Here is a 56435-nt window from a genome sequence, read left to right on the forward strand (position 1 = left end):
GAGCGGGCTTTTCATCGCGGCGAATGGCTTCTTTTTTCCCTCCACCCCGCTGTGGCTCATCATGGTGGCGCTGCTTACCGGCGGCGTGTTCCGCTCCATGCTGTTCACGGGGCTTAACGCCATGAGCTTTGGCGACGTGGAAGAAGCCGATGTCAGCCAGGCCGCGGCAATGAACGCCGTGATGCAGCAGTTGACGCAGGCTTTCGGCGTCGCGCTGGCTGGCGGCATCCTGAGCATATTGGTCAGCTTCCACGGCGGACATCTGCAGCTGATGGATTTCCACGTGGCATTCTGGATCGTTGGAGCGATTTCAGCTTCGGCGGCTTTCGTGTTCATTCGGCTGCCCGCCGATGCGGGAAAGGAAGTTTCAGGCCACAAGCTGCGGACTTTGGCCAAGGAATGAACCCTTCCCGCATCACGCCGCTGGTTCTGGCCGTAGCCTTGTTCATGGAGAACATGGATTCCACGGTGATTGCCACGTCGCTGGCCGCGATTGCCGCCGATATCGGCTCCGAGCCGATTGCGCTGAAACTGGCGCTCACTGCCTATCTGGTGGCGCTGGCCATCTTTATTCCGATCAGCAGCTGGATGGCCGACCGGTTCGGGGCGCGGAACGTGTTTCGCGGCGCCATGGCAGTGTTCATCATCGGCTCGATAGCCTGTGCGCTCTCCGGCTCGCTGATGGCTTTCGTGGGTGCTCGTTTCCTGCAGGGCATGGGCGGGGCGATGATGACGCCGGTAGCCCGGCTGGTGCTAGTGCGCGCGACGCCACGGCATGACCTGGTCAACGCCATGGCCTGGCTGACCATTCCCGGGCTGATCGGGCCGATCGTTGGCCCCCCATTCGGCGGGTTCCTCACAACCTATCTCAGCTGGCACTGGATTTTCCTGATCAACGTGCCGATCGGCGTTTTGGGTGTGCTGCTGGTCAGCAAGTTCCTGCCCGAGACCATCCGCAATGCGCCGCGCAAAATCGACATGAAGGGTTTCCTGCTTGCAGGGACGGCGTTCGCCTTGTTCGCCTTTGGGACCTCGGTGATCAGCCTGCCCGCCCTGCCCCCCATTGTTGGCGTGGTGGCGACGGCCGTTGGCATCGGCGCGGGGTATCTCTATGCTCGCCATGCGCTGTCGACTGAGTATCCGCTGTTCGACCTGCGGCTGCTGCGGTTTCCGTTTTTCCGCAGCTCGATCGTGGCGGGCACTTTTTTCCGGCTGGGCCAAGGCGCGGTGCCGTTTCTGTTTCCGCTGATGCTGCAGTTGACCTTCGGTCTCAGCCCGTTCCAGTCCGGCATGGTGACCTTTGCCGGCGCGGTGGGCGCGATCATCGCCAAGTTCGTTGCCAACCGGCTGTTCATTGCCTGGGGCTTTCGCAATGCGCTGGTTGTCTCGACCGCCATTTCGGCCCTGGGGCTGGTGGCGATGGGCCTTTACGATCCATCCACACCGGTGCCGCTGATCATCTCGATCCTGATCTTCGTAGGCTTCTGGCAGTCCATTTTCTGGACCGGCAGCAATGCTTTCGTGTTCGCCGATATCGACGACAAGGATGCCGGCCAGGCCAATGTCATGAGCCAGGTGAGCGCGCAGCTGACAATCGCTCTCGGCGTGGCGCTGGGTGGCGGGATACTGGAGGCCAGCAACGCCATCCGTGGCGGGGAACTGGTGCTGGCGGATTTCCATCTGGCGTTCTTCGTGGTCGCGGCGCTAACGGCGATTTCAACCGTGATGTTCGCGCGGTTGCCCAAGAATGCCGGATATCAGTTGACGTCGGGGCCGCATGGGCATTAGGGGCTGGGGCGTACAGCACCCCCACCCAGCCTCCCCCTGAAGGGGGAGGAGCCGTTCGGTGAGTAGGCTTGATCGAGTTCCAAGCGCCGGGGCACTCCTCCCCCTATAGGGGGAGGTGGGGTGGGGGTACCTATCTGGCCGCAGAAACGGCAGCCTTATTCCTCGCTCTCGTCCACCGCTTCTCGATCCACATTCCCTCTGAAACCCTTGGCTATCAGATAGGCCTCGGCGGAGTCCTGGCGGCTGGATTTGGGCTTGGCATGGACGGTGGTGCGGAAATGGCGCTTGAGCATGTGCAGCAGCTCATGCTCGGTGCCACCCTGGAACACCTTGGCGACGAACATGCCGTTTTCGGCCAGCACGTCGATGGCGAATTCGGCGGCGATCTCGATCAGGTGCACGATGCGCAGATGGTCGGTGGGGCGATGGCCGGTGGTGGGCCAGGCCATGTCGGACATGACCAGGTCGACCTTCTTGCCGCCCATGGCATCGATCAAAGTCTGCGGCGCGTCGGGATCGGTGAAATCCTTCTGCAACAGGATGACGCCGGGAATCGGATCGACGAACAGATAGTCGATGGCGACGATCAGTGGATTGGCTTCGGTCGAGCCGATCGCCTTGGCCGCAACCTGCGACCAGCCACCGGGCGCGGCACCTAGATCGACGATGCGCATGCCCTTGCGGAACAGGTGATGCTTTTCGTCCATTTCGCGGATCTTGAAGGCCGCGCGCGAGCGCAGGCCTTCAGCGCGGGCGCGGGCCACGTAGGGATCGTTGAGCTGGCGCTCCAGCCACATGGTGGAGGAGACCTTGCGGCCCTTGGCCGATTTGACCCGGATCTTGAGGTCTTTGTCGGACTTGCGTCCGCCGGTCCCGAGGGATTTTTCAGCCATTGGCGCTTCTCCGCAGCGGGTAGCGTGTCGACCGGCTCTGGACGCGGTCGGCGTCCATCAGCGAGATCAGAATGCCCTCGCGCAGGCCCCGGTCAGCGACGCGGACGCGATCGGTGGGCCATTCGCGGCGGATCGCCTCGAAAATGGCACAGCCGGGCAGCACCAGATCGGCCCGGTCGCGGCCAATGCAGGGATGGGCGACGCGGCGTTCGAACGGCATGGCGAGCAGGATCTTCATGGTCTCATCGACCTCGGCCCGCTTCATCCACAGGCCATCGACCTTCTGGCGTTCATAGCGCTCGAGGCCCAGATGCAGCCCCGCCAGCGTCGTCACCGTGCCGGACGTGCCGATCAGGTGCACGGGGTGGCTGGCGATCATCTGGCGCAGCTTTTCGCGGCCGCGGAACTGGCGCAAATGGTCCGACACATGGGCGACCATGGCCTCGAACACTTTCGGCGTCACATCGATACCGCCGAATTTCTCGGCGATCGAAACCACGCCCACCGGCAGCGACTGCCAGGAGCGGATCGAAGCGGGCATGCGGCCCTGGCTTTTAGGCCGGCCACCGCGGAAATCGAGCCAGGCCAGCTCGGACGAGCCGCCGCCGATATCGAACATCAAGGCACCGGCAGCGTCGGCATCGATCAGATCGGCACAACCGGTGACAGCCAGTTCGGCCTCCGTGCGGCGATCGACGATTTCCAGATCAAGCCCGATTTCATTGTTGACGCGTTCGAGAAAGGCGGGACCGTTCTCGGCGGCGCGGCATGCTTCGGTGGCGATGAGGCGCATGCGGGCGGGCTGATGCTCGCGCAGTTTATTGCGGCACTGGCGCAGCGCTTCCATGGTGCGTTCCATGGCCGCCTCGCCGAGCCGGCCGCTGGTGGAGACACCCTCCCCCAGCCGCACGATGCGGGTGAACCCGTCGAGCACGCGAAAGCCATGATCGTGCGGGCGCGCGATCAGCAGGCGGCAATTGTTGGTGCCAAGATCAAGCGCCGCGTAAACGGGGCCGCGATGCTTGCGGTGGGGGTTGGGCGCTGGTGGCGTCCGCTGTTCCGGCGAGGGACTTGGGGCGTCGATTGCCCCTGCCCCTCCCCCGCTCTGGCGTTCGCCATCCCGGGGAGGAAATGCCGCATCGTTCGCAGACGATAGCGCGGCAGCGGACCGATCTGAATCGGTCACGATAGTCTCCTGCGTGCACGGTCGCCGACCGATAAGGCGGCCGCGCCCGACGCACATTTATTGCGTGTCAGGATCGACGGTAAAGCAAGGGGCCGTTTTGCGCAATCGCTGGCGTTGCAAGCGGTGAATGCCCGCCGCACGGGGATGAGGCCAGAAGTGCGCCGAAATAATTGGGCAATCGGTTCTGAGGCCTTGAACCGAGCGTCGAATGTGCTAAAAGCCGCTCCGAAGCAACTGGGCCGGCCCACCGACCGCCCCCGAAAGCACCCCTTTCGCCGCTTCCCAAGCGCCCTGCGCTTTTGGGGAATAGTTCAACGGTAGAACAGCGGACTCTGACTCCGTCAATCTTGGTTCGAATCCAGGTTCCCCAGCCAACAAGTTTTATCAGCAAAATCAACGACTTAAGCGACCGACAGCACACAAAGACTGCCGGTTTTTTGTTGCAGAGCCCTCAGTAAGATTCCCCGGATTCCGGGCGTTTCTCAGGGTTCCCGCGATTCCGTGCAACATGAGATGCAACATGGGAAGGCCCCTACCTGACGCCTTTCCGCTGTCATCTGGCCCCGGCCCACGAGCGGAGAAATGGGGACAGTTGTCAGGGGACAGAGTCGGCTATGCGCATTTCGCGGAAGATGCCGCAGAATGTGTCGAACTGTTCCTGCGAGATTATGACCTCATCGCCTGCTACAAGGTCGGGGCGCTGCTCTTTGAGAAGTTTCATGTCCTCACTAAGCGGGCCATGCTTCGTGGCGTTGGCCGCGAGGCGCAACTCATTCAAGAGGTGAGTGTCAAAGACAATGCCGTATTGTTTGAGGTTTTTTATCGCGGGCCAGATTTTCAGCTCTGTCGTGCGCGTTAGGCTGATCACCTTCTTTTCGAACGTATGATAGAGGCTCACAGTTAGCCAGACGCGCAACTCGCTCAGGGCGCTCTCGATCTCATCATCTAGGTCTATGGCAGCCTCGCGCGGATTGGGAGGCCAGCCAACACCTTCGATGTATTCTGGCGGTGTTCCCTCACCGGCATTGGTGTATTCCTCCCGTAGTCGCCCTTGCCTGTCTCGCAACGCCGCAGCGCTCGTGGAATATACCTTCGCCATTGCGTCCATATGGAACTTAATGAACACCAATAGCAGTGTCGCTCTGACGCTTGGATGTGCCATGTTTGCCCTTGCCACTCGGGAAACCCGGTGATCTGCCCAAAATGTACCTGTGGCGAGTGTGTAAGCAACAACCAACTGACGTTTCGCCAGCGGACAGTGGAAAAGCAAAAACCCGCCATCGCTGGCGGGTCATGGGTTCAGGGTCGGCGACAGTTCTATACCCACTTTCTCTTGAGAACCTAAGGGCCGGCCCTCAACAGGCGCTGTCTATGGTAACAAATGTAGATGATGTGGAAACATACATCCAATCCTGCGAAGCATTGTCGTCGACGGTTTACCTGCGAGCGTTCGACCTTCCTTACGGAGACCGGGAAAATGCTCTGAAAGACCTTGCGATGATGGGTATTACCCAAGGTGCTCTGTTCCCCGGTCTAGACGGTGCCTGTGAGGACCTCAAGGAGCGGTTTTTTGGGCGTTAAGGACACAGTGCTGAACCCTGACAAAGGGTGTCACAAAATCTGCGAGTGTCTCACCTAGCACCGGGGTGACCTATAGGCTCGAATGGGCGTGGACCCTTGCTGGCGGCTCGCGTATCGTTGCGGCAAGGATCAGATTGGTTCGTTGTGTCCATGGATTGCCTGGTAAACCTCTATTCTCAGCGGATGGCCGCCCTGGCGGGGCGGGTCGAGAATGTCGAGGCTGTGATTCGCGTTGCGCTCCCGCCGGAACTGCACTTCGTCCAGAACTGGGTGCGGGAGAATTTCAGTGAGTATTGGGTCAGCGAGCTGACAGTGGCGATGGCGCATCAGCCGCCGGGTTGCCTGATCGCGACGGTCGACGGCCAGCTTGTCGGCTTCGCCTGCTACGATGCTACGGCGCGGGGATTTTTCGGACCGACCGGGGTCGCCGAAAGCCAGCGCGGCAAGAACATCGGCCTGGCGCTGTTCTATCACACGCTGGCGGCGATGAAGGCGCACGGCTACGCCTATGCGATCATCGGTTCGGCTGGTCCGGTGGAGTTCTATGTCAAGGCCGTGGGGGCGGTGCCGATCAAAGCTGACAAGGAAGACATTTATCAGGGGCTGCTGCGCGTCCGGCCCAAGCCGGAGGCCGGCGCGTAATGGCTGCTTCCACGCCGCTTGCGCTGTTTGTCGGCATACCGGGGCTGGAGCTTTCGGCCGACGAAATGGCGTTTTTCCGCGAGGCCAATCCGTTCGGGTTGTTCCTGTTTCGGCGCAACCTGGACAATCCTGAGCAGGTGCGGCGCCTGTGCGCCCAGTTCCGCGAGGCGGTGGGGCGCGAGGATGCGCCGGTGTTCATCGACCAGGAAGGCGGGCGGGTTCAGCGGCTGAACAACGGCAAGTGGCCGAGCTTCCGCAGCCTCGGCGAATTCGGGGCGTTGGCGCGCAAGGATATTGAGCTGGGCAAGCGCGCCATGCGGCTCTCGACCCAGGCGATGGCATCGCTGATGGTCGAATTGAGCATCGATAGCGGCACGACGCCGGTGGTCGACCTGGCGCGCAAGGGTACCCATGAGGTGATTGGCCAGCGCGCATTCGGCGACGATCCGGACCTTGTCATCGCCATGGCGCGCGAAGTCATCGCGGCCATGCTGGAAGCGGGCGAGCTGCCGGTCATCAAGCATATTCCGGGCTATGGACGGGTCACGGTCGATCCCCATTTCGACTGTCCGGTGGTCGATGCCAGCCGCGAGGACTTGCGCGACACCGATTTCCGCCCGTTCATGGCGCTGCGGGATACGCCCTGGGCCATGGTCGCGCATCTGATTTTCACCCAGATCGATCCGGAGCGCCCCGCATCGGTTTCGCCGCTGGTATGCGAGGTTATCCGCAAGGACATTGGCTATGACGGGGTGATCATCACCGATTGCCTCACCATGGAGGCGCTCAAGGGCACCTGGGCGGAGCGCGTCACTGCGGCGCTCGATGCCGGCTATGACATTGCCCTGCATAGCCAGGGCGATCTGGCGGCCAGCCAGGCGGCGGCGAGAGCAGCGCGGCCGCTCAGCCAGGAGAGTCTGGTGCGGATTGCGCGCGGGCAGGCCATGCGCGGCGCCAAGCGGGTGGACATTGCCGCCTTACACGCCGAAGTTGAGCAGATATTCGAGGAGAACGGCATCGCCTAGGCGGTGTTCAGATTGCAGAGGGAGAAAAGCAGTGCTGAAAAACAAGATCATTCTGGCGGCTTCCGCCGTGGTTATGGCGATGGCGGCGGCGCCGGCCAGCGCCCAGAGCGTGCTGACGGTCAGTTCCGAACAGACCACGACCTGGGTGCGCAATTTCAATCCGTTCAACCAGACCTCTGCCCGCGCGACGACCAAGGATTTCATCTACGAGCCGCTTGCGATCTTCAATCGCCTGGCGGGTAACAAGTGGGAATACCGCCTGGCGGAAAACTTCGAGCTGGCGGACGACCTCAAGTCGATCAGCTTCACCCTGCGCGACGGGCTCAAGTGGTCCGACGGAGAACCCCTCACCGTCGACGACGTGGTGTTCACCTACGACTACCTCAAGAAGTTCCCGGCGCTGGATTTCAACTCGGTTGCGCCACTGATGGCGTCAGTGGAAAAGGTCGATGAGCACACTGTCCGCTTCAACCTGGTGCAGCCCAATTCGCTGATCGCCACCACCATCGTGGGCATGCCCATCGTGCCGCAGCACATCTGGAAGGATGTTGCCGATCCGGTGACTTTCTCCAACGAGACGCCGGTCGGCTCGGGTCCGCTGACGGAAATCAGCCGTTTCACCCCGCAGGTTTACGAGCAATGCCGCAATCCCAATTACTGGGACGCCGATAGCCTCAAGGTCGACTGCATCCGCCTGCCCCAGCTCGCCGACAATCCGCAGGTGCTCGCGGCGCTGGCGGACGGCACGCTCGACTGGGCGACCAGCTTTATTCCCGACATCGACAACACTTTCGTGGCCAAGGACCCCGAGCACAATAAATACTGGTTCCTGCCATCGAGCCTCGTCGCGTTTACGCTCAACCTTGAATCGCCAGACGAGAACAACAAGAAGGCGTTCAATGACGTGAACTTCCGCCGCGCGGTCAGCATGCTGATCGACCGGCAGACCATCATCGACATTGCCGGTTATGGCTATCCGGTGATCAACGAAGATCCGGCCATGCTGGGCGAGTTCTACAAGGCGTTCGGCAATCCGGAAGTCGCCACCCAGTTTGGCCAATATGGCAAGTTCGACCTCGATGCCGGCGTGGCGTTGCTGGACAAGTCCGGCTATGTCGACAAGGACGGGGACGGCTTCCGCGACAATCCTGATGGCACGCCGATCGCCGTCGATATCGAAATCCCCAATGGCTGGACCGACTGGATCGACGCCACCCAGATCGCCATCGAAAGCCTGAAACAGGCCGGTCTCAACGTGCAGATGAGCACCCCCGAGGAGTCGGTATGGGCATCTGACTTGATCGACGCGAAATACTCGATGTCGCTCAACGCCATCGCATCGGCCGCCAATCCGTATTTCCCCTATATCCGCTCGTTCAATCCGGCCGATTTCGGCAAGAGCCGCTTTTCGGCCCAGCGCTGGACCGATCCCGAAGTGATCGAAATGCTCAATAAATACACCCAGGTGAAGGACCCGGCCGAGCAGAAGTCGATCATGGACGCCATCCAGCTCAAGGTGGCGGCGGCCATGCCGGTGATCCCGGTCTACAACAGCCCATCCTTCTACCAGTACAGCACCAAGCGCTTCACCGGCTGGGCCAGCGCCGACAATCCGATCAGCTCGCCGGTGGTCTCCAATGCCAATCCGGGCCGCCTGATCCAGTTGCTGGCGCTGCGACCGGTTGCTCAATAATCATCGCTGAGCTCAGGTGAGGACGCGCTGCGGCGCGCCCTCACAACCGGACACCGACCTTCGGAGGAATTCGCATCCAATGGCCTTTCTGCTCCGGCGCGTGGTGTTTTATCTGGCGGCGTTCATTGCTGCCGCCACGATCAATTTCTTTCTGCCCCGCCTGATGCCGGGCGACCCCGTCCAGATCATGTTCGCGGGTGCCGGCTCCAACCTGTCGATGGAAAACCTCAACGCCCTCAAGCTAACCTTTGGCTTCATCGATGCCCCGATCGGCCAGCAATATCTGGCTTACCTGCAGAGCGTGTTCACAGGCGACCTGGGCCGTTCGGTCAAATATTTCCCCCTGCCGGTCACCGAGCTGCTGGCGCGCGCGCTGGTCTGGACTGTGGGCCTGGTGGGCAGCGCCACCATTGTCAGCTTCATCCTGGGCACGCTGCTCGGGGTCATGGCGGCCTGGCGCCGCGGAACGCTGTTCGACTCCGTGGTTTCGCTGCTGTCGATCTTCTCCAGCTCGGTTCCCGCGGTGGTCATTTCGCTGACCATGCTGTTCGTCTTCGGCTATAGCCTGGGCTGGTTCCCCAATGGCTATGCGGCCGATCCGATGCTCGATCCGGCCTTTGGCTGGAGCTATATCTCCAGCGTGATCCACCACGGCGCGCTGCCCATGTTCACGATGGTCATTGTGCTCACCGGCGGGTTCGCGGTGACCATGCGCAACAACATGATCAACCTGCTGGGCGACGACTACATCGTCATGGGCCGCGCCAAGGGGCTCAGCGAAAACCATGTGATGCTGTGGTACGCTGCCCGCAACGCCCTGCTGCCCACCGTGTCTGCCCTGGCCATATCTATCGGCACCATATTGGGCGGCTCGCTGGTGACCGAGGTGGTGTTCAACTATCCGGGCCTGGGCAATATGCTCTACCAGGCCATCCTGGCCCGCGACTATCCGGTGATCCAGGGACAGTTGCTGATCATGACCGCGGCCATGCTGGTCTCCAACTTCGTCGTCGATCTGAGCTATGTACTGCTCGATCCGCGCCTCAAGAAGGCCTGACCGATGCAGCTCTTTTCCCAGCTCCTGCAGAACAAGAAGGCCACGGTGGGCGTGACCATCCTGGCCATCATCATTCTCGTCGCCATCTTCGCGCCGTTCCTGAGTGAGTACAGCCCGACCCAGCGTGTCGGCCGCCCGCATCAGGCGCCGTCGCTGGAGCATTGGCTCGGAACGACGCGCTTGGGCCATGATGTGTTCACCCGCCTGATCTATGGCGCGCGGGTGTCGCTGGCTGTGGGCTTTGGGGCTGGCCTGATGATTACCCTGATCGGCACCGTTTTGGGCATCATTGCCGGCTACAAGGGTGGCGTGATCGACGAGATCATCAACTTCTTCACCAACCTCGTGCTCGTCATTCCCAACCTGCCGCTGCTGCTGGTGATCGCGGCCTTTGTGGGCCAGGCAAGTCCGCCGGTCATCGCGGTTATCCTGGGGCTGACATCCTGGGCCTGGGGCGTGCGCGTCACGCGTTCGGAAACGCTATCGATCCGCCAGCGCGACTACGTCAAATCCGCCGAAATGCTGGGCGAGCCGAGCTGGCGCATCATGGCCTTCGAGATTTTTCCGAACCTGATCTCCATCGTGGGCATCAACTTCATCGGCAGCGTCATCTTCGCGGTCATCACCGAGGCAACGCTGGAATTCCTCGGGCTGGGCGATCCCAATACCGTGTCCTGGGGCATCATGCTGTACAATGCCCAGAACGCCTCGGCCCTGTCGGTCGGCGCGTGGTGGGACCTGCTGTCGCCGTGCTTCGCGCTGGCTTTGCTGGGCCTGAGTCTCGCTTTGATCAATTTCGCCATCGACGAAGTGGCCAATCCGCGCCTGCGCACGGGGGGCATGCTGGGCCGCTGGACGCGAATGGTCCGCGCCGGGGAGGGCAAGCTGTGAACGTCCTCTCGATCGCCAATCTCTCCATCGACTATGTCGGCGCCGAGAGCGTCTTCCACGCCGTCAAGGACGTCAGCTTCAATATCGCGCCGGGCGAGTTCTTCGGCCTCGCGGGAGAATCCGGCTGCGGCAAGTCCACCATCGCCTTCGCCATCAGCCGCCTGCATCGTCCGCCGGCGTTGATCCGGACCGGCAGCAAAATTCTGGTCGACGGGCGCGACGTGCTCGAACTCGACGACGCCGAACTGCGCAGCTTCCGCTGGCGCGAGGTGGCGATGGTGTTCCAGAGCGCGATGAATTCGCTCAACCCCGTGCTGACCATCGAGGCGCAGTTTTACGATGTGCTCAACACCCATCTGGGCCTATCGCGCGTACAGGCAAAGGCGCGCGCCGCTGAACTGCTGCGGCTGGTGGATATCTCGCCCGATCGCCTTTCGGCCTATCCGCACCAGTGCTCGGGCGGCATGCGCCAGCGCATCGTCATCGCCATTTGCCTGGCGCTCAATCCGAAGCTGCTGATCATGGACGAGCCGACCACGGCGCTCGACGTCGTGGTGCAGCGCGAAATCCTGCAGCGCATTGATACGCTGCGCAAGGAACTGGGCTTTTCGGTGCTTTTCATCACCCATGATCTGGGCCTGATGGTGCAGGTCAGCGACCGCATCGGCATCATGCTGGAGGGCGAATTGGTGGAAGTGAACGACGCGCAGACGATCTATCGCGCGCCCAGCCACGATTACACCAAGCGCCTCTGGGCCTCGATGCCGCGACTGCACGGCACCCCGATCCGCCAGGAACCCGCCTCATGACTGCCCCTGCCCCCGTCCTGGCGCTCGACAATGTCTCCAAAGTCTTCGGCAGCAAGGACAAGCCCGTCTATGCCGCGCGCTCGGTATCGCTCGCGCTCTATCCGGGCCGTACCCTGGCGCTGGTGGGCGAGTCAGGCTCCGGCAAGACCACCGCCGCGCGGCTGATCATGCGCGAATATCGTCCAGACCAGGGGCAGCTCTTGTTCCGCGGTGCTCCCGTTGGCGACGGCAGCCTCAAGGCCTATCGCGCCGCGGTGCAGATGGTGTTTCAGGATCCATTTTCCGCGCTCAACCCAGCCCATACCGTACGCTATCACCTGGAACGACCGCTGCGGCTGCACCAGCCTGACCTTGGGGCCACCGCGCGGCAGGCGGCCGTCGCCGAGCTGCTGGAGCGGGTCAAGCTCGACCCTGCCCTGATCGCGGCGAAATATCCGCACGAACTGTCCGGCGGCCAGCGCCAGCGCATCAGCATCGCCCGGGCGCTGGCGGTCAATCCCGCCGTCATCGTGGCGGACGAGCCGACCTCCATGCTGGACGTCTCGGTTCGGCTGGGCATTCTCAACCTGCTCAACGACATGAAGTCGCAGCTCGGCCTCGCGCTGCTCTACATCACGCATGACATCGCCACGGCCCGCTACGTGGCCGAGGACATCATGGTCATGTATGCCGGGCAGATCGTGGAATGGGGCGACATGGACAGTGTGCTGGGCAATCCGCAGCACCCCTATACGCGGCTGCTGCTATCGGCCGTGCCTGATCCGGACCGGCGTTTCGGCGAAGGCCGACCCGACGACGAACTCAGCCGCATCGACGTGATCCGGCGTCAGACCGCCCTGCCCCAGCCCGAGGTGCGCACGATCGCCGCCAATCACTTCATTCGCCCAATGCCGGCGTAGCTAACGTCGCAGCTCATATCGCATTGCCACGGCCCCAGACCCGAATTCCTGCTGGCCCACAAGCCTCAGGTCGACGGGCTTCGACAGGCCCGCGAACGGCGTCGGCCCATGGCCCGCAAGCCTGGGATGCACGATGAACTCGTACTCATCGATCAATCCCAGCTCGGCCAGCGCCAGCGGCAGCGTCACGCCTGCCACGTAGAGGCCATCGCCGGGCTCCTGCTTCAGCTGCCGGACGGTTTCCTCCAGGCGATCACCCCGGATGAGCTCAGCGTTCCAGTCGACCCGCTCGAGCGTATCCGACACGACATACTTCTTGGCCGCGTTGATGGTTCGCGCGAAGGGCCGCATCCATTCGACAAGCCCGTCGGGCCAGATCTCCGTTTCCGCCGGTTTCCGGAAAGCACCCTGCATCATCTCGTACATGACCCGGCCGAAAATCAGCGCGTCGGCCTGTTCGATGATCCGGGCCGAGTAATGATGCATCTCTTCATCCGGCTCGACGGCATTGTGATCGACGCAGCCGTCGAGAGTGACATTGATCGAAAATCGAAGCGGTCGCATTTGGTCCTCCCTGTGGTTGGAGCGTGTGCCCCCGGTCAAAGCCTTCTGTATGCTGTCGGTTCACCGCCGCCCTTGGCGATCGTGCGGGCGATGGCTTCGGTCAGTGGTTCGATCACCACGGCCATATGGGTGGCGTTGGCGTGGACGATGTCGGTGTCGCTGACCATGATCGCCACGTGGCCGCGCCAGAAAACGAGGTCCCCGCGCCGCAGCACATCGACCGGCTCACCCATCGCCGCCTGCTGGTCGCTGTCGCGCGGGCAGTCTCGGCCGCTGGCGTAAAACGCTTGCTGCACCAGCCCGGAACAGTCGAGCCCCAGGCTCTCGCGGCCGCCCCACTGGTAGGGCGCGCCCACGAAGCGCTTGGCGACCGCCACATAGTCGGGCTCCGCCTGGGCGATGGGAACGAGGTGTTCCTGCACGAACCAGCCGGCCGCCGTCTTGACGAAGCGGCCCTCCTGCCCTTCGGCGGTAATTAGGGCGTTCATCGAATAGAGACCGGTGGGCGGGGCCTTGATGCTGGGCACGCTGAAAGCGTAGGTGCGTAGCGCCCGCACCGTATGGGTCGGCGCGGTTGTCTGCACAGTCAGCCCGGTTGTCTCGACATAGCCGACATAGCCGTCGCGTTTCGCCTGCCCGAAGGCCCAGCCATCCGCCTCGTCTAGCACCTCGAACAGTTCGCCAAACAGCAGTTGATCGAGCTGTTCGGCATCGGGCGACGGCGCGCGGCGCAGGGCGGCGGCGGGGACCGTCGCCTGGCGCATGGTCGTGTCGATATAGCGGGTGGCCGGGACGATGCCTTCCAGCGACCGGGCGGCGGTTCCGTCGCGCAAAAGGGTCAGGCGGGGATCAAGCAAAGCGGGCCATGAAGGAGGGATTGAACATGGCTGGACGCTAGCGCAACGGCGGCGTTCTGTCATCCACCCGCGCTCCGCGAGCAAGCTGATGGAAAAAGGGAGGCCGCGAACGGCCTCCCCTCAGGGTTTATTGCGCGGCGGCTGGCTTCAGCTTGGCGGCAATGAACTTGAAATTGCTCCACCACCACCACGGGCCTTCATAGTAATTTTCGGCCGAGGGATAGTTGGTCCAATAGGTCTCATTCACCGGCACGAACTTGGAGGTGCCGAACATCTCAATCACCGGCAGGCCCTGGACCAGTTCCTTGAGGATGTCGGTGCCCAGCGGCACGATCTGCGGATCGTCGGCCGGGATGGCGCGCAGCTTGTCGATCAGGGCGCTGAGTTCATCATCGACATAGCGGCCCTGATTGGACGAGGCCGGCGTGCCGTTATCGCGCACATAGTCCTTGTGCCAGCCTTCCATCCGCACGAAGAGATCCGGCGTGATGGCGCAGGACGAGCCCCAATACGAGCCGACTTCATAGTCGCCGGTGTTTTCAGCCGTGAAAAAGGCGCCGGCCTGCATCTGCTGCACCTGCGTGGGCACGCCGAACTGGGTCCACTCATTGGCGACGGCAAAAGCCAGGCGCTGGGATTCCACTTCGAAATCGGCAGGCGCGAGGATGTTGATGGTGAAGGGCGTCCCATCGGGTTTCAGCCACGGGCCGCCATCATTGGTGAAGCCGGCCGCCTTCAGCAGCTTGGTGGCTTCCTCGGGGTCATGCTTCCACCAGCCGACGCCGAGCAGGTTGCGCAGCGCCTCGGGGTCCTCGGGAATGCCGGCAGCGCCTTCCGAACGCAGCCGTTCGCCAAGGCGCACGGCGTAGTCGGGATCAAACGGCTTGTAGCCGTCCTCGAGCGTGAACTCGGCCAGCCATTGGGCCATCGGCTTGTGATAGGTGTCCATCAGCACCGTGGTGGGCGGAATGGCAATCGGGGATGCGCGCAGCATGCCAGAGAACGTGGCGATGCTGGCCTGTTCTGCATTGATGGCGAGTGCGAGAGCCCAACGCGTCTTGGCATCGTCATAGGGCGCCTTGGAGGTGTTGAAATGCATGCCACGTTCGCACGGATCATCGAGGTTGGCGTACGGGAAGTCGTTGAACCAGGCGTGGATTTTCGGGTTCTGGCTGCGCAGGATATCGAGGCTTTCCGGCGAGATGTCGGTCAGGATATCGATGTCGTTGGCGGCCATGGCCAGCACGCGACGCTCTTCGGTGCCATAGCTGCGGAACAGCACATATTTGGCGGCGGGCTCGCCGACGATCTGGCCGACGTCGGAGTTCTGCCAGTCCTCGCGCTTTTCCCACAGGAACCAGGTGCCGTTGGGATCGCTGTCCTTGTACTTGTAGGCGCTGATGGTCACCGGCGGGAAATTGGTGAAGGTCGCCGCATCTTCTTTTTCCCAGACATGCTTGGGCACGACGTGGAATGGATTGCCATAGATGACCGAACCCAGCACGATGGCGAGGCGTGGCGTTGGCTTGGTGGTGGTGATCTCGACAGTGTTGTCGTCCACCTTGGTCACCGAGGCGATCTGGGCGGCATAGGCGGAACTATAGGACAGCGCCGGGGTATTGCGGATCATCTGGTCGGTGAACACCACGTCGTCGGCGCTGAAGGGCTGGCCGTCGCTCCAGGTGAGGCCCTGGCGCAGTGCCACCTTGAAGACGGTGAAATCGGCATTGGCCACCGGCATCTCGGCGGCAAGATCGGGAATCTGGCTGCCCTTGGCGGTGTCGATATCATAGAGCAGAGCGCCCGCCATCTGGTGGTAGCCCTGATTGATGGTCACCCCCTGCTGGTACATGTTCATATTGGTCGGATTGCCGACGCGGGCATTGAGCATATCGACGATGAGCGTTTCGGCGCGTGGCGTGCCGACATCGGTCATCTGCTGGGCGAAGCTGGGCATGGTGGCGGTGGTAAGCATGGTGCCGCCGAGCGTGATCGCCAGCGCCACCGCCATCAGCGTGCTTCTGCCGCGCCGTTTCGGGAATTGGGTCGTCGTCATGGTTCCTCCTGTCGCATTAAGCGTTGTGATTGATGGTCTGGTGCGTTGACGCACTCTTTTGCCTGGTATCGGCATAGCCAAACTTGCGGTCGATATCGGCAAGTTCGCCCCAGCGTTGGCCGACGGTGGGGATCGCCGCCATCAGCTCGCGCGTGTAGGCTTGGGTCGGATTGTCGAGGATTTCGGTGGGCGCGCCGCTCTCGACGACGCGGCCGGTGTTCATGATCGAGACTTGGTCGGACAGGTAATAGGCCGTCGACAGGTCGTGGGTGATGTAGATGAACGACACCCCCTGCTCTTCCACGATCTGGCGGAACAGGTTGACGATCGACATGCGCAGCGAGGCGTCGACCATCGACACCGGCTCGTCGGCAACGATCAGCTTCGGCTTGGGGATCAGCGCCCGCGCCACGCTGATGCGCTGCAGCTCCCCGCCCGAAAACTGGCGGATGTATTTGCCGCGGATGCGCTCGTAACTCAGGCCCACCGATTTCAGCGCCAGGTCGGTCGCTTCAACGGCCTGCGCGTCATTGCGCGCGATTTTCAAGTTCAGCGCGGTGCGGCGGAGATAGAACTCCACGGGGAGATAGGCGCTGAAGGCCTCGAACGGATTCTGGAATATGGGCTGCACCAGTCGCCGGAATTCGGTGTTGTCGATGCGGTCGCTCGACTTGCCGCTCAGCGGCCGCCCCAGCAAGCGAATGCTGCCCTCGCTGGGCTCAACCAGGCGCAGGATCATGCGGGCAATAGTGGTCTTGCCCGACCCGGATTCGCCGACAATGGAAAACACCTGCGGTTCGGCCGGCAGGGTGAACGAGACATTGTCCACGGCCTTGAATGAGCTGCCGCCGAACAGACCGCCCTTGCGATAGGCACGCGTCAGGTTCTGCACTTCGAGAATGGGAGCGCCGGTCATGCGGACGCTCCCACCACTTCGACCGCCCGCTTGCCGTGGAGGCGCGGCAGCGAGGCAATCAGGTTCTTGGTGTAATCATGCTGGGGGTTGGCGAAGACCTCAGCGGTGGGCCCCTGCTCGACGATCCGGCCCTGGTACATGATCACCAGCCGGTCGGTGATCTGGTAGTGCACGCCCAGATCATGAGAGACGAGCACCAGCGAATTGCGCTGGCGGCGCTGGATTTCGACCATCATCAGGAGGATCTTCTTCTGAACCACGACGTCCAGGGCCGTGGTGGGCTCGTCGGCCAGGATGAGCCGTGGATTGACGAAGGCGGCGATGGCCACCAGCACGCGCTGGCGCATGCCGCCCGACAGCTGGTGCGGATAGGCATCGAGCACGGTTTCCTCGAGGCCGAAGCCGGCGAGAAAATCGGCGATGCGCTGGCGCAGCGCCCGGCTGCTGCCCTGCTTCTCGCGCGCCGGCAGGCCATCGACGACCTGGGCCTCGATTTTCATCAGCGGGTTGAGCACGCTCATCGAGCCTTGCGGGATATAGCTGAGCTGATCCCACCACAGTGGCGCGAACTGGCTGGATTGCGCCTCGATGACCTTGCCGGTCCTGGCATCCTCGAAGCGTCCGGTGACGGTGCCGCTCTGGATGCGCAGGCCGGTGGAGAAATCGCCATAGACGGCCCGCATCAGCGTGGACTTGCCGGAACCCGACTCCCCGGCAATGCCGAGGATTTCGTTGTCGTTGATGGTCAGGCTGACCTGATCGACGGCCTTGATGAAGCCCGCCGTTCCGTAACCGACGGTGACGTTGTCGACCGTGATCATATGCTCATCCTCCGTGCGGAGGAGCGCATCGAAACGCCCGAAGACACCAGGAACAGGCCGATGAACAGCAGCACGATGGCCACCACCGGCGAGCCGATCCAGATGTATTTGCCGCCGAGCAGGGCCTGATAATTGATGGCCCAGTAGATCATGGTGCCGAGCGTCGCCTGCTGGGCGCTGGAGAGCCCGATGACGGCCAGCGCGCTTTCCGTCGAAATGCCCACCAGCACGGTGTTGATGAAGTTGGCGGCCGACCAGCCGGCGATATAGGGGAAGATGTGACGCACCAGAATGCGCACGCTGGATTCCCCGGAAAACCAGGCGACATTGACGAATTCGCGCTCGCGCATGGTGAGCGCGACGGCCCGGACCTGACGCGCCGGATAGGGCCAGTTGAACAGCACCAAAGCCAGTCCGACGATCGGCAGGGCCAATTGCCCACCGAACAATGCCGCCATGAGAATCAGGATCGGGAGTGTCGGGATGCAGAGCAGTGCATCCATGAAGAAGGACAACACCCGATCGAGCCAGCCACCGGCATAGCCAGCAGCAAGACCGAGAAACACCCCGATCACCGTCGAAAAGCCAGCGACGATCAGGCCGAGGATCAGCGAATTGCGCAGGGCATAGGTCAGCAGCCAGAACACGTCCTGGCCAAGGCTGGTGGTGCCAAGCCAATGGGCGGCACTGGGGTTTTGGTTGCGCGGTGCGGTGTACCACACCAGCGGATCGCCGGGCGCAAACCACGGCAGGATAGCGCCGAAGATGATGAAGACGATGACCAGGACCACACCGAGATAGAGCCGGAACGGGGCATCAGCGAAGAATTTTGCCATGATGCTACCTGTGCCGGATGCGGGGATCGAGAAGCGGGTAGATCAGGTCGATGATCATGGTGGCGGTGGCCACGGCGATGACCGACAGGCTGATCGTCCCCATGAGCAGGTTGAAGTCGCCCTGCAGCACGGCGGTGTAGATCAAGAGACCAAGTCCCGGATAATCGAAGAGGATTTCGGTGATCAGCGAGCCGTTGAACATCAGCCCGATCTGCAACGCCAGAAAGGTGATCTGCGGCAGGATGGCGTTGGGCAGCACGTAGCGCGACAGGATGCGCGCGTCGCCCAGCCCTTTGAGGCGGGCATAGCGCACGAACTCTTCTTCCTTGAGCGCGGTGGTCTGCGCCTTGACGCTGATCACCCACCAGCCGAACACCACGATGACGATCGACATGGCCGGCAGGAACGAGTTCCACACCACGCTGGTGATCAGTTCCCAACTCCACGGCGCGCCGCGGATGGTGGTGGTCAGCGGGAAGATTTTCCAGATGTAGGAAAACAGGATCGAGAGCAACAGAGCCAGAATGTAGTACGGAATCGGATAGAGGCAGATGGCGATGCCTTCCATGACGCGCGAGCTGGTGCTGTTGGGCTTCCAGCCCGAGAGCAAGCCGACGAAATTGCCCAACACCCATGCGATCAAAGTCGACGTCAGCAGCAGCCCGAAGGTCCATGGCAGGGCGTTACGGATCAGCTCCATCACCGGGGTGGGATACATCGACAGCGACGGCCCGAAATCGGCGGTCAGGACGATGCGCTTGATGAAGGCGCCGTATTGATCCCAGAGCGAGCCATCCAGCCCGAACGTATCGGCCAGCGACTGGCGCAGCGCATCGACCTGCGCCGCATCCATATAGGCGCCCTGGGAGGCGACCTTGGCCAACATGGCTTCGACTGGGTCGGTGGGACCCAGCCGCGGCACAAAGAACAGCACCGTCAGCGCGAAGATGACCACGAGGATGTAGACCACCAGCCGCCCAGCGATATAGCGGAGCAGGTTCATCAGATGACTTCGAGATAATCGCGGTCGGCGAGTTCGGGGAAGGGCGCGGTCGGCAGCGTCTGGTACCAGAAGGCAGTCGAGGCGATGTCGTCCTGCAGCGGCAGGTAGCGGCGGTCCTTTTTCTCCGTACGCCAGCCCAGCGCCTGTATCGTCACCCGCAGGTCATCGTCGAAGCGGATCGGGTCCGTGATGTGCCAGCGATACATGCCGAAGCGCATCTGGCTCTGGTAGACCCCATCGGGCCGGAGCACCTGCGGCAGACCGGCATAAGGCGTGGTGAACTCGCGATAGCGGCTGTCCATGGTGTCATCCACCACCCCGCCATCGAAATTATAGGCGCCGCAGAAATAGTCCTCAGTGCCGGTGCCGCAGATGGTGGGAAATTGCGCATCCCCATCCATGAAGAACTTGATCTCGCCCTCGCCCCACCAGCCGGCATTTTTGACGCCCCAGGCCATATAGGTGCCCACATATTGGCCCTTGCCCTTCACGCCTTCGAGGATGGTGTAATCCTCTTTGAACGGCAGCGGATTGGTGCGGCGGAACTGGGCGTGGAAATAGGCCGCGTCCTCGGGCACCTCGGTCAGCGCGTAGTTGATCTGGTAATAGATGATGCCGAAATCGGTCGGATCGCGGTTTTCGATTTCGATGCGTGCCCGCTTGCGGAACGGCATCTGCCAATAGCAATTGAAGGCGCGGCCGGGATTGACGCAGACCGCCAGCGAGGTCACCTGCGCAAACCGGTTCCAGCCCGAGCAGAAGAAATCCCCAATCGGTGCCACCACCGAGGGGTGTTCCTGGTCGTCCCAATAGATGCGCAGGATCAGGTCGCGCCAGCGCAGATTGGCCGTGGTCAGCCATATCTGCTGGATGGCGCCCGGCCCCTCGATATCGGCCAGCACCCGCGTCTCGCCGGGCTCGATCCGGATCGAGGGCGATACTTTCCAGCCCTGCCCCAGCCCGCGGGCGCAATTGGCCCCGGTGCCTTCGGTGGCCATGCCCCCTTTCCCCTTTTCCCCGGAGAAGTTCTCCGGCGATATTGAGCGGGTCTTGGCGTCCGAGAGTCTGTAGAGATTGCCGAGAGAGAGATCGAGGCCGGAAAAGGGGGCGTTCATCTGATGTTCCGTATGAAGCGGGCAAAGTGCAGCCGATCGCGAACACGGCGCGCACCGAGCCACGGCATGCGCAAAACTGGACCGTCCCCGGCGCATGACGCGCGGGCTCGGCATCTCGTGATTTTGGCGAAAAATTGGCTAGAGGCGCGGCTACGCGCTGTCGTTGATTGTCTGCAATTGCTCTCTCCCGAATGGCCTGCGCGCCGCCGGCTTATGTGCCAGTTCAAGCGTGCTGCAACCCACTACGTGCGACCGGAACCCGTTCGACAACCTCAGCATAGCAAGCAAATCCGGTTTTGCAAATGCATTCACAAATCAATTTGCAAACCGATTTTCTCAGTGGTAGCGATCCATTCATGACGACGATCTCAAAAGTTGCCGAGCGTGCCGGCGTGTCGCGCACCACCGTTTCGCACGTGCTCAACCACGCCGATCGCGTATCGCCGCACCTGCGGGAGCGCGTTCTGGCGGCCGTGGAGGAGCTGGGCTATTCGCCCAATCCGCAGGCGCAGAGCTTACGCACGGGCCGCACCAATATCGTGGCCCTGCTCATCCCCGATATTCTCAATCCGTTCTATACCGAGCTGGTCAAGACGGCGCAGGTGGAGCTCGAGGCGATCGGGCTCGACACCATGATCTTCAATTCCGACGTGCCCGGCGGGCACCCGCAGGAGCACAACCGCGAATACCTGCGCCAGATTCGCAACAAGCGGGTGGATGGCCTGATCGTGGGCAATTTCGCCCTGCACCGCATGCACGATGTGCTGTTCAAGCTGGATATGCCCACGGTGTTCATCGGCGACCTGCCCAATCAGGCGGTCGACAATGTGAAGGCGGATGATTTCGGCGGCGGGGCAGCCATGGGCCGATACCTGGTCGGCAAGGGGCATCGGCGCATCGCCCACGTGACTGGGCCATCCTACTTTTCCGAAGCCATGGCTCGGGCGGACGGCTTCGAACAAGGCACGGCGGATGGGGGGGCTCCCTCCGACCCTACGCTGCGCTACGAGGGCACCTATCTGGCCCCGTCAGGCGAACAGGCCGTCGACTGGCTGGTCGAGAACCATCGCGGGAAAATGCCCAGCGCGATCTTTTTCGCCAATTACCTGATGGCCAATGCGGGGCTGGCGCGGCTTTACGACCACGGCCTATCGGTGCCGGGGGATATTGCGGTTGCGTCATTCGGCAATCAGCCGGAAATGCGCTATGCCCGCCCTACCCTGACCCGCGTCGGTGTCGCCCCGTCTGCCCTGGCGCATCGCGCCAGCATCATGCTGATCGAGCGGCTGAACGGCACCTATAGCGGGGACCCACGCAGCGAAATCCTGCAATGCGAACTGCTGGCGCTGGACAGCGCCTGAGCAGGTCTCATTCGTATGCCAGGGCGGTAGCAAGGGCGCGGATGCCAGGCCGGATATTGCTCTCCGACACGGTGCTGAACCCGACCAGAAGAGTGGTCGAGGCCGGACCGGTTGCGATGAAATGGTGCGTGAGCATGCTCACCGCGAGACCCATTCGCGCCGCCACTGAAGCAAACTTTTCCTCATCGTAGTGGCGGGGCACGGTCACCGAGGCATGAAGGCCGGCCGCAATGCCGGTCACGGTGGCATCGGGCATGAACTCGGCCAGCGCATTGATCAGCATCTGCCGTCGCCGCCGATACTGCAGTCGCATCCGCCGCAGGTGCCGATCGTATTCTCCGCTGGTGATGAGCACGGCCAATGCATGCTGATCGATGCGGCTTACGCCATAATCGCTTATCCGCTGCTCTGCCTGGAGGTCTTCCAGCAGGCGATGTGGAACCACCAGCCAGCCGAGCCGCAACGCCGGAGCCAGTGCCTTGCTTGCCGTTCCTGCATAGACGACGGTGTTCGGATCGAGACCTTGCAGCGCGGCTACCGGCCGCCGGTCATAGCGAAACTCGGCATCGTAGTCGTCTTCGAGTACGAAGCCGTTGCGCTCCCGCAGCCAGGCCAGCAAGTTGTGCCGCCGCTCGGGGCTCAGCACCACGCCGGTCGGGTACTGGTGCGATGGCGTGACGAGGGCCGCCGCTACAGTGGTCGAGGTCACCTTTTCGATATCGATACCGAACGCGTCGACGGGGACTTTGACCAGCTCCAGACCGGCGGCGATCAGTGCCGCCAGGTTCGTGTGCCCAGGATCCTCGATCGCCATGGCGGCGACGCCCACCTTGCGGAGCGCGCGGGCAAACAGGCTGCGGCTGGCTTCGAAGCCACCGGTAACGACGATCTGGTCGGGAGTGGCGATCACGCCGCGAACCCGGCCCAGATAATCCGCCAGAGCCACGCGTAGCGGCAGCACGCCGTGACGGTCGCCATAACCGAAGTCGTTGGGCTCCATCTGCGCCAGCGCCTTGCCCGTCGCCTTGAGCCAAAGAGATTTTGGAAACGAGGTCAGGTCGGGCAGGCCGATGCGAAAGTCATAGCGAAGGAGCGGCGCGGCGGCGGGCTTTGCGGCTGCTGCCAACGGCGCCTGCGGATCGCTGTTGCTGGCTGCGGTAACAACCGGCAGCGCGCCCTGCCGGATGGCGAGATAGCCCTCTGCGGCAAGCTGCGCATAGGCCTCGCTCACCAGTGGCCGCGAAACGGCCAGTTGTCGCGACAGCTCGCGGGAGGATGGCAGGACCACCCCGGTCTTGAGGGAACCGGCGCGGATGGCCTCACGGAGCTGTGTTTCGATCTGCGCTCGAAGCGTCGCGGGGTGATCGCGGTTGAGGCCGATGAGGAGCTCTGTCTGTCGACTGGTCAAGTCATTTCCTCCGAACTGGACATTGAGAGTATAGCCAGTTGCGCGCAATTTGTCTGCGAAGTCAGGAAACGATGACAGGAAGGATTGCCGTGATGAGCACCTTGCAGTTGATCTTCGATAGAGTACGCTTCGCCTTCGCCCGCCACAGGAAGCAGAGAACGGCCTTGCAGGACCTCATGCGCCTTAGTCCCGCAAAGCTCGATGACCTCGGCATCGACGCCTTCGCCCTGCACGAAGCCCTGGCGTCACCCCGCCGGCAGGAGCAACCGGACGCTCACTTTGCGGCCATCGGCGTCGACCAGCATCGGCTGGCCATTGCCGCGGGCGAAGTGTTGGGGAGGCCCAGCCCGAAAATGCAGCTCAGCGAGGGCGACCCGAAGCTGTTCATGCCGTGGATGGCGCTGCAGGATCAGTGATAGGTGGCGGGATAGCCGCCGCGTTGATTGAATGGGATCATGAGCACCACAACGGTCACCGTGACGGCAGAGGCGACACCGGACGAACTGGCGGCAATCGCCGGTGGGCTGACGGCGTTCAACGAAGCCGATGTCGGCCCATCGGGGCGGGTTGCTCTCATCGTGCTAGTGCGCGACGAGAACGGCGCCATTGTGGGCGGCATTTCGGGATATACGGCCTGGGGCTGGCTCTATGTGCAATGGCTGTGGATCGCTGAAGCACAGCGCGGGCGGGGCATGGCCGGGCAAATGCTCGGGGCGGCCGAGGCCGAAGCGCGACAGCGTGGCTGTCACGGCGCCTATATCGATACCTTCAACCCGGTGGCGCTGAGGGCCTATCAGCGGCAGGGCTACGTGCCGTTCGGGGAACTTGCGAATTTCCCTCCCGGCCGCGCCCGCACCTTCTTGCAGAAGGCGCTCTAGCCCGCGATACGACCGCCCTGCAATGGATGGGGCACGCCGGTGGTGGATGGGAAGCTGATCGCCAGGCCGCGGATGACGCGGACGGCGAGGAAGGCGAAGCATTCCGCCTCGATAGCATCGCCGCGCCAGCCGACCGCTTCGGCGGGGACCACCTCGACGTTCGCACGGGTCGCCAGCATGGCCATGATCGCCGGATTGTGTCGGCCGCCGCCGCAGACTACGAGTTTTTTGGGCCGCTGCGGTAGCAGGTCGAGCGCCTTGCCGACAGCACTGGTGGTGAAGGCGGTCAGCGTCGCGGCGCCATCCGCCGGGCCGAGGCCATCGGCCATGGTGGACAGGAAGTCGAAGCGATCGAGCGACTTTGGATAGGGCGCCGAAAGGTATGGGTGCTTGAGCAATTCCTTGAGGCGGGGCTCGTCGACTTCGCCGCGCAGAGCCAGTTGGCCATTGCGATCCATCTCCCCCAGCCCGAGGTCCTTGATGAAATCGTTGATCGGCGCATTGGCGGGGCCGGCATCGAACGCGATGAGCGTATCGGCACCATCCCACCAGGTGACGTTGGCGACGCCGCCCAGATTGAGTACGGCGGTATCGCCCTTGGCGTCGAGACCCCGCAACAGCGCCTGATGATAGATCGCGGCCAGTGGCGCGCCCTGCCCGCCCGCCTGCACATCGGCGGTACGGAAATCGTAGGCGACCTTGACGCCGAGTAGGCGATGCATCAGTTCGCCATCGCCGAGCTGGCGGGTGGCACCGATGCGGCCCGGCTGCGGGGCGCGGTGCAGCACGGACTGGCCGTGGAAACCGACCACGCCGATATCCGCCATGGTCATGCCGTTGGCCTCGACCAGTTGACGCACGGCCGCAGACTGCGCGCGGGTCAGCGCCTCCCCGGCCTCGGCAAAAATGGCGGGATCGGCACCCTCGAAGTTCCATTTTCGTGCCTGGGCCAGGGTGTCCTCGAGCAAGCGGCGGATCGATGGGGAATAGGGCGCCAGCGTGAAGGGGCCGAAGCTTTCCACGCGCTCGCCATCGGTCTTGAGCATGGCGACATCGATATTGCCATCGAGCACAGTGCCGGTCATCAGGCCGACGGTCCAGATCGGGTCCATAATCATTGCTCCGCGTTGATGAGATCGCCGACTGCACGGCGCAAAGCGACAATGCCGCTATCGAAATGACGGGTGGGGTGGACGCGGTTGGTCAGCAGCGTCCAGGCGCGGCCATTGGCGAAATCGATCCACAGGCCGGTGCCGGTGAAGCCGGTATGGCCGATAGTGTCGGGCGAGCAGTTATCGCCCCCGGACCAGCCATCGTAGGAGCGCTCCCAGCCATGGGTGCGGCGGCCCGATATCGTGGTGCGGATAAGCGGCGACGCTGCCCCGCCCAGCAAGCCTTGCGCGAAATCAAGCACCGAACCCACCGGCCCAAACAGTCCGGCATGGCCCGACCCTTGCAATGCAAAACAGTTTTCGTCATGCACCTCGCCCACCACGACGCGGTTGCGCCAGGGGTCGAACTCCGTCGCCGCTGCCTGCGCCGGGTCGGCGGACCAGGCGAAGCCCGGTCCCGGGTCCATCTGACGAATGGTCTTGCCCTCGATACGCTCCAACGCGATACCCAGCAGGATGAAATTGATATCGGAATAGACGGCGGGACCCGCCGGCCATTCGTGCTGCAATACGAAGGCGCGGAGCAGGTTCGGGTCGGTGCCGTAGGTGTAGAGCGGGAACACGCCGGGGAACGGTGTCTGATGCCCGAGGCATTGGCGAAAGGTGATTTTCCGCTCCCAATTATCCACATTGTACTGGCGGAAATCAGGGATCACCGAGATCAACGGCGCGTCGAGGTCGATCCGGCCGGCCTCCGCATGCGCGAGGATACGCTGGGTGGTGAAGATGACCTTGGTCAGCGAGGCGAGGTCGAACCAGGTGTCTTCCGTCATCGCGCGCGGCGTCGGCACAAGTTGAGCCGATCCGACGACGCGGGTCGCGCGCGCGCCGCTGGCGTCAACGAGGCCGAGAATACCGCCGGGAATGCGCTGGGCTTCGACCGAAACTTGCAATGGCGCGAAGGCGCGGTCGATGATGGCTTCAACTAAACTCATACTGTCTCCAGGCGAACGCGATGATCGGGGCCAGCCTCGCGCCACCGCGACGGCTGCGGCTCATAGCCCTTGGGCCGCACCAGCGATGGCACCTGCGTGGCGTCCACGGTGAACACCTGCTTGCGCCGCTCGATAGCCGGCACGGCGGCGATCAGGCGCTTGGTATAACTGTGCTGCGGATCGGACAGCACGGAGGCGGCCGTGCCGATCTCGACCAACTGGCCGGCATACATGACCGCGATGCGATGCGCGATGCGCTCGACCACCGCCATGTCGTGGGAAATGAACAGGTAGGCGAGGCCGAATTCGCGCTGCAGGTCGATCAACAGGTCGAGCACACGCGCCTGCACCGAAACGTCGAGCGCCGACACAGCTTCGTCCAGCACCACGACTTCCGGATTGAGCATCAGCGCTCGGGCGATGCACAAGCGCTGGCGCTGACCACCGGAAAACTGATGCGGAAAACGGGTCAATGCATCGTCGGGCAGCCCCACCCGCGCCAGCAAAAATGCCATTCTCTCGCGCAGCTTGGCATCGCGCCGCTGCCCGGCAGCAATCGCCGGCTCAGCCAACAGGCTTTCAACATTCAGCCGCGGATTGAGCGACGCAAACGGGTCCTGGAACACCATCTGCACCGGGCGCGGGCTGCGGCCCGAGGCCCTGTCGATCCGGCCGCGCGTGGTGCCAACGAGGCCGAGAATGGCGCGGGCGGTGGTGGATTTGCCCGAGCCGCTTTCGCCGACAATGGCGAGGGTTTCGCCGGGGACCAGATCGAAGCTGACGCCATCCACCGCATGCACCGCCCCAGCGGCGCGGGCGAACAGGCCCTTGGCGGCGGGGAAGCGGACGACGAGATTGTCCACCCTGACCACCGGTGCGGCGCCTGCCACGCGGCTGCCATCGCTGCGGACAGCGCGGCCGCCATTAAAGTGAGGCACCGCCTTGAGCAGGTGGCGCGTATAATCGTGCTGCGGATTATCCAGCACGGCGTCCAACGCGCCCTGCTCTACCGCGACGCCATTCTGCATCACCATGATCTGGTCGGCGATGCCGGCGACGAGCCCGATGTCGTGAGTAATAAAAATCATCGACATACCGAGCTCGCCGCGCAGTTCCGCCAGCAGCGCCATGATCTGCGCCTGCACGGTGACATCGAGCGCCGTCGTCGGCTCATCGGCGATCAGCAGGCGCGGATTGCTGGCGATCACCATGGCGATCATGACGCGCTGGCGCATGCCGCCTGACAGCTGGTGCGGATAATATTTGAGGCGTTGGGCAGAGTCGGGAATGCGGACGCGCTCCAGTGCCTCCTTGGCGGCCCGGGTGGCGGCGCTGCCGGTGAGGCCGCGATTGAGCTTGAACGCTTCCTCTATCTGCGCGCCCACGGTGTGGACGGGATTGAGCGAGGTCATCGGCTCTTGAAAGATCATGCCGATATCGCTGCCGCGCACGCGAACCAGCGCTGACTCGTCAGCCTTGGTCACATCAAGCATGGAGCCGTCGCCCCTTTGCAGAGTGATACGGCCGCCGGTAATTCGGCCGCCGCCGAAATCCACCAGCCGGTTGATCGACAGCGCCGTCACCGATTTGCCCGACCCACTCTCGCCGACGATGGCCAGCGTCTCGCCCGCGGCCAGATCAAAGCTCACGCCCTTGACCACCTCATTGGCCTTGGGGTCGCGGCCGAAGCCAACATGCAGGTCCTTGACGGAGAGCAGCGGGGTCATGCCGGCCGCTCCTGCGTCCGCGGATCGAGGATATCGCGAAGTGCGTCGCCGAACAGGTTGAAGCCCAGGATAGCGAGCATGATGGTGAGGCCGGGAAACACCATCAGCCATGGCGCGCGCGTCATCATCGACTTGCTCTCGGCCAGCATCACGCCGAGCGACGGCGCCGGCGGCTGCGTACCGAGGCCCAGGAAGCTGAGGCCGGATTCAGTCAGCAGGGCCCAGGCGAGCGCCAGGGTGATTTGCACGGTCAGCGGCGCGACGAGATTGAGCAACAGGTGACGTGACAGGATGTAGGGTTGCGAACTGCCGAAGGTGCGCGCGGCTTCGACGAACTCGCGCCCCTTGAGGGCCAGCGCGGGCGCCCGCACGACGCGGGCAAAGATGGGCGTATAGACGATGCCGATCGCCGTGATGCTGGTTGCCACACCGGGGCCTTCGATCGCGACGATCAGCAGTGCGAGCAGAATCGCCGGAAATGCCAGCAGCACGTCCATGATCCGCATCAATATGCCGTCCCAAAGGTGACCCCACCACGCGGCAAACAGCCCGATCACGGTGCCGGCGGTCGCGGCGACCGCAACCGACGCGAATGCGACGAGGAAGGATTCTCCGATGCCGAGCATCAGGCGGCTGAAGGTATCGCGACCCAAAAGGTCCGTGCCGAACCAGTATGTGCCGCTCGGCGGCTTCAGGCGATCAATCACATACTGCTTCAGCGGATCGTGCGGTGTCAGGCCGATGGCGCCTAGTGCCGCTACCACGAGGAACAGCAGGATGATCGCCGCTCCGATGCGGCCGCTGGGGTGCCGCAGCACCGCCCTGAGTAACCCCATCACCTGCCCCCGAGCCGGATGCGTGGATCAAGCGCCGCATAGGCGAGATCGACCAGGAGGTTCACGACGAGGAAGTTGAAGGCGATGAACAGCACGGCGCCCTGCACCAGCGCGTAGTCGCGTTGCGAGATCGCATCGAGGGTCAGCCGACCCAGCCCCGGAAGCGCATAAATTTGCTCGACGATGACTGCGCCACCCAGCAGGTAACCGAACTCGACGCCGCTCAGCGTCACCACGGGGATCAGCGCATTGGGCAATGCATGCTTCCAGACGACATCGCGCTGCGACGCGCCCTTGCTCCGCGCCGTACGGACATAGTCGTCGCTCAAAACGTCCAGCATTGCCGACCGCGAGATTCGCGTCACCGCCGCCGCGAAGGCGAAGCCCAGCGTGATCGACGGCAGGATCATCTGCGCCAGATTGCCCAACGGATCGACGAACAGCGGCGTAAACGAGCCCATGGCTGGCAAGACGTGGAAGTTCACCGAAAGCAGATAGATCAGCACCAGCCCGAAGACGAAGCTCGGTGTCGATTGCCCAAGCATCGCGAAGAGCCGCACCACCAGGTCGGATGGACGATTGTTACGCGTCGCGGCAAACACGCCGGCCGGAACGCCCACCGCCAGCGCAATCACCATCGAGAGCAGCGCCAGCTCGATGGTCAGCGGAAAGCGGGCGATAATCACCTCAAGCACCGGCTTGCCATAAGTCGTCGAGATGCCGAGATTGCCCTGGAACAACCCTGCCAGCCAGCGGCCGTACTGCACGACAACCGGCTGATCCAGGCCAAAATAGGCGGCGAGCGAGGCACGCTGCGCATCCGTCAATAGCCCAGCTTCGGTGCCCAGCATCGCGATAATCGCGTCGCCGGGCACGAGCCGGATGGCAAAGAACACCAGCAGCGACACGCCCAGCAGGACCAGCGGAAACGTCAGCAGTCGTTGCAGCAGATAGTTCATGGTGGGCGCACTTACCGGTAGTGAGGCGGGATTGGTGTCCCGCCTCGGAGACGCTACTCGCCCACAGTCACCTTGCTCAGCGAGAAGAGCAATCCGCTCGGATTGATCTCATAGCCTTTCACGGTGGCGAGGTTGGCGGTGTAGGTCACAGTGCTGCTAATCCAGATCCAGGGGGCTGCTTCGGCGAGGCGCTGCTCGAACTCCTGGAAGATCGGCTTGCGCTTGGCGATGTCGGTCTCGACCCGGCCCTCCTGCAGCAACTTGTCCAGTTCGGGATCGGCGTAGTTCGATACCTTGATCAGATTGCCGTCCTTGGTGAAGTAACGGTTATACATCGGGTAGGGATCCGGGCGGCCGCCATTCTGCGCCACCGCCATGTCAAAATCACCCTTGAGCCAGGTATCGACATAGACCTTGAGGTCCATGGTCTGGATGGTGAGCTTGACGCCGATCACCGCAAGCTGGCTTTGCAGCACCTGCGCTTCATTGGCGGCATAGGGTGGCTCGCCGGTCGCGGCGATCACGTTGACCGAGAAGCCGTCCGCAAGGCCGGCCTCGGCCATCAGCGCCTTGGCCTTCTCGACGTCCTGCTTATAGCAGAAGAGGCTCGCCGGATCGGACGCAAAGGCTGCCATGGTCAGCGGGCCCGTGACCTTGCCCTCGCCGACGAGCGCGGTATCGATGATTTCCTGCCGGTTGACGGCACAGGAAATGGCCTGCCGCACCTTCACATTGTCCATAGGCGGACGCGACGGATTAAGCTGCAGCACGTTGTAGGCGAGGCCGGGAATGCGGTTGAGCGTCATGTTCGGCTCACCCGGGATCAGCGTCGCGATGGTCGGGTCGTTGAACAGCGCGAAGTCGATCTGGTTGGCGCGCATCGAGTCGATGATGGAGCTCTCGCTCGGCAACACCGAAATGGTGATGCCATCGACGCCAGGCTTGCCGCCGGCCCAATTCGGGTTGGCGCTCAGCACTTCCTTGACGTTCGGATCCCACTCGTCGAGCATGAACGGGCCCGAGCCGACGGCCTTGGTGGCGACGCTGCCATCGGCGATGGCGCTGGCAGGAACGATCGAGGCATTGGTGCCCGACATGGCAACGAGGATCGGCGCGTCGGGCTGGCTCAGGTTGAACACCACGGTCTGCGGGTCCGGTGTATCGATGGTCTTGATCGAGAGGAAGTTGGCGCGTGCCGCCGCTGCGGTCGCTTCATCGAGCAGGCGCTCGAAGGAGGCCTTGACGTCGGCGGAGGTCACCGCGTCGCCGGTCGAGAATTTGGCTTTCGGATCGAGCTTGAAGGTGAGAGTCAGCCCGTCGCTGGAGAATTCCCAGCTCGTGGCTACGGCCGGGACGACATTGTACTGCGCGTCGAGCCGCACCAGCGGCTCATAGATCAGCTCGAGCAGGCGCAGCGACGAGAACGCCGTCTGAGTATGCGGATCAAGGCCTGTGGCGTCCTGCGCCCAAGCCATGCGCAAGTTCGCCGCCTGCGCCGGCAGCACCAAAGTGGCAGTACCGAGCAGCGTCGCCATCGCGAGGCTGGTCAAAAGCGTCTTGCCGAAATTCAAATGCATGAAGGTCTCCCGCTCCGAGGTTTTTATGAGCTGCGCCGTTCCGCACCCCAACGGAAAAGGCATTGCCGGAGGAGAGCTTACGACTGCCAATGCGTCAACTGCAACGTTGTTATCGGCCTGCCATGCATGATGGCATTTTCCCCACGCCCTGGCGCCCCTTGCTAACCTGGATTCTGTGCCATAGCGTGACCGGCTTTGGGACTGGTATTGAACTGGTATGGTCTGAGGAACAAGCATGGCACGACTAAGCCTGCGCGGGATCAAGAAAAGCTTCAAGACTGCCAATGTGTTACATGGTATCGACCTCGATATCGGGGATCGCGAGTTCGTGGTCTTCGTCGGCCCCTCCGGTTGTGGCAAATCCACCCTCCTTCGCCTGATCGCCGGCCTCGATCCGATCACCGAAGGCGAGTTCGTGCTGAACGACCAGCGCATGAACGACGTGCCGCCATCCAAGCGCGGCATCGCCATGGTGTTCCAGTCCTACGCGCTCTACCCGCATATGGACGTCTACGAAAACATGGCTTTCGGCGCGCGGCTGATGGGCCTGACCAAGCCCGAAGTCGAGGCGCGCATTGCCGAGGCGGCGCGGATGCTGCGGCTGGAACCGCTGCTCAAGCGCTATCCGCGTGAACTCTCCGGCGGACAGCGCCAGCGCGTGGCGATCGGGCGGGCGCTGGTGCGCAAGCCGGAAGTGTTCCTGCTGGATGAGCCGCTCAGCAATCTCGACGCGGCACTCCGCTCAGAAGTGCGGCTGGAGATTGCCCGCCTGCACCGGCAGATCGGCGGCACGATGATCTATGTCACCCATGACCAAGTCGAGGCGATGACGCTGGCCGACCGGATCGTGGTGATGAATCTGGGCCGGATAGAGCAGGTCGGCGCGCCGCGCGAGCTTTACGAAACGCCGGCCAATACCTTCGTCGCCGGGTTCATCGGGTCGCCCAAGATGGCGCTGGTCAATGTGCAAAAAACAAGCGATGGCATCACTTTCGCCGGCGGCGATACGCTGGCCTTGCCCCGCCTTCCCGCGATGGGCGATGGGCCGCTCAAGATCGGCGTACGGCCGGATGCCTGGAGCCTGAGCCGCGATCTGGCCAGTCCCGGCATCGCCGCAAGCGTGGTCTATACCGAATATCTGGGCGAGAATGCCTTCGTCTACACGCGCCTGACTGACGGGACGCTGGTGGGCGTTCGCACCACGCCGAACGAGCTTTATGAGCCCGATGAAAGCGTCCGGCTCTCGGTCGATCCGGTCGCAATCCATTACTTTTCCGCCGAGGATGGCCGACGGTTACCCGCATGAAGACGGGCAAGTCCATTCATTAGCAAAAGCGATTTGACAGGAGAGGAAGACAAAGTGCGAACCAATCTATTCCGTATCGGCGTGGGCCTCGTGGCGACGATGATCGCGGCCCCGGCATTTGCGCAGGACCTGACATTGTGGAGCTGGCGCCAGGAGGACAAGGCCCAGTACGAGCAGTTTATCAGCACGTTCGAGGCGGCCAATCCGGGCATCACGGTCAAGTTCGAGACCTTCGAAGCCACCAATTACAACACCATCCTGTCCACGGCTTTGGCCGGCGGCACCGGACCGGACCTGATGATGGTGCGCGCCTACGGCGGCATGGAAGCCATCGCTTCGGGCGGCTATCTCGAGTCGATCTCGACTGAAACGGTCCCTGCTCTGGCCGGTTTCGCGCCGACCGCGATTGCCGCGGAAACCATGCGTTCGGACAGCAAGATCTACGCCGTCCCCTTCGCCAGCCAGACCCAATTGGTGATCTATAACAAGGGCCTGTTCGACGCCAACGGCATCACCGAGCCGCAGACCTGGGACGAGTTGATCGCCGCGGCCCAAAAGCTCAAGGATGCCGGCGTAATTCCCTTCGCCAACGGCACTGCGACGGCGTGGCAGAACGAAACCGTGCTGTTCGATCTGACCTCCTCGATCATGGGCCCGGCGTTCAACGATGACCTCCTGGCCGGCAAGGCCGACTTCACCGATCCCCGCTTTGTTGAGGCTTTGACCAAGCTCAAGGAAGTCAGCGCCTTCTTCCCCGATGGCTTTATCGGGCTGGACTACCCCTCCGCCCAGCAGCTGTTCAGCTCGGGCATGGCGGCGATGTTCGCGGGCGGCTCGTATGAACTGGCGACATTCAAAACGCAGAATCCGGACCTCGACCTGGGCGTGTTCGCGGCGCCTGGCAAGACCGCCGACGACCCCAAGCTGGTCAGCATCTACTATGATGGCGGCTATGCGATGAACGCCAAGGGCGCCAACAAGGAAGCAGCGCTCAAGTTCCTCAATTATGTGGCCAGCCAGGAATTTGGCCAGGCCTTCGCCAATAGCCTGAACAATATCTCGACCATCCCCGGCGTGACCTTCGACAACCCGCTGCTGCAGGAAGTTTCCGAGCTGAACGCCTCGGCTATTCCGTATATTTTCTTGGTGAATTTCCGCTATGGCGAGCCCCCCGGCTCGGTGCTGGAACAGCAGGAAGTGGCCAAGCTGCTGGGTGGCCAGACGACGCCCGAAGCCGCCGGCAAGGCGATCACCGACGGACTGGCCGTCTGGTACGAGCCGTTCAAGAAGTAAGATGCCGTAACGGGTATTGCCACATACACCGAACGGCTCCTCCCCCTTGACGGGGGAGGACGGGTGGGGGTGTTCGGAGCCACGATTTGAGATTGGGGCTAAACATCCCCCCACCCTTGATCCCTCCCCGCGAAGGGGGAGGGAGACGACTGAGACGCCAGCAAAATACGAATAGAGGATAACCCGATTGCGAATGACTGGACGCGGATGGTGGATTACCGCCCTGATCGTGCCGCCAATGGCGTTCGTGGCGCTGTTCATCATCTATCCAATCGTCGCCGCCTTCACCTATGCGTTCTTCGACTGGCAAGGACTGTTGCGCGGCGACTTCATTGGGCTGGCCAATTTCCACAAAGTGCTGTTCGAGGAACCCTATGCTGCTTGGACGCGCAACGCATTCACCCACAACATCATGGTCTTCGTCGCCCTGATGGTGCTGCAGAACGGGCTGGGATTCTTTCTGGCCTATGCCCTCTGGCGCGAATTGCCCGGCGCGCGGTTCCACCGCATAGCGGTGTTCCTGCCGGTTGTCTTGTCCACCGTCATCGTCGGCTATCTGTTCAAGCTGTTCATGCATCCGCTGTTCGGCGTGTTCAACATCAGCCTGCGCGGCATTGGCCTTGGCGGATTGGCGCAACCCTGGCTGGGGCAGGATTCCACGGCGCTCTGGGCACTGATCATAGCCAATGCCTGGCACATGCTGGGCTTCCCCACCCTCGTCTTCCTCGCCGGCATGCAGCGCATTCCTACCGAAATGCTCGACGCCGTGCGGATGGAAACCCAGAGCGAGTGGGTCAAGATCACCAAGATCGTCTGGCCGCTGGTCGCCCCGAGCGCCACGGTGGTGTTCGTGCTGCTGTTCGTCGGCGCATTCAACTGGTTCGAGCTGCCCTACATCATGGCCGGACTCGACGGCTCGCCTTATGGGTCGACCGACGTGCTCGGCCTCTATTTCTACCGCACCGCCTTCGGCGGCGTCTCATCCGGCCAGCCCAATTTTGGATTGGGTAGCGCGCTGGCCGTGCTGATCTTCGTCTTCATCGCCGCCATTGCCAGCGTTATCACCGTGCGCTTGCGCGCCCGGGAGATTCAGCTGTGAGCGCCGAGCCCAATACCTACTACGACCGCCGCGGGATCATCGGCACGCTAGGGCGGGACGGGCTGATCCAGATCATTCTCGTGGCCAATACGGTGATCATGCTGGCGCCGATCCTGATCATGCTTTTCTCCGCATTCAAATCCACCCAGCAGATTTTCAAATCGCCGTTCGGCTTTCCCGATTTTGCCAACCTGACCAACTTCACCAAGATCTGGGAACAGACCAATTTCCTGCGCTATCTGCTGAACTCCTTCGTCGTGACCGGCGCCTCGATGGCGCTAATCCTGATCCTGGGCACGATGGCCGCCTATGCGCTGGGACGCTACCGGTTCTTCGGCGCCGGGTTCATCCTGATGTTCTTTATCGCCGGGCTGACGCTGCCCCTGAAACTGGCGATCATTCCGCTGTTCATCCTGATGCGCGACATGGGCATTCTCAACAACCAGCTGTCGTTGATCTTTGTCTATACGGCGATGGGCCTGCCCTCGACCGTGTTCATCATGACCGGCTTTATCCGCACGCTGCCGAACGAGCTGGAAGATGCGGCCCGCATGGATGGCGCCAGCGAAGCGCGGATCATGTGGGCCATCATGCTGCCGCTGGTTCGCCCGGCCATGGTGATCGCGGCGATCCAGAACGTGGTGCCGATCTGGAACGACTTCTTCTTTCCGCTGGTGTTCATCCAGAACGACGCGCTCAAGACCCTGCCGCAGGGGCTGACGACGTTTATGGGCGAATATACCACCGATTGGGGCGTGCTGTTTGCCGGGCTGACCCTCTCGGCCGCGCCCATCATCGCCATCTATATCGTCCTGTCGCGCCAGTTCATCAGCGGCATGACATCGGGAGCCATCAAATGAAACTGGAACGCGGCTCGCTGATCGTGTCCTGCCAGGCGCGGGCGGACAATCCGCTGCACGGGCCACAATTCATGGGCGCCATGGCGCTGGCGGCGCGCGATGGCGGGGCAAGAGCGATCCGCGCTAATGGGCCGGAAGACGTACGCGCCGTGAAGGCGGCGGGGCTGCCGGTGATCGGCATTCACAAGGTGTTTGCCGAGGATGTGCCGGTCTATATCACGCCGACCATCGCGGCAGCCGATGCGCTCGCCGAAGCTGGCGCGGACATCATTGCGCTCGATTGCACGCCGCGGCCACGCCATGGCGATACGCCACGGGCGATCATCGCGCATATCCGGGCCTTGGGGCTGGAGAGTTTCGCCGATATCTCGACGCTGGAGGAGGGCATGCTGGCCGCCGAACTGGGCGCGACGTACATATCCACCACGCTGTCCGGCTATACCGAATATACCGAGACCAAGCCGGGCGGACCGGACCTTGAACTGATCCGGGCACTCTTCGCGCATATCTCGGTGCCGATCATCGCCGAGGGCCGGTTTAACACGCCAGAGGTGGCCCGGGCCGCCATCGACGCTGGGGCCTATGCGGTGGTGGTAGGCACCATGATCACCAATCCGCGCGAAATCACCAAGGGTTTCGCCCGGGCGGTGATGGGGTGACCGGCTTTATTTGCTTCACCTCTCCCTCTGGGGGAGAGGTCGACCCCCTTGGGTCGGGTGAGGGGGTTCCCCCTGCACCGCACCAAGAAAAGGGCCCCTCACCCGTCGCTGCGCGCCGACCTCTCCCCCAAAGGGAGAGGTGAAGGATGAGCGCGTATCTGGGCGTCGACATCGGCGGGACCGCATCGCGCTGGGTGCTGGTGGATGACAATGGCGAGGTCATCGCGCGTGGCAGTGCCGCCGGCGCGACGGGCCATGTGTTCAATCCGGCCGAGCGCGAACGCCTGTTGGCGACCCTCTCCACTATCGCTGAAGCTGCTCGTGAGTTTTCACCCGTCGCCGCCTGCCTGGGCATTACTGGACTGGGTGAAAGCGTGCACGACGCAGTACGCAACATGGTCACGGCGCTGTTCGGCATCGAGCCATCGGCCGTGCAGCTTGGCGACGATATGGAACTGGCATTCCGCGCCACCTTTGCGCCGGGCACCGGACATCTCATCTCGGCGGGCACGGGATCGATCGGGCTGCACTTGAGCGCGGACGGCGAACTCATCCGCGTGGGCGGGCGTGGATTGTTGATCGACGATGCCGGCTCCGGCACCTGGATCGCGCTCAATGCGCTCGACCAGCTCTATCGACGGATCGACGAGACGGGCGGCCCGGCCGAGGCCGCCATTCTGGCCACCGAGCTTTATGCCGAAATGGGCGGTGTGGGCTGGGACAAGACCCGCAGCTTCGTCTACGGCAGTGACCGTGGCCGCATCGGCACCCTGGCGCAGGCCGTGGCCCGCGCGGCAAGCCAGGGCGACGCGATCGCCACCGACATTCTGGCGCGCGCAGCTATCGAGCTGGCGCGCCTGGCTACCGCCTTGATCGCACGAACCGGTCCCCTGCCCGTCGCCTTCATCGGTGGTATCACTACGCTACATCCCAGCATCAAGCCTGCCCTCCTAGCAGCCCTCCCCCATGCCGTGGTCAGCTTTCCTCAAATCGACGCCGCAGCCCACGCCGCCCAATGGGCGCGGCAAATTCAGCAAGCAAACGAGACGACCTCATGAGCACCACCGAATCCGCCTCACTCCGCTATGCCACGCTGGAAGACTGGTCGAGCAGCGACCTCGTGGCCGGGATTCTTGAGGGCCAATACGCCGCCATCGCCGCAGTGCAAGCCGCGAGCGCCCCAATCGCCGAGGCGATCGATCGCGGTGCCGAGCGGCTGGCACGCGGTGGACGACTGATCTATCTGGGTGCCGGCACCTCTGGCCGGATAGCCACACAGGACGCCGCCGAATTGCCGCCGACGTTCAACTGGCCATACGAGCGCGCCATCACCCTGATGGCCGGTGGCAGGGACGCGGTGTTCCATGCGGCCGAAGGCGCGGAAGACAGCGAGCAGCTCGCGATCGACGCACTGGATGGCATCAGCGTTTCCGAGAATGACGTCGTCATCGGCCTCGCCGCCAGCGGGCGCACACCGTACGCCATCGGCGGCCTGATCCATGCCCGGGCCAAGGGAGCTCTGACAATCGGCATTTTCAACAATCGGGGCGGGCGGTTGGGCGAAGTCGCTGATATTTCGATTCTGATCGAAACCGGGATCGAAGTGCTGTCCGGCTCGACCCGGATGAAGGCCGGCACGGCGCAAAAAGCCGCGCTCAACTGCATCTCGACCGGGGTTATGATCCGGCTGGGCTTCGTCTATCGCGGCTTGATGGTGGAGATGCGCCCCACCAACGTCAAACTGCAGGACCGCGCGGTCAAGATGGTGGCGACCCTCGCCGACGCCGAATACGAGGTGGCCAAGGGCGCGCTGGACACTGCCGGGGGCAGCATCAAGCTGGCCACGACCATGCTGATATTGGGGCTGGACCGCGACGCCGCGCAGCAACGACTGAGCGCGGCGGGCGGAAACTTGCGCACCGCACTACGCGGCTGAACGGCTATCCGAACCGGCTGACGCTGTAGGGTGCCGGATCGATGAAGGGAGCCTGGCCGGTCATCATTTCGGCCAGGAGCCGCCCGGTGGCGGGGCCCAGTGTCAGGCCGTGATGGGCGTGGCCGAGCGCTAGCCAAAGTCCCTCGCGGCCTTCTGGACCGATAACCGGTTTCATATCGGGCGTGCAAGGACGCGCGCCCATCCAAGGGCTTGGATCGAGACGCTCACCCAAAGGATAAGATGCGGCGGCGATTTTCTCGGCAACATCGAGCTGCGCCGGATTGGGCGGCGCGTCGAGCAAGGCAAATTCCGCCCCCGTGGTCAGGCGCAGGCCGTGGTTCATCGGCGCGATGAGGAAACCCGCGTCGTCGTAGATCGGCATGGAAATGGTGGCATTGCCACGGGGGGCATAATGCATGTGATAGCCGCGCTTGACGCCGAGCGGCAACCGGCGGCCGAGCTTGCGCAGCATTTTGTCCGACCAAGGCCCCAAGGCAATGACGGCCTCCTTGGCGGTGACCGCGCCGTTGGTGGCATCGACCTCCCAACCGCCAGCCACGTTGCGCAGCGTCATTGCGTCGCCGGTGACGAATTGGCCGCCCAGCTTTTGGAACAGGCGCAGATAGGCCTGCGTCAGCGCCAACGGATCGCGCACGCTCCAGGGCTGCGTCCAATGGATACCGCCGGCAAGCTCGGCGGTGACCCCGGGCTCTCGTTGCCTCAGGGCATCGGCGTCGAGTGCTTCATGCTCCAGCCCGAACCGCTCGAACGCCTCGGCCTGTTCGCGCGCGGCCCGATAATTGGCTTCGCCGCGATAGGCCTGCATCCAGCCGGCCTTGCCGATGAGATCGCTGGCGCCTGCCTCTTCGATTAGCGGGGCGTGTTCGCTAACCGCGTGGGCGATGAACTTGGAATAGTCCTCGACAATGGCGCGATACGACGACGCGCGCGATGACCACCAATATTGTACCAGGAACCGCGAGATCGCTGGCAGCGCGCGCCACTGGAACCGCATGCTCGTGCTTTGGTTGCGCGCATACTTGAGCAGCGTCGCCATATCCTGGGGAAACAGATGCGGCGCCACGCCCTCGCGCTGGATCAGCCCGGCATTGCCGAATGAGGTCCCCTCGCCCGCGCCCTGCCGATCGACCAGCACCACTGAGCGACCGCGCTTGACCAGATGGATGGCAACGCTGACGCCAACAATCCCGGCCCCAAGCACAACGACATCCGTCTTCATTTGCAAAACCTATGCGGTAGAATCAACTCAGCCCATGCATCGACAATTTGCAGCGGCTGGCAACCGGGCTCCGGTACAATTCGCTGTCAGCGGACCGGTTTGCTGAGATTGCTCAGGCGGCGAAAGTGCGGTGGGTGGAGGCGCGGAAGTGGGCTTCGATCGCCGCGACGGCACCCTCCACGTCCCTCGTCTCAAGGCACTTGATCACCTCAAGATGCTCGTCGATGGTCTTGAGCAGGGCGCTGCGGAAACCTGGGCGGCGATGCACCTGCTGGGCCATGCGGATATTCTCCTGCACGCGATCGTGGGTGTCGAGAATGGCGCGGTTGCCCAGGGCTTCGACAATCTCGCGGTGCATGCGCATGTCCAGCCGCGTAAAGCGGATAAGCGAGTCCTCGAAGGGTCCGCCTTCGCTCAGGTTGAGGCGGGCCTCCTCGTGGCTTTCGCGCATATTGGCCAGCCATTCCTCGGTGACGGTGTCGCCGAAGCTGCGCAGCGCGAACACCTCGATCATGATGCGGAACTGGTAGTTCTCGCGAATGAACGCGACTTCGGGATAGACGATTCGAATTCCCGTGCGCGGCTTAATCTCGACCAGCCCGAATTCCTCGAGCAGCACTAGCGTTTCGCGCAGCGGCGACAGCGATAGTCCGAGCAGGTCGCACAACTCGTTCTGCGTGACGACCATGCCCGCTTGGAGCGTGCCGGCCTGCATGGCCTTCCGGAATCGGCGGTATCCATCATTGTCTTGGCGGGCGTCGGACATTTTCACCTGTGAAGCGATATCGTGGTTTTCCACGGCTGGTATATCCATTAGCAGTTTAGAAATCTCATAAAAACCGAGGCATACAATCGAATTTGGACGCCTTACGAGCGTTTCGAGGCGATCCATCGCCCTCCTGTCCAGGCAATTATCCACAGGCCCGCTTGACCTGAGATATTATTAGGCCCCAATAATATCTCAAGGGAGAAAAGCCGATGCAATCGATAGCCCGCTGTGCGGTCCGGGGCCTCTAGATGGCCGCCGTCGAACTCAACAATGTCAGCAAGTCGTTCGGCCCGGTCAGCGTCATAGAGGGCGTCGACTTGACCATCGAGAAGGGCGAGTTCGTGGTGTTTGTCGGCGCCTCGGGCTCTGGCAAGTCGACGCTGCTGCGCATGATCGCCGGCCTCGAAACGGTCAGCGGCGGCGACATTCGGATCGATGGCAAGGACGTCACGTTCGATGAGCCGTCGGACCGCGGCATCGCCATGGTGTTCCAGTCCTACGCGCTTTATCCGCATATGAATGTCTACGACAACATCGCCTTCAACCTGAAGCTGGCGCGGGTTGGACGCGAGGAAATCGACAAGCGGGTCAAGGAGGCCGCCCGCATCTTGCGGCTCGAGCCATTGCTGGGCCGGTCCCCGGCGCAACTCTCCGGCGGACAGCGCCAGCGCGTCGCCATTGGCCGCGCCATCGTGCGCAATCCAAAAGTGTTCCTGTTCGATGAGCCGCTGTCGAACCTGGATGCCTCGCTGCGGGTGCAGATGCGGCTCGAAATCGAGCGACTGCACCGCGAACTGGGCACCACCATGATCTATGTCACCCATGACCAGGTCGAAGCCATGACGCTGGCCGACCGGATCGTGGCGCTCGACAACGGCCGCATCCAGCAGGTCGGGCCCCCGCTCGAACTCTATGCCAGGCCAAACAACCTGTTCGTCGCCGGTTTCATAGGCTCGCCCAAGATGAACCTGATGGCCGGCAAGGTAGTGGAGAAGACGGTCGGCCAGGCGGTCGTGGAACTCGTCGCAAATGCCGCACCCCGGCTCGAACTTGCCCTGCCCGACGCCACCGTCGGCGATGCGCTGACGCTTGGCGTACGACCCGAAATGCTGACGATCATCGCTGGGGATGCAACCGTTCCAAGCGGCATGACCGCGCTGCCGGCCAGGGTCGAGTCCATCGAACGGCTCGGCAATATCACCTTTGCCTATCTCGATGCAGGCACATCCGAGCTGCTCACCATCCAGGTGATGGGGCACTCCGATCTTGAGCCCGGACATGCGGTTCGCGTCGGGATCAGGGCGCAGGATGTGCACGTTTTCAACGCCGCCGGCGCAGTCATGACGTCGGCAATACAGCGATAACCGGCAAAGTCCGGACATGAGGAGGAGAGACTGATGCGTAGCTTTAAGGCCGCCGCACTTGTGGGCGGTATGATTCTGGGGGCGACGGCGGGCGTCGCGACCGCGCAGGATGCGGTGACGCTCAATGTCTGGTCGGACACGCCGCGCCTGACGATGTTCGATCTCTATGACAAGACGCACGACGGCGTTACGCTCAACGTCACCACCGTGGCGCCAGCGGACCTCATCGCCAAGATCCAGCTCGCGCTGCAAGCCAAGAGCGAAATCCCCGACGTGATCTTCATGTCCGATATCGGCTACACCGCCCAGCTCTCGACCCGGCGCTCCAACTATCTGATGGACCTGACCGATCAGGTGCCGCAGGCGCTGCAGGACGAGTTCTACCCCAATGGCAATTCGCCCTGCCACGTCAACGGCAAGTTGCTCTGCCTGCGCAACGATCTCGCCCATATGATCGTCTGGTACGACAAGGATGCCATGGCCGCGCTGGGCCAGCCCGTTCCCACCACCTGGGAAGAGTTCCAGAAACTCGGCGAAGCGCTTGGCCCCAAGGGCTATGTGCTGGGCAGCGCCGTCGAGAGCTTCCCGCTCTATAGCTACCTGGTCTCCGATGGCTGCGATCTGGTCATGCCGGTCGAGGGCAAGGAAGACACCGTCAAGATCGACCTGACCACCGAGGCCTGCCTCAAGCCGGCGCGCATGGTCGACACCATGATCGCCAATGGCAGCCTGTCCAAGGTCGGCACCTTCGAGCCCGATTTCGTCAACCTCGCCAAGACCGGCAAGGTGCCGCTGATGGTCGGGCCGACCTGGTTCGGCGAATATGTGATCAAGCCGACCTATGAATGGCCCGCCGGCAAGCTGGTCGCGGCATTGCCCCTCAAGTGGGACGACCAGAGCCAGCCCCTGACCTGGAGCTGGGGCGGCGGCACCTATGGGGGCTGGAAGGATACGGCCCATCCCGCCGAAGTCGTCGACCTCATCACCTGGATGGCCACCGACGTCGCCAACCAGACCGAAGCGGTGACCCTGCCCGCCCATCGCCCCTCCGCCGAGGCCTGGGGCGCCCGGCTCAAGGCCGACTCCTACTATGCCAGCCCCGACGTGTTCGACGTCGAGGTGGCCGCGGCCGCGTTCAGCCATCCCGGCTACACCAGCCTGCGCTTCGTGGTCTCCGACGCCATCGCCAAGGTGGTGGTGCAGGGTCTGAGCAGCGGAGGCACGGTGGAGGGCGCCCTGCCCGCGCTGCAGGCCGAGCTGATCAATCTCGCCAAGCTCAACGGCTACACCTTCGAGTAAGCCAATCCATCGGCCGGGTGCGCCTCTGGCGCGTCCGGTCGCAACGGCAGCAGGGTATCCATGAGCGCGATAGCGATGGCATTGGACGGACCGCTTGCGACAAGCGATCGCGCCCGCAAGGAAAAGCAGAAGGCGCGGCGCGACGCTCGCATGTCCTATCTGCTGCTGGCGCCCTATCTGCTGCTGCTCGTCATGTTCGGACTTTTCCCGATCGCCTATGCCTTCGGGCTGAGCTTCTTCGACACCATCGAAATGGTGTTCTGGGGGCTCACGAACTACCAGTTCGTGTTCGACGATTTCCGGGTACCGGCCAGCGTGGTCAACGTGCTCGGCTTCGTGGCCATCTGGGTGGGCATGACGGTGATCGGGGTGGCGACTTTGTCGCTGATGCTCGACAGCGTCGGCCGCAGAACCGCCAATGCGTTGCGAACGGTCTATTTCCTGCCGGGCGCGGTGACCTCGTCGGCCATCGTCGTGCTGTGGCTGTTCGTACTCGACCCATCGGTCAGCCCGTTCCAGCCGGTGCTGCATGGGCTAGGCTGGGGCACGCGGGCCGATGTCATTTCCGGTGTCGGCCTGGCCGGGATTTTCGCCATCATGGCGTATTTCTCGAGTTCTGGCGGCTGGATCGTAGTCTTCGGCGGCGCGCTGGCGAGCCTGCCGGTCGAGGTCATGGAAGCGGCACGGATCGATGGGGCCAACCGATTCCAACTGGCTCTGCGCATCAAGTTGCCGCTGATCTGGCGCTCGCTGGTGCTGATGGCGATCCTGTCGCTGGCCGGTGGACTGCAGCTATTCGTCGAGCCGCAACTGATGGGATTGGCCGGCCCCCAGTTTGCCCAGAGCGATTGGTCGCTCAACCAGATGGCGTTCCAATACGCTTTCCGGATGGGCGATTTCGGTGCCTCGGCCGCGCTCAGCACGCTGCTGGTCGGCGCCTCGATCGCCATCGCGCTGGTGATCGTTTTCGCCACCAAATTCTACAAGATCGATTGAGGGCATCATGAGCACCAGAACGGCACCCATGCGCCTCAACCTCGGCCGGTTCGTCGTCTATGCGACGCTGGCCTTCGCGGTCTGCTTTTACGGCATTCCGTTGCTGTGGCTGTTTGTCGCCGGGACGCGCTCGGAGGCCTCCTTGCTCAGCGATCCGCCATTTGCGCTGGGCACCTGGGAGGCTTTCACCCGCACCTGGAATAACCTGACCAGCTACAACAATTTCCAGATCGTCAGTTGGGCGACCAATTCGCTGATCTATTCGATCGGCGGGGTGCTGCTGTCGCTGGCGGCGTCGATCCCTGGCGGCTATGCGCTGGCGCTGTCGGAGTTTCCGGGACGCAAGCTGATCCTGCTGCTGACGCTGATCGCCATGATCACGCCCAGCACCGCGGTGGTGCTGCCCATCTTCCTCGAGATGAACCTGCTGGGCCTCAGCAATACCTATGCGGGCATGATCCTGGCCTCGGGCTTCTTCCCCTTCGGCGTCTACCTCACTTACGTCTATTTCTCGACCTCGCTGCCCAAGGGCGTGATGGATTCCGCGCGGGTCGATGGCTGCAATCGCTTCCAGCTGTTCACCCGCATCGCGCTGCCGCTGGCGCGGCCGATCATTGCGCTGGTGGCGTTCTTCAGTTTCCTCGCCATCTGGTCGAACTACTTTTTGGCCTTTGTGCTGCTCAGCGACGACAAGCTCTACAACCTGCCGGTTGGGCTGACGGCGCTGGTCAGCGGCTCGGGCGCCCTCAGCAACCTGCCGTCCAACGACGTACCGATCAAAAAGCCCGAAGTGGTGTTGGCCGCCATTTTGGTCGTGCTGCCGGTGCTGTTGATCTTCATGGCGGCGCAACGCTTCGTGCGCTCCGGCATGCTGTCGGGCGCGGAAAAAGGTTAGCGGCCAGCTCGGTCGCAATTACTATACTGACGGAGGATGTAATGAAGATCACGGGGTTCACGGGCTGGTTGGTTGAAACCGAGCCGGGGCCGAAATTCATCTGGCGCGACGGCCTGCCCGGCTCGCACGGCGATATTCCGCGCGGCACCAAGCCGCGCAAGGCGGTGATCCGCATGGAGACCGATAGCGGGCTCGTGGGCGCCATCGAGGTGGGCCGCGGTGATGCGGTGATTGACCTGGTTCGGCGGCGCTACAACTGGTTCATCGGCGAAAATCCGCTGCTGACGGAGCGGATGTGGAACCTGATGTGGGAAATCGACCGCATCGAGGAGGTTCATATGCGCTCGCTCGGCATGCTCGACATGTTGTGCTGGGACGTCAAATCGCAGCAGGCCAAGATGCCAATCTACCAGCTGCTGGGCGGCCACGATCGCGTGGTGCCGGCCTATGCGTCGACGGTCACCTGGCCGACGATGGATGAGTACGAACGCTACATCAAGATGAGCCGGGACCTCGGCTTTACCGCGTTCAAGCTGCACGCCTGGGGCGACGTGAAGCGTGATATCGCGCTCTCGACCAACCTGCGCAAATGGGTCGGGCCCGATGCCGACCTGATGTTCGACGGCTCGGCGGGCTGGGACTATGTGCAGGCGCTGGAATTCGGCAAGGCGATCCAGGATCTCGGCTTCCTCTGGTACGAGGAGCCGATGCGCGAGTTCTATCTCGGCGCCTATGCCAAGCTCTGCGACAAGCTCGATATTCCGGTGCTGGCCGCCGAAACCTCGGACGGCGTGCACTGGAACATGGCGAGCTGGATCGAGGGCAAGGCGCTCGACATGACCCGCGTCTCCACCTTCTACAAGGGCGGTTTCACCGGGGCGATGAAAATCGCGCACATGTCGGAAAGCTTTGGCATGCGCGCGCAGGTGCACGGCATGGGGTTGGAAAATGCCCAACTCTGCGCCGCCATTTCCAACAACGATTATTACGAACAGCTCATCATGAACGAGGAGCAGATCAAGGGCCTCGACAAGCTCGGTCCGCTCGCCATCGTCGGCGGCAATCTCACCGTCACCGACGAGCCGGGCCTTGGCTACCACTATGACTGGGACGCCCTCGACAAGGCGGCCCTGACCAAGATCGAGGTCACCGAGAGGCTGGCCTGACCCCAAGAGCAAGAATGCAGCCAATGCATCAATCGAACCAACAAAAATGGAGGAGTTATCAATGACGAGTTTCGATAGACGTTCAGTCCTGAAGCTGGGTGGAGGCGCGCTTGCCGCTTCTGCCTTGCTGCCGGCGCATGCCTTCGGCCAGTCGACTGCAATCAACTACTGGCACACCTTCACCAGCCAGTCCGAATTTGCTGGGCTCGACGAGGTGATGAAGCTGTTCGCGGCGGCACATCCGGACATCACGGTCACGCAGGAAAACATCCCGAACCCCGAATTCATGGCCAAAGTGACGGCGGCCGTGGTCTCGGGTAGCCGGCCGGATACCACCATGGTGGCGTCCGAACGGGTGGCCGATCTGGTCGCCATGAATGGCCTCACCGACCTGACCGACCGGATCGCAAGTTGGGACCGCCGGTCAGATTTCGACGACGCCCGTTTCAAATCGATCACCGTGGACGGCAAGGTCTATGGCGTGCCCGCCTTCACCTTTGTCGACTGGATGTATTACCGCAAGGATTGGTTCGACGAAGCGGGCCTGGCAGCACCCACCACGTTTGCGGAATTCCGCGACGCGGCAATCAAGCTGACCGACCCGGCCAAGGGCCGTTACGGCTTCGGCATGCGCGCCGGCGCTGGCGGGCAGGCCTATGTGATCAATGTCATGGAAGGGTTTGGCGCCAAGCTGGTGCAGGACGATGGCACGATCGGCCTCGACCGTGACAAGGCCATCGAGGCCATCGACTGGTGGGCGGGCCTGTTGACCCGCGACGGCGCTGTGCCGCCCAGCGCGCCCAATGACGGCTTCCGCCAGATCATGGAAGCGTTCCAGACCGGCCAGACCGCTATGGTGTGGCACCACACCGGCTCGTTCCAGGACAATGCCAAGCTGCTCAAGCCCGGCGTTGAGTTCGCCACCGCCGTGATCCCCGCAGGTCCGGTCAACCGCGTCTCTCGCCTCGGCTATGCCTACAACACCGTGACCAATCCCGACACCATCGATGCCGGCTGGGAGTGGCTCAAGTTCTGGGGCGAGCCTGATGCGGCAATCGCGTTTCTCGAAAAGACTGGCTACTTCCCCGCCTCGACCGCTGCGGCCAAGGACGAGCGCATTTCGGGCAACCCGCTCTACAAGCCGGCCGCCGATACGCTGGGCTTCGGCATTCCAGCGCCGAGCTTTCCTGGCTCCGCCGGCTGGGCCGAGGGCGTGGTACTGCCCGCCTTCCAGCGCGTGCTGATCAAGGAAGCGACCCCCGAACAGGCGGTCGACGAGATGATCGACGGCCTTGCCCAAGCGATTGGCTAATCACGCCCGGGCGGCCGGACACCCGGCCGCCTCCCCTTTCCGAACAAAAGCGAGGCCAGATGATCTCGAATACAGGCCCTGCCTATTCGTCGCCCCAGCGGTCGGCGTTTGATCGTTACAATCCATTGCGCTGGATCGGCGAACTCAGCGAGACGCGGTACTGGATGTACCTGCTGCTGCTGCCGAGTGCGCTGCTGATCTGCGCCGTGGTGATCTACCCCACGCTGTACGGCATGCAGATGAGCTTCCACGAGATGCGGATCAATCGCCCCGGCCTCGGCAATGGCTGGGTCGGGCTGAAGCACTATCAGCGCATGGTGACCGATCCTGTCTTTTGGGTCTCGCTGCGCAATACCGCGGTGTGGGTAACCTCGGCGATTGCGCTTGAATTCCTGATCGGGCTTGTGGCCGCTCTGGCCCTCAACCGCAACCTGCCCGGCAGCAAAGTGCTCGCAGTGCTGATCCTGCTCCCCTATTTCCTGCCCAATGTGGTGGCGGGACATATGTGGGCGCTGATGCTCGACCCGCGCCTGGGCGTCATCAACGACCTGCTGGTCAAGGTTGGCCTGCTGCAGGGCTACAAAGCCTGGTTCGCCGATCCCACCACCGCCATGGCCGCCGCAATCGTGGTCGAGGCTTGGCACAGCTTTCCATTTTTCACGCTGCTGTTGCTGGCGGGGCTCAAGGGCATCCCCACCGATCTCTACAAGGCCGCCGATATCGACGGCGCGGGCGCGTTATCGCAACTCCGGCTGATCACCCTGCCGATGCTGAAAACCATCATTGCCGCCGCGGTCATCCTGCGCGTCATCGGCTTGGTCAATTCGCCGGACCTGCTGCTGATCCTGACCAGCGGGGGGCCGGGGCGCTCGACGCAGGTGCTGTCGCTCTATGCGTTCCAGACCGCTTACAAGGATTTCAATTTCGGCTACGCGGGCGCCCTTTCGGTGGTGATGTTCGTGCTGCTGATGGTGTTTGCCTGGGCCTATGTGCGGCTCTCAAAAGTGAACGAGGACTGACCCATGGCCGCCACCCGCTCACGCTCCAAATTGGTCTGGGACATCGTCAGCTACATCGTGCTGATTGGCCTGGCCTTCATCTGCATCGCGCCCATCGTCTGGACCTTCCTGACCTCGCTGAAGGTCGAGAGCGACATCGTCACCCGCACGATGCACTACATCCCCCCGAGCATCACGTTCGAGAACTATGTGAAGCTGTGGAACCAGTCGAGCTATCCGACGCTGGTGATCAACAGCCTGATCGTCACGTCAACGACCGTGCTGATCTGCCTGCTCACCGGCACTGTCGCCGCCTACGCGTTCTCGCGCTTCCAGTTCAAGGGGCGCACTCAGTTGATGCTGGGCTATCTCGTGGTCCGCATGTTCCCGGCCGTGTTGATGATCATCCCGCTGTTCATCGTCATGCGGCAGGTGGGCTTGCTCGACAGCACCTTCGGGCTGGCCGTGGCCTATACCAGCTTCCTGCTGCCGCTCTTCGTGTGGATGCTGAAAGGCTTCTTCGACGCGGCGCCCAAGGAGCTCGAAAGCGCAGCGCGCATCGATGGCACCACGCGGCTGGGCGCCATGTTCATGGTGGTCATCCCAATCGCCCGCAACGGCCTTTTGGCCACCTGCGTTTTCGTCGCCATCGCGGCGTGGAACGAATATCTGTTCGCGCTGATGCTGACCACCAGCACCGGGTCGCGCACCTGGCCCGTCGGGCTGCAATTGATGGTCGGCGAGTTCCAGCTCCCCTGGGGCATGCTGGCCGCCGGCGGCATGATTTCCATTCTTCCTGTCATCGTCCTGTTTGCCCTGGTGCAGCGGGCGATGGTGGCCGGCCTCACCGGCGGCGCAGTCAAAGGTTAGACCCATGGCAACGCTTTCCATCAACTCCGTCCGCAAGAGTTTTGGCGCCGTCGAGGTGCTCAGCAATATCGATATCGACGTCGAGGATGGCGGCTTCCTCGTGCTGCTGGGGCCCTCGGGCTGCGGCAAGTCCACGTTACTCGCGATCATTGCCGGCCTCGAAACCAGTTCGGGCGGCGACATCCTGATCGGGGACCGCAATGTCAACGACGTGCATCCCAAGGACCGCAACATCGCCATGGTGTTCCAGTCCTACGCGCTCTATCCGACCATGCCGGTGCGCCGGAACATCGGCTTTGGCCTGGAGATGCGCAAAGTCGATGCCAAAGAGCGCGACGCAGCGGTAAACCGCGCTGCCGAGCTGTTGCAGATCGAGCATCTTCTGGACCGCAAACCGGGCCAGCTGTCCGGCGGGCAGCGCCAGCGCGTCGCCATGGGCCGCGCCATCGTGCGCAATCCAGACCTGTTCCTGTTCGACGAACCGTTGAGCAATCTCGATGCCAAGCTGCGCGTCGAGATGCGCACTGAGATCAAGCGGCTGCACGAGCGGCTGGGCACCACCACGGTCTATGTCACCCACGACCAGGTCGAGGCGCTGACGCTCGGCACCAAGGTCGCGGTGATGAAGGACGGCGTGATCCAGCAATTGGCCGATCCCGAGACCATTTACGAGCGGCCCGCCAACATGTTCGTCGCCGGTTTCATCGGATCGCCGACGATGAACTTTCTCAGGGGCACGCTGGAACAGGCCGCAGACGACCTGCACCTACGCTATGATGGCGGCACGCTGGCACTGCCTGAGCTGGCGCAGGACGTCGCCCATTTTGTGGGACGCACGGTCGTGGCCGGCATTCGTCCGGAAACGCTGAATGCCGGGCCCGGCGCCGCAACGCTGACCGGCATCGTCGACATCATCGAGCCAACCGGCCCCGACACCATGGTGATCGTCAATGTGGGCGGACAGCTCATCACCGCTCGGCTTGGACCGAGGGCTCGCCCCGTGTCCGGCCAGTCGCTGACCCTTTCGGCGGATAGCGCCGCCATCAACCTTTTCGATCCCGATACCGGCAACCGGATTTGACCTCCGGCCACGCCATCCCACGAGTTAGGCATCATGACTGATCTCTCCAAGCTCCCCCAAATCGTCGCTGCTCGCATCGCCACCATTCCCAAATGGGCGCTGCTGCAACGGCAGATTTTCAGTGTCCTGGACCAGGCCGCGATCGAGTTCGCCGATCGCTATACGCGCGACGATGGCACCCTGGTCTGGCGCGATCGCTGGCCGGGCATGGACGGCTCGGACGACCCCTATGAGGGGTTCATGAACATGCCGCTATTCTACGCTCTGGGCGGCAGCGAAGAAGTCTATTTGCGCTCGCGCACCATCTGGGATGGCATCACCTGGCAGTGGACGGAATATGGCCAGGTCCACCGCGAATACGACGCCTATTACGACTGGATGCACCACGGCGAGAGCAACCTGTTCTTCTACTTCTTCGGCCTCGCCGACCCCAGCGTGCCCAAGGACCGGCAACGCGCGCGGCGTTTCGCCGGCTTCTACAATGGCGAGGACGCGGAGGCGCTCAACTACGATGCCGACAAGCGCCTCATCCGTTCGCCCATCACCGGCAGCAAGGGCCCGCGCTTCGTGCAGACGGGTGAGGACTGGTCGACCCACCGCGAAATCCTCGACAATTACCTGCCGCCTTTCGAAGATATCCCTGGCATCGACCGCTACGCCACGGCGACGCCTTGGTCCAACGACACCACCTATGCGGACATTCTCGAGCGCATCAATACACGGCAATCGCGCGGCGACGTGCCGCTCAATCTGGGCGCCACATCGTTGATGACCCACGCCTTCGCCTATACGGGCGACGAAAAATACCGCGACTGGGTCATCGATTATCTTGGCGCCTGGACCGAACGCACCGCGCGCAATGGCGGCGTCACGCCCGACAATATCGGCCTCTCCGGCGAGATCGGTGAATACAACGACGGCAAATGGTGGGGCGGCTATTACGGCTGGCGCTGGCCGCATGGCTCGTTCTCGCTACTGGAGCCGATGTGCATCGCCGGCGTCAACGCCGCCCTGCTCACCGGTGACATGAGCCATCTCGACCTGCCCCGCTCACAACTCGACATGCTCTGGGACCTGCGGCGCGAGGAAAACGGCATCCAACTCGTGCCGAACCGGCACTATGACGCCGGCTGGCGCGACTTCCGCCCGATGCATCCGATGTATGGCACCTATCTGTGGAACGTCTCCATGGCCGAAGAGGACGCAGAGCGGGCCGAGCGCGGCTGGGCCGGCCACCTGTTCGACGCGGTCAATCCGGCCTATCACGGCTATGGGGCCTCCAATGGCGGCCATATGGGATTCAACGGCAATACGGCGCAGTGGTTCAAGTTCATACGGGGCGGCAATCCCGACTATCCCGAGGCGTTGCTTGAAGCCAATCTTGCGACCATCTCAAGCCAGATCGCGACCTTCCGGGCGCCCGAGAACGACCCCGAGACCATGGACCACTTTCGCGAGTCCATGACCATCCACATGTGGCAGCAGTTGACCCCGATGGTCCTTGAAGGCCTGACGCAACTCACCCTGGGCGGACCGATGCACGTCTACCACGGCGGCTTGCAGCTCGCGCGTTTCCGCTATTTCGACGCCGACGCCCAACGCCCCGGCCTGCCGCCCGGCGTGGCCGCACTGGTGGACAAGCTGGCCGACACCAGCGCCGCGCTCACCCTGGTCAACACCGACGCCCTCGTAGCCAAGCGGGTCATCATCCAGGCCGGCGTCTTCGGCGAGCATGTCTTCGACGGCGCCTCACTCGATGGCGAGCGCTTCGATGCGACCGGGCGCTGGCTTGTCGTCACCCTCGCCCCCGGTGCCACCGCGCAATTGGACCTCGGCATGCGCCGCTTCGCCAACGCCCCCAATTACGACACCCCCTGGCAAACCGCCGCCTCCGGCCCCGCGCCGCTCGTAGGGCGCGAAATGTAATTCAGAGCCGGCTCACGATCTCGCTGGCGCGGGACGTCCGCTGGTCAAACTTCGGCGCTGGCTTCTTCCTTTTCGCGCACACTTTCCAGGTTGCCAATGAGCCGTTGCAGAAGATGGACCAGGAGGTCGATCTCGGCATCGCTCATTCCAGCAGTTGCCTCCTCGTTGCCGACGTTGACGGCCAGGTCGATTTGCGGCAGCAGCGCCATGGCTTTGGCACTGAGCGAAATCAGCGTGCTGCGACCGTCGTTTGGATCGGGGGTTCGCTCGATCATGCCATCGCGCTCCAGGCGGGCCAGGAGTTGAGCCATGCTAGATTGCTCGATCCTGACGCGCGCCGTCAGTTCCTTTTGCGAAAGTTTCTCCCCCCTCCGCAACATGGTGAGAACCGGAAAGCTGGCGACACCAAGACCCATGGGACGGAATCTACCCTCCGCCAGGCGCATCATCACCCGTGCGGCCCGATTGATGAGATGTCCCGGCCTTTCGTACAGTGGCCATTCCCGCATTATATCCCTCTTGTATAGGCTCCTATATATAATATATAGGTACCTATCATTATCAGGCGCCGACGTAGACAAGCAAGGCGCGATTGAGGACGCATCATGATCACGATTATCGGAGCCGGCATGGGCGGCCTGACGCTGGCAAGCGTCCTGCATCGAAACGGCATTGCCGCTGAAATCTACGATGCCGACCTGTCGGCGACCTCTCGCCATCAGGGCGGTATGCTTGATGTCCACGAAGATACCGGCCAGGTTGCCATCGCGGCGGCCGGCTTGTCCGATACCTTCCGCACACTAGTCCTGCCGCAGGGCGACGCCATGATGGTCCGCGACAAGACCGGCACGATCCTGTTGTCCGATGAGGGGGATGGATCGCGTCCGGAAATCGATCGCGGCGCTCTGCGCAACCTGCTGATCGAAACGCTTCCCGCGGGCACGATCCATTGGAATTGCAAGGTCACCGAGATTGCCAAGGCAGACGGGGGAAACGAGCTAACATTTGCCGATGGCCGGGTGGTGACTACCGACGTGCTCATCGGTGCCGATGGGGCCTGGTCGAAAGTAAGGCCGCTGCTCTCCGCAGCAAAGCCCGTCTATTCGGGAATAACCTTTGTCGAACTGCGTTATTTGGATGCCGACGAGAAATACCCGATGGCGGCCGAGCTGGTCGGCAAGGGCACGCTATTCGCTCTCTCGGATGAACGTGGGCTTCTCGCCCACCGCGAGCCCAACCATGAAGTCTGCGTCTATGTCGCAGTGAAGGTCCCCGAAGAGTGGTGGAAAGGGCCGATCACACGCGACCTGCTGCTGAGTTTCTTCGCCGATTGGGACAAGCGATATCTTGATGTCCTTGCGGCCAGCGATGGGGACCTTAGCGCCAGGCAAATCCACGCCTTGCCGGTGGGACACAACTGGCCCCGCATTCCGGGCGTAACCCTTGTGGGCGACAGCGCCCATCTGATGTCGCCCTTTGCCGGCGAAGGCGTCAACCTGGCCATGATCGATGGCGCCGACCTGGCAATGGCCATCATCGACAATCCCGGCGACATCGAGAAGGCGTTTGCCAGCTACGAAGCCAAGATGTTCCCCCGTGCCGCCGAAAAGGCAGCCGAGTCCGCCGAAAACCTGATCGTCGCTTTCGAGGCGGACGCGCCCAAAGGTCTGCTGGCGTTCTTCGCAAGCATGAGCCAGCCCGAAGGGTGATAGTCAGCCCAAGTGGCCGGCCAGGTGCACTCAGAGCGGCGGAAACCATGGGCGCGGCGGCTAGTAGGCCAGCGCGTGTAACCCTGCGGCGAGAACGCGGATGCCGGCGACGATGTCGGGGATCGAGGAAAATTCCTCTGGGGTGTGGCTGCGGCCGTCTTTGCTGCGCACGAAGATCATCACGGTTTTGGCGATCTTGGCCATTTGCTGGCTGTCGTGTCCGGCTCCGCTCGCCATGGTCAGCGTCGGGATACCCTGCGTGGTAGCGGCGGTCTTGAAGGTGGTGACAAGAGCCGCATCGCTGAGGCAAGGCTCCTTCTCGATCTGGATGTCCCAGGTAATGTCCAGTCCGCGCCGCGCGGCGACTTCGCGCATCAGTGTTTCATGCAAAGCGTAGAGTTCCAGCCGCTTTTCAGGATCGGGATGACGCGCATCGATGGTGAAGGTCACCGAGCGTGGCACCACCGCAGAGCCATTGGGATAGACCTCGGCACGGCCGATCGTGGTCACGGCCGGCCGGCCCAGCCGATGGGCGGTATTGATAACGCCGCTGGCAATCTCGGCAAAGCCCGCCATCGGATCGCGCCGCAAATCCATCGGGAAGGCACCGGCGTGGTTCTGCTCGCCGGTCAGCGTCACCGCATAGTGGCGCAGGCCGGTGATGGCGTCGACAATGGCGACCGGCAGGTCAGCATGTTCGAGGATCGGCCCCTGCTCGATATGCAGTTCGATGAAGCTCTCGATATCGTCACGCTTGGCGCTGGCGATCTCGGAGGGGTGCAGTCCAACGGCGGCCATGGCCTCGGCGATGGTTTCGCCATCGTAACCGCGGGTCGTGGCCGGATCGTCCTGCCGGATTTGCCCGGTAATGGCGCGCGAGCCCCAGAAGTTGGCGGAAGGAAACCGGCTGCCTTCTTCTTCGCAGAGCGACACCGCTTCCAGCGTTCGCCTGGGCTGGCCGAACTGCGCCTTGAGCAATTTCAGCGCGATCAGGGCACTGAGGGCACCGAGCGTACCGTCATAGCGGCCACCGGGCTTTTGCGTATCGATATGGGAGCCGGAGACGATGGACTTGCCACCTTCGCTGCCCGCAAGCTTGCCCCAGACATTGCCCACCGCATCGGTGCTGACGGCGAGGCCGGCGTCCTCGCACCATTTGGCGAACAGGCCGTTGGCCGCAACCCATTCGGGGGAATAAACCGTGCGCCACACGCCGGTGCCGCTATGGGCGCCGATGGCACCCATCTCCATGATCATGGCTTCGACCAGTTCGGGATCGACGATGATTTCCGTCACGATAAACGCTCCTGCCGGCCACGCACGACCTGGGATAGCGCGACGGCCACCACCAATGCACCGCCATAAAACAAATCCTGCACGAAAGTGCTGATGCCCAGAATGGACAGCCCGGTGATCCCGGTCACCAGGAAGTAGACCGCAATGACCGAGCCGATCGGGTTGAACCGGCCGGGGGTAATGCTGGTGGCGCCCAGGAACGCTGCCGCAAATGCAGGCAACAGATAGCTGAGGCCCGAATTGGGATCGGCCGCGCCCAATGTGCCGACGAACAGGATGCCGGCGACGGCACCCAAAACGCCCGATACGAGGAACGTGATCGCCCGCACCTGGTCGACGCGAATGCCCGACAGCCGCGCCACTTCCCGCCCGCGGCCGACGAACAGCAGCCGCTGGCCGGCCGAGGTATAGGTGAACACGTACCAGATGATCGCAGCCACCAGCAGCGCGTAGTAGAACGCCAGCGGAATGCCGAACAGGCGCGTGACGATCACCGCCTGGGCGATGGAAAAGTCGATGCCGCTGATGGTGTTGGAATTGGAGATCCACAGCGTAATCCCGTGGATGAAGGTGCCCATGCCCAGGGTGACGATCAACGAATTGATGCGGAAATAGAGCACGATGAAAGCGTTGATGGCGCCGATCAGCAGGCCCACCGCCAGCGCGGCAAATACGGCCAACAGGATTGGCCAATGGAAATAGACGTTGAGCACCGCAATGGTCATCGAGCTCAGGGTCAAATTGCCTGCGATCGACAGATCGTAGTCCCCCGCCGTCAGCGGCACGATCAGCCCCAGCGTCAGCACGACCAGGATCGCCTGCGAGCCGAAGATGGTGGAGAAATTCGCCCAGCTCAGAAAGGTGGTCGGCCGCAAA

General features: G+C 62.8%; 53 protein-coding genes and 1 tRNA gene (1 of these 54 running past the window's edge). 31 read left to right on the forward strand and 23 right to left on the reverse strand.

Features of this window, described 5'->3' with window-relative positions:
- Positions 1 to 403 (forward strand): MFS transporter (locus tag JWR51_RS13090; protein ID WP_299748059.1); only part of this gene is annotated, 403 nt, incomplete at its 5' end.
- Positions 400 to 1788, forward strand: a complete 1389-nt coding sequence (locus tag JWR51_RS13095; RefSeq protein ID WP_299748060.1) for an MFS transporter — start codon at positions 400 to 402, stop codon at positions 1786 to 1788. The genes JWR51_RS13090 and JWR51_RS13095, both read left to right, overlap by 4 nt.
- A 155-nt stretch (positions 1789 to 1943) precedes the next feature.
- Here the strand turns inward: JWR51_RS13095 and JWR51_RS13100 are convergent, their stop codons facing one another.
- Together JWR51_RS13100 and JWR51_RS13105 are read right to left on the reverse strand one after the other, a co-directional pair.
- Positions 1944 to 2681, reverse strand: a complete 738-nt coding sequence (locus JWR51_RS13100) for an RlmE family RNA methyltransferase (RefSeq protein WP_299748061.1) — start codon at positions 2679 to 2681, stop codon at positions 1944 to 1946.
- Positions 2674 to 3867: a Ppx/GppA phosphatase family protein gene (locus JWR51_RS13105; RefSeq protein ID WP_299748062.1), complete on the reverse strand. Its 1194-nt coding sequence runs from the start codon at positions 3865 to 3867 to the stop codon at positions 2674 to 2676. The genes JWR51_RS13100 and JWR51_RS13105 overlap by 8 nt, the downstream gene beginning before the upstream one ends.
- 300 nt (positions 3868 to 4167) lie before the next feature.
- On the opposite strand from JWR51_RS13105, the gene JWR51_RS13110 reads away from it, so the two are divergent.
- A tRNA-Gln gene (locus tag JWR51_RS13110) sits at positions 4168 to 4241 on the forward strand.
- Between the two features lie 221 nt (positions 4242 to 4462).
- Here the strand turns inward: JWR51_RS13110 and JWR51_RS13115 are convergent.
- Positions 4463 to 4996: a hypothetical protein gene (locus JWR51_RS13115; RefSeq protein WP_299748063.1), complete on the reverse strand. Its 534-nt coding sequence runs from the start codon at positions 4994 to 4996 to the stop codon at positions 4463 to 4465.
- 602 nt (positions 4997 to 5598) lie between these two features.
- Here JWR51_RS13115 and JWR51_RS13120 point away from each other — a divergent pair.
- The 7 genes from JWR51_RS13120 to JWR51_RS13150 all read left to right on the forward strand — a co-directional run bounded on the left by JWR51_RS13120 (position 5599) and on the right by JWR51_RS13150 (position 12464).
- Positions 5599 to 6090 (forward strand): GNAT family N-acetyltransferase, encoded by a 492-nt coding sequence (locus tag JWR51_RS13120; RefSeq protein ID WP_299748065.1) that lies wholly within the window; start codon positions 5599 to 5601, stop codon positions 6088 to 6090.
- Positions 6090 to 7115 (forward strand): beta-N-acetylhexosaminidase, encoded by a 1026-nt coding sequence (gene nagZ, locus JWR51_RS13125; protein WP_299748067.1) that lies wholly within the window; start codon positions 6090 to 6092, stop codon positions 7113 to 7115. Before JWR51_RS13120 ends, nagZ begins: the two co-directional genes overlap by 1 nt.
- Before the next feature lie 73 nt (positions 7116 to 7188).
- On the forward strand, positions 7189 to 8808 hold the full coding sequence (locus JWR51_RS13130; protein ID WP_299748361.1) for an ABC transporter substrate-binding protein: 1620 nt from the start codon (positions 7189 to 7191) through the stop codon (positions 8806 to 8808).
- Positions 8809 to 8887: 79 nt separating this feature from the next.
- Complete coding sequence (locus JWR51_RS13135) at positions 8888 to 9865, forward strand: ABC transporter permease (protein WP_299748069.1); 978 nt, start codon at positions 8888 to 8890, stop codon at positions 9863 to 9865.
- A gap of 3 nt (positions 9866 to 9868) precedes the next feature.
- The gene (locus tag JWR51_RS13140; RefSeq protein WP_299748072.1) at positions 9869 to 10756 is read left to right on the forward strand and encodes an ABC transporter permease; all 888 of its coding nucleotides are present in this window, start codon (positions 9869 to 9871) and stop codon (positions 10754 to 10756) included.
- Positions 10753 to 11565, forward strand: a complete 813-nt coding sequence (locus tag JWR51_RS13145) for an ABC transporter ATP-binding protein (protein WP_299748074.1) — start codon at positions 10753 to 10755, stop codon at positions 11563 to 11565. Before JWR51_RS13140 ends, JWR51_RS13145 begins: the two co-directional genes overlap by 4 nt.
- Entirely contained in the window at positions 11562 to 12464 is a 903-nt protein-coding gene (locus JWR51_RS13150; RefSeq protein WP_299748076.1) for an ATP-binding cassette domain-containing protein, read from the forward strand. Before JWR51_RS13145 ends, JWR51_RS13150 begins: the two co-directional genes overlap by 4 nt.
- On the opposite strand, the gene JWR51_RS13155 is transcribed toward JWR51_RS13150, so the two are convergent.
- The 8 genes from JWR51_RS13155 to JWR51_RS13190 form a co-directional block, all read right to left on the reverse strand.
- Positions 12465 to 13028, reverse strand: coding sequence for a dihydrofolate reductase family protein (locus JWR51_RS13155; RefSeq protein ID WP_299748078.1), 564 nt, complete (start codon positions 13026 to 13028; stop codon positions 12465 to 12467).
- A gap of 35 nt (positions 13029 to 13063) precedes the next feature.
- On the reverse strand, positions 13064 to 13885 hold the full coding sequence (locus JWR51_RS13160) for a C40 family peptidase (RefSeq protein ID WP_299748080.1): 822 nt from the start codon (positions 13883 to 13885) through the stop codon (positions 13064 to 13066).
- Positions 13886 to 14012: 127 nt separating this feature from the next.
- Positions 14013 to 15941, reverse strand: a complete 1929-nt coding sequence (locus tag JWR51_RS13165) for an ABC transporter substrate-binding protein (RefSeq protein ID WP_299748082.1) — start codon at positions 15939 to 15941, stop codon at positions 14013 to 14015.
- Between the two features lie 16 nt (positions 15942 to 15957).
- On the reverse strand, positions 15958 to 16857 hold the full coding sequence (locus tag JWR51_RS13170) for an ATP-binding cassette domain-containing protein (RefSeq protein WP_299748084.1): 900 nt from the start codon (positions 16855 to 16857) through the stop codon (positions 15958 to 15960).
- A complete protein-coding gene (locus JWR51_RS13175) occupies positions 16854 to 17678 on the reverse strand; it encodes an ABC transporter ATP-binding protein (protein WP_299748085.1) in 825 nt (274 codons plus the stop codon). The genes JWR51_RS13170 and JWR51_RS13175 overlap by 4 nt, the downstream gene beginning before the upstream one ends.
- Complete coding sequence (locus JWR51_RS13180; protein WP_299748086.1) at positions 17675 to 18514, reverse strand: ABC transporter permease; 840 nt, start codon at positions 18512 to 18514, stop codon at positions 17675 to 17677. The genes JWR51_RS13175 and JWR51_RS13180 overlap by 4 nt, the downstream gene beginning before the upstream one ends.
- Before the next feature lie 4 nt (positions 18515 to 18518).
- Positions 18519 to 19517: an ABC transporter permease gene (locus tag JWR51_RS13185; RefSeq protein WP_299748089.1), complete on the reverse strand. Its 999-nt coding sequence runs from the start codon at positions 19515 to 19517 to the stop codon at positions 18519 to 18521.
- Positions 19517 to 20632: a glycoside hydrolase family 172 protein gene (locus JWR51_RS13190; RefSeq protein ID WP_299748090.1), complete on the reverse strand. Its 1116-nt coding sequence runs from the start codon at positions 20630 to 20632 to the stop codon at positions 19517 to 19519. Before JWR51_RS13190 ends, JWR51_RS13185 begins: the two co-directional genes overlap by 1 nt.
- Positions 20633 to 20988: 356 nt before the next feature.
- Between JWR51_RS13190 and JWR51_RS13195 the strand changes: the two genes are divergently transcribed.
- Complete coding sequence (locus JWR51_RS13195) at positions 20989 to 21993, forward strand: LacI family DNA-binding transcriptional regulator (protein WP_299748092.1); 1005 nt, start codon at positions 20989 to 20991, stop codon at positions 21991 to 21993.
- A 7-nt stretch (positions 21994 to 22000) separates the two neighbouring features.
- Here JWR51_RS13195 and JWR51_RS13200 read toward each other — a convergent pair whose 3' ends face one another.
- Positions 22001 to 23401: a PLP-dependent aminotransferase family protein gene (locus tag JWR51_RS13200; RefSeq protein WP_299748094.1), complete on the reverse strand. Its 1401-nt coding sequence runs from the start codon at positions 23399 to 23401 to the stop codon at positions 22001 to 22003.
- Positions 23402 to 23493: 92 nt separating this feature from the next.
- On the opposite strand from JWR51_RS13200, the gene JWR51_RS13205 reads away from it, so the two are divergent.
- Positions 23494 to 23817: a hypothetical protein gene (locus tag JWR51_RS13205; protein ID WP_299748096.1), complete on the forward strand. Its 324-nt coding sequence runs from the start codon at positions 23494 to 23496 to the stop codon at positions 23815 to 23817.
- A gap of 39 nt (positions 23818 to 23856) precedes the next feature.
- The gene (locus tag JWR51_RS13210) at positions 23857 to 24279 is read left to right on the forward strand and encodes a GNAT family N-acetyltransferase (RefSeq protein ID WP_299748097.1); all 423 of its coding nucleotides are present in this window, start codon (positions 23857 to 23859) and stop codon (positions 24277 to 24279) included.
- On the opposite strand, the gene JWR51_RS13215 is transcribed toward JWR51_RS13210, so the two are convergent.
- The 6 genes from JWR51_RS13215 to JWR51_RS13240 are packed head-to-tail and all read right to left on the reverse strand — an operon-like array spanning position 24276 to position 31485.
- Complete coding sequence (locus JWR51_RS13215; protein WP_299748099.1) at positions 24276 to 25391, reverse strand: anhydro-N-acetylmuramic acid kinase; 1116 nt, start codon at positions 25389 to 25391, stop codon at positions 24276 to 24278. The genes JWR51_RS13210 and JWR51_RS13215 overlap by 4 nt on opposite strands.
- Positions 25392 to 25393: 2 nt before the next feature.
- On the reverse strand, positions 25394 to 26386 hold the full coding sequence (locus JWR51_RS13220) for a serine hydrolase domain-containing protein (RefSeq protein ID WP_299748101.1): 993 nt from the start codon (positions 26384 to 26386) through the stop codon (positions 25394 to 25396).
- The gene (locus tag JWR51_RS13225) at positions 26383 to 28113 is read right to left on the reverse strand and encodes an ABC transporter ATP-binding protein (protein WP_299748103.1); all 1731 of its coding nucleotides are present in this window, start codon (positions 28111 to 28113) and stop codon (positions 26383 to 26385) included. Before JWR51_RS13225 ends, JWR51_RS13220 begins: the two co-directional genes overlap by 4 nt.
- Positions 28110 to 28949, reverse strand: coding sequence for an ABC transporter permease (locus JWR51_RS13230; protein ID WP_299748105.1), 840 nt, complete (start codon positions 28947 to 28949; stop codon positions 28110 to 28112). Before JWR51_RS13230 ends, JWR51_RS13225 begins: the two co-directional genes overlap by 4 nt.
- Positions 28949 to 29908, reverse strand: a complete 960-nt coding sequence (locus JWR51_RS13235) for an ABC transporter permease (RefSeq protein ID WP_299748107.1) — start codon at positions 29906 to 29908, stop codon at positions 28949 to 28951. The genes JWR51_RS13230 and JWR51_RS13235 overlap by 1 nt, the downstream gene beginning before the upstream one ends.
- Positions 29909 to 29961: 53 nt before the next feature.
- A complete protein-coding gene (locus JWR51_RS13240) occupies positions 29962 to 31485 on the reverse strand; it encodes an ABC transporter substrate-binding protein (RefSeq protein ID WP_299748109.1) in 1524 nt (507 codons plus the stop codon).
- Positions 31486 to 31720: 235 nt separating this feature from the next.
- Here JWR51_RS13240 and ugpC (JWR51_RS13245) point away from each other — a divergent pair, with 235 nt between their 5' ends.
- From ugpC (JWR51_RS13245) to JWR51_RS13275, 7 genes are all read left to right on the forward strand, one after another.
- Positions 31721 to 32791, forward strand: coding sequence for a sn-glycerol-3-phosphate ABC transporter ATP-binding protein UgpC (ugpC, locus tag JWR51_RS13245; RefSeq protein ID WP_299748110.1), 1071 nt, complete (start codon positions 31721 to 31723; stop codon positions 32789 to 32791).
- Between the two features lie 54 nt (positions 32792 to 32845).
- Entirely contained in the window at positions 32846 to 34084 is a 1239-nt protein-coding gene (locus tag JWR51_RS13250; protein ID WP_299748112.1) for an extracellular solute-binding protein, read from the forward strand.
- A gap of 193 nt (positions 34085 to 34277) precedes the next feature.
- Entirely contained in the window at positions 34278 to 35183 is a 906-nt protein-coding gene (locus JWR51_RS13255) for a sugar ABC transporter permease (protein WP_299748114.1), read from the forward strand.
- Positions 35180 to 36043 (forward strand): carbohydrate ABC transporter permease, encoded by an 864-nt coding sequence (locus tag JWR51_RS13260; RefSeq protein WP_299748116.1) that lies wholly within the window; start codon positions 35180 to 35182, stop codon positions 36041 to 36043. The genes JWR51_RS13255 and JWR51_RS13260 overlap by 4 nt, the downstream gene beginning before the upstream one ends.
- Positions 36040 to 36702, forward strand: a complete 663-nt coding sequence (locus JWR51_RS13265) for an N-acetylmannosamine-6-phosphate 2-epimerase (protein WP_299748118.1) — start codon at positions 36040 to 36042, stop codon at positions 36700 to 36702. The genes JWR51_RS13260 and JWR51_RS13265 overlap by 4 nt, the downstream gene beginning before the upstream one ends.
- Positions 36703 to 36848: 146 nt before the next feature.
- Positions 36849 to 37760 (forward strand): BadF/BadG/BcrA/BcrD ATPase family protein, encoded by a 912-nt coding sequence (locus JWR51_RS13270; protein WP_299748120.1) that lies wholly within the window; start codon positions 36849 to 36851, stop codon positions 37758 to 37760.
- Positions 37757 to 38638 (forward strand): N-acetylmuramic acid 6-phosphate etherase, encoded by an 882-nt coding sequence (locus tag JWR51_RS13275; protein ID WP_299748121.1) that lies wholly within the window; start codon positions 37757 to 37759, stop codon positions 38636 to 38638. Before JWR51_RS13270 ends, JWR51_RS13275 begins: the two co-directional genes overlap by 4 nt.
- Before the next feature lie 4 nt (positions 38639 to 38642).
- On the opposite strand, the gene JWR51_RS13280 is transcribed toward JWR51_RS13275, so the two are convergent.
- Positions 38643 to 39878, reverse strand: a complete 1236-nt coding sequence (locus tag JWR51_RS13280; protein ID WP_299748123.1) for an FAD-dependent oxidoreductase — start codon at positions 39876 to 39878, stop codon at positions 38643 to 38645.
- Between the two features lie 112 nt (positions 39879 to 39990).
- On the reverse strand, positions 39991 to 40644 hold the full coding sequence (locus tag JWR51_RS13285) for a GntR family transcriptional regulator (RefSeq protein ID WP_299748125.1): 654 nt from the start codon (positions 40642 to 40644) through the stop codon (positions 39991 to 39993).
- Positions 40645 to 40895: 251 nt separating this feature from the next.
- On the opposite strand from JWR51_RS13285, the gene ugpC (JWR51_RS13290) reads away from it, so the two are divergent.
- From ugpC (JWR51_RS13290) to JWR51_RS13335, 10 genes are all read left to right on the forward strand, one after another.
- Positions 40896 to 42011 carry a sn-glycerol-3-phosphate ABC transporter ATP-binding protein UgpC gene (gene ugpC, locus JWR51_RS13290; RefSeq protein WP_299748127.1) on the forward strand — a complete coding sequence of 372 codons (1116 nt, stop codon included), beginning with the start codon at positions 40896 to 40898 and terminating at the stop codon, positions 42009 to 42011.
- Between the two features lie 33 nt (positions 42012 to 42044).
- Positions 42045 to 43310: an extracellular solute-binding protein gene (locus tag JWR51_RS13295; protein ID WP_299748128.1), complete on the forward strand. Its 1266-nt coding sequence runs from the start codon at positions 42045 to 42047 to the stop codon at positions 43308 to 43310.
- Positions 43311 to 43370: 60 nt separating this feature from the next.
- Positions 43371 to 44306 (forward strand): sugar ABC transporter permease, encoded by a 936-nt coding sequence (locus JWR51_RS13300; RefSeq protein ID WP_299748130.1) that lies wholly within the window; start codon positions 43371 to 43373, stop codon positions 44304 to 44306.
- Between the two features lie 7 nt (positions 44307 to 44313).
- The gene (locus JWR51_RS13305; RefSeq protein ID WP_299748132.1) at positions 44314 to 45201 is read left to right on the forward strand and encodes a carbohydrate ABC transporter permease; all 888 of its coding nucleotides are present in this window, start codon (positions 44314 to 44316) and stop codon (positions 45199 to 45201) included.
- Positions 45202 to 45242: 41 nt separating this feature from the next.
- Entirely contained in the window at positions 45243 to 46367 is a 1125-nt protein-coding gene (locus JWR51_RS13310; RefSeq protein ID WP_299748134.1) for an enolase C-terminal domain-like protein, read from the forward strand.
- Between the two features lie 61 nt (positions 46368 to 46428).
- Positions 46429 to 47679, forward strand: a complete 1251-nt coding sequence (locus JWR51_RS13315) for an extracellular solute-binding protein (RefSeq protein WP_299748136.1) — start codon at positions 46429 to 46431, stop codon at positions 47677 to 47679.
- A gap of 59 nt (positions 47680 to 47738) precedes the next feature.
- Entirely contained in the window at positions 47739 to 48698 is a 960-nt protein-coding gene (locus JWR51_RS13320; RefSeq protein WP_299748138.1) for a sugar ABC transporter permease, read from the forward strand.
- A 3-nt stretch (positions 48699 to 48701) separates the two neighbouring features.
- A complete protein-coding gene (locus JWR51_RS13325; RefSeq protein WP_299748140.1) occupies positions 48702 to 49547 on the forward strand; it encodes a carbohydrate ABC transporter permease in 846 nt (281 codons plus the stop codon).
- A gap of 4 nt (positions 49548 to 49551) precedes the next feature.
- Entirely contained in the window at positions 49552 to 50628 is a 1077-nt protein-coding gene (gene ugpC / locus JWR51_RS13330; protein WP_299748142.1) for a sn-glycerol-3-phosphate ABC transporter ATP-binding protein UgpC, read from the forward strand.
- Between the two features lie 33 nt (positions 50629 to 50661).
- Positions 50662 to 52554, forward strand: coding sequence for a hypothetical protein (locus tag JWR51_RS13335; RefSeq protein ID WP_299748144.1), 1893 nt, complete (start codon positions 50662 to 50664; stop codon positions 52552 to 52554).
- Positions 52555 to 52598: 44 nt separating this feature from the next.
- Here the strand turns inward: JWR51_RS13335 and JWR51_RS13340 are convergent, their stop codons facing one another.
- Positions 52599 to 53063 (reverse strand): MarR family transcriptional regulator, encoded by a 465-nt coding sequence (locus tag JWR51_RS13340; protein WP_299748146.1) that lies wholly within the window; start codon positions 53061 to 53063, stop codon positions 52599 to 52601.
- Between the two features lie 96 nt (positions 53064 to 53159).
- Between JWR51_RS13340 and JWR51_RS13345 the strand changes: the two genes are divergently transcribed.
- On the forward strand, positions 53160 to 54263 hold the full coding sequence (locus JWR51_RS13345; RefSeq protein WP_299748148.1) for an NAD(P)/FAD-dependent oxidoreductase: 1104 nt from the start codon (positions 53160 to 53162) through the stop codon (positions 54261 to 54263).
- A gap of 60 nt (positions 54264 to 54323) precedes the next feature.
- On the opposite strand, the gene JWR51_RS13350 is transcribed toward JWR51_RS13345, so the two are convergent.
- A complete protein-coding gene (locus JWR51_RS13350; protein ID WP_299748149.1) occupies positions 54324 to 55559 on the reverse strand; it encodes a Zn-dependent hydrolase in 1236 nt (411 codons plus the stop codon).
- Positions 55556 to 56435, reverse strand: the 3' portion of a protein-coding gene (locus JWR51_RS13355) for an ABC transporter permease (RefSeq protein WP_299748151.1). It continues 110 nt past the right edge of the window; the window shows 880 of its 990 coding nt (coding positions 111–990); the start codon falls outside the window, past its right edge — the gene reads right to left on this strand; it ends in the stop codon at positions 55556 to 55558. Before JWR51_RS13355 ends, JWR51_RS13350 begins: the two co-directional genes overlap by 4 nt.

The sequence above is a fragment of the Devosia sp. genome (assembly GCF_028290625.1).
Taxonomy (GTDB): domain Bacteria; phylum Pseudomonadota; class Alphaproteobacteria; order Rhizobiales; family Devosiaceae; genus Devosia.

What these genes read in the sequence shown, in the direction of transcription:
- JWR51_RS13095 (WP_299748060.1), top strand. Translation starts at nt 400, where the DNA reads ATGAACCCTTCCCGCATCACGCCGCTGGTTCTGGCCGTAGCCTTGTTC.
- JWR51_RS13100 (WP_299748061.1), bottom strand. Translation starts at nt 2,681, where the DNA reads ATGGCTGAAAAATCCCTCGGGACCGGCGGACGCAAGTCCGACAAAGAC.
- JWR51_RS13120 (WP_299748065.1), top strand. Translation starts at nt 5,599, where the DNA reads ATGGATTGCCTGGTAAACCTCTATTCTCAGCGGATGGCCGCCCTGGCG.
- nagZ (WP_299748067.1), top strand. Translation starts at nt 6,090, where the DNA reads ATGGCTGCTTCCACGCCGCTTGCGCTGTTTGTCGGCATACCGGGGCTG.
- JWR51_RS13130 (WP_299748361.1), top strand. Translation starts at nt 7,189, where the DNA reads ATGGCGATGGCGGCGGCGCCGGCCAGCGCCCAGAGCGTGCTGACGGTC.
- JWR51_RS13135 (WP_299748069.1), top strand. Translation starts at nt 8,888, where the DNA reads ATGGCCTTTCTGCTCCGGCGCGTGGTGTTTTATCTGGCGGCGTTCATT.
- JWR51_RS13140 (WP_299748072.1), top strand. Translation starts at nt 9,869, where the DNA reads ATGCAGCTCTTTTCCCAGCTCCTGCAGAACAAGAAGGCCACGGTGGGC.
- JWR51_RS13150 (WP_299748076.1), top strand. Translation starts at nt 11,562, where the DNA reads ATGACTGCCCCTGCCCCCGTCCTGGCGCTCGACAATGTCTCCAAAGTC.
- JWR51_RS13155 (WP_299748078.1), bottom strand. Translation starts at nt 13,028, where the DNA reads ATGCGACCGCTTCGATTTTCGATCAATGTCACTCTCGACGGCTGCGTC.
- JWR51_RS13165 (WP_299748082.1), bottom strand. Translation starts at nt 15,941, where the DNA reads ATGACGACGACCCAATTCCCGAAACGGCGCGGCAGAAGCACGCTGATG.
- JWR51_RS13170 (WP_299748084.1), bottom strand. Translation starts at nt 16,857, where the DNA reads ATGACCGGCGCTCCCATTCTCGAAGTGCAGAACCTGACGCGTGCCTAT.
- JWR51_RS13175 (WP_299748085.1), bottom strand. Translation starts at nt 17,678, where the DNA reads ATGATCACGGTCGACAACGTCACCGTCGGTTACGGAACGGCGGGCTTC.
- JWR51_RS13180 (WP_299748086.1), bottom strand. Translation starts at nt 18,514, where the DNA reads ATGGCAAAATTCTTCGCTGATGCCCCGTTCCGGCTCTATCTCGGTGTG.
- JWR51_RS13185 (WP_299748089.1), bottom strand. Translation starts at nt 19,517, where the DNA reads ATGAACCTGCTCCGCTATATCGCTGGGCGGCTGGTGGTCTACATCCTC.
- JWR51_RS13190 (WP_299748090.1), bottom strand. Translation starts at nt 20,632, where the DNA reads ATGAACGCCCCCTTTTCCGGCCTCGATCTCTCTCTCGGCAATCTCTAC.
- JWR51_RS13195 (WP_299748092.1), top strand. Translation starts at nt 20,989, where the DNA reads ATGACGACGATCTCAAAAGTTGCCGAGCGTGCCGGCGTGTCGCGCACC.
- JWR51_RS13205 (WP_299748096.1), top strand. Translation starts at nt 23,494, where the DNA reads ATGAGCACCTTGCAGTTGATCTTCGATAGAGTACGCTTCGCCTTCGCC.
- JWR51_RS13210 (WP_299748097.1), top strand. Translation starts at nt 23,857, where the DNA reads ATGAGCACCACAACGGTCACCGTGACGGCAGAGGCGACACCGGACGAA.
- JWR51_RS13215 (WP_299748099.1), bottom strand. Translation starts at nt 25,391, where the DNA reads ATGGACCCGATCTGGACCGTCGGCCTGATGACCGGCACTGTGCTCGAT.
- JWR51_RS13220 (WP_299748101.1), bottom strand. Translation starts at nt 26,386, where the DNA reads ATGAGTTTAGTTGAAGCCATCATCGACCGCGCCTTCGCGCCATTGCAA.
- JWR51_RS13225 (WP_299748103.1), bottom strand. Translation starts at nt 28,113, where the DNA reads ATGACCCCGCTGCTCTCCGTCAAGGACCTGCATGTTGGCTTCGGCCGC.
- JWR51_RS13230 (WP_299748105.1), bottom strand. Translation starts at nt 28,949, where the DNA reads ATGGGGTTACTCAGGGCGGTGCTGCGGCACCCCAGCGGCCGCATCGGA.
- JWR51_RS13235 (WP_299748107.1), bottom strand. Translation starts at nt 29,908, where the DNA reads ATGAACTATCTGCTGCAACGACTGCTGACGTTTCCGCTGGTCCTGCTG.
- JWR51_RS13240 (WP_299748109.1), bottom strand. Translation starts at nt 31,485, where the DNA reads ATGCATTTGAATTTCGGCAAGACGCTTTTGACCAGCCTCGCGATGGCG.
- ugpC (WP_299748110.1), top strand. Translation starts at nt 31,721, where the DNA reads ATGGCACGACTAAGCCTGCGCGGGATCAAGAAAAGCTTCAAGACTGCC.
- JWR51_RS13255 (WP_299748114.1), top strand. Translation starts at nt 34,278, where the DNA reads ATGACTGGACGCGGATGGTGGATTACCGCCCTGATCGTGCCGCCAATG.
- JWR51_RS13265 (WP_299748118.1), top strand. Translation starts at nt 36,040, where the DNA reads ATGAAACTGGAACGCGGCTCGCTGATCGTGTCCTGCCAGGCGCGGGCG.
- JWR51_RS13270 (WP_299748120.1), top strand. Translation starts at nt 36,849, where the DNA reads ATGAGCGCGTATCTGGGCGTCGACATCGGCGGGACCGCATCGCGCTGG.
- JWR51_RS13275 (WP_299748121.1), top strand. Translation starts at nt 37,757, where the DNA reads ATGAGCACCACCGAATCCGCCTCACTCCGCTATGCCACGCTGGAAGAC.
- JWR51_RS13280 (WP_299748123.1), bottom strand. Translation starts at nt 39,878, where the DNA reads ATGAAGACGGATGTCGTTGTGCTTGGGGCCGGGATTGTTGGCGTCAGC.
- JWR51_RS13285 (WP_299748125.1), bottom strand. Translation starts at nt 40,644, where the DNA reads ATGTCCGACGCCCGCCAAGACAATGATGGATACCGCCGATTCCGGAAG.
- ugpC (WP_299748127.1), top strand. Translation starts at nt 40,896, where the DNA reads ATGGCCGCCGTCGAACTCAACAATGTCAGCAAGTCGTTCGGCCCGGTC.
- JWR51_RS13295 (WP_299748128.1), top strand. Translation starts at nt 42,045, where the DNA reads ATGCGTAGCTTTAAGGCCGCCGCACTTGTGGGCGGTATGATTCTGGGG.
- JWR51_RS13300 (WP_299748130.1), top strand. Translation starts at nt 43,371, where the DNA reads ATGAGCGCGATAGCGATGGCATTGGACGGACCGCTTGCGACAAGCGAT.
- JWR51_RS13305 (WP_299748132.1), top strand. Translation starts at nt 44,314, where the DNA reads ATGAGCACCAGAACGGCACCCATGCGCCTCAACCTCGGCCGGTTCGTC.
- JWR51_RS13310 (WP_299748134.1), top strand. Translation starts at nt 45,243, where the DNA reads ATGAAGATCACGGGGTTCACGGGCTGGTTGGTTGAAACCGAGCCGGGG.
- JWR51_RS13315 (WP_299748136.1), top strand. Translation starts at nt 46,429, where the DNA reads ATGACGAGTTTCGATAGACGTTCAGTCCTGAAGCTGGGTGGAGGCGCG.
- JWR51_RS13320 (WP_299748138.1), top strand. Translation starts at nt 47,739, where the DNA reads ATGATCTCGAATACAGGCCCTGCCTATTCGTCGCCCCAGCGGTCGGCG.
- JWR51_RS13325 (WP_299748140.1), top strand. Translation starts at nt 48,702, where the DNA reads ATGGCCGCCACCCGCTCACGCTCCAAATTGGTCTGGGACATCGTCAGC.
- ugpC (WP_299748142.1), top strand. Translation starts at nt 49,552, where the DNA reads ATGGCAACGCTTTCCATCAACTCCGTCCGCAAGAGTTTTGGCGCCGTC.
- JWR51_RS13335 (WP_299748144.1), top strand. Translation starts at nt 50,662, where the DNA reads ATGACTGATCTCTCCAAGCTCCCCCAAATCGTCGCTGCTCGCATCGCC.
- JWR51_RS13340 (WP_299748146.1), bottom strand. Translation starts at nt 53,063, where the DNA reads ATGCGGGAATGGCCACTGTACGAAAGGCCGGGACATCTCATCAATCGG.
- JWR51_RS13345 (WP_299748148.1), top strand. Translation starts at nt 53,160, where the DNA reads ATGATCACGATTATCGGAGCCGGCATGGGCGGCCTGACGCTGGCAAGC.